Source organism: Paraburkholderia sp. J94 (assembly GCF_905220285.1).
Classification (GTDB): Bacteria; Pseudomonadota; Gammaproteobacteria; order Burkholderiales; family Burkholderiaceae; genus Paraburkholderia; species Paraburkholderia tropica_A.
The window spans coordinates 56,329-113,204 of the sequence record NZ_CAJMZH010000010.1 but is presented as its reverse complement, the minus strand read 5'-3'; the positions used below and the strand labels follow the sequence as shown (position 1 = coordinate 113,204).

General features: G+C 64.4%; 53 protein-coding genes (1 of these 53 running past the window's edge). 29 read left to right on the top strand and 24 right to left on the bottom strand.

All coding sequences use genetic code 11. The features are described from left to right. Positions 1-4: 4 nt before the first annotated feature. Positions 5-475 carry a MaoC family dehydratase gene (locus tag U4Y88_RS22410; RefSeq protein WP_321786708.1) on the top strand — a complete coding sequence of 157 codons (471 nt, stop codon included), beginning with the start codon at positions 5-7 and terminating at the stop codon, positions 473-475. 174 nt (positions 476-649) lie between these two features. Beyond that, the gene (locus U4Y88_RS22405; RefSeq protein ID WP_321786437.1) at positions 650-1,159 is read left to right on the top strand and encodes a hypothetical protein; all 510 of its coding nucleotides are present in this window, start codon (positions 650-652) and stop codon (positions 1,157-1,159) included. A gap of 27 nt (positions 1,160-1,186) precedes the next feature. Here U4Y88_RS22405 and U4Y88_RS22400 read toward each other — a convergent pair whose 3' ends face one another. From U4Y88_RS22400 to U4Y88_RS22390, 3 genes are all read right to left on the bottom strand, one after another. Next, entirely contained in the window at positions 1,187-1,585 is a 399-nt protein-coding gene (locus U4Y88_RS22400; RefSeq protein WP_290371180.1) for a Fur family transcriptional regulator, read from the bottom strand. A gap of 194 nt (positions 1,586-1,779) precedes the next feature. Beyond that, a complete protein-coding gene (locus U4Y88_RS22395) occupies positions 1,780-2,856 on the bottom strand; it encodes a hemin-degrading factor (RefSeq protein WP_224017483.1) in 1,077 nt (358 codons plus the stop codon). A gap of 31 nt (positions 2,857-2,887) precedes the next feature. Then, entirely contained in the window at positions 2,888-5,206 is a 2,319-nt protein-coding gene (locus U4Y88_RS22390; RefSeq protein ID WP_321786706.1) for a TonB-dependent hemoglobin/transferrin/lactoferrin family receptor, read from the bottom strand. Here U4Y88_RS22390 and U4Y88_RS22385 point away from each other — a divergent pair. From U4Y88_RS22385 to U4Y88_RS22365, 5 genes are all read left to right on the top strand, one after another. Next, a complete protein-coding gene (locus U4Y88_RS22385) occupies positions 5,125-5,892 on the top strand; it encodes a hypothetical protein (RefSeq protein WP_321786722.1) in 768 nt (255 codons plus the stop codon). The two genes, U4Y88_RS22390 and U4Y88_RS22385, sit on opposite strands and share 82 nt — an antisense overlap. A gap of 8 nt (positions 5,893-5,900) precedes the next feature. Continuing rightward, on the top strand, positions 5,901-6,608 hold the full coding sequence (locus U4Y88_RS22380) for a gluconate 2-dehydrogenase subunit 3 family protein (protein ID WP_224017487.1): 708 nt from the start codon (positions 5,901-5,903) through the stop codon (positions 6,606-6,608). 65 nt (positions 6,609-6,673) lie between these two features. Next, positions 6,674-8,446 (top strand): GMC family oxidoreductase, encoded by a 1,773-nt coding sequence (locus U4Y88_RS22375; RefSeq protein WP_321786435.1) that lies wholly within the window; start codon positions 6,674-6,676, stop codon positions 8,444-8,446. Positions 8,447-8,449: 3 nt separating this feature from the next. Further along, on the top strand, positions 8,450-9,823 hold the full coding sequence (locus U4Y88_RS22370) for a c-type cytochrome (protein WP_321786433.1): 1,374 nt from the start codon (positions 8,450-8,452) through the stop codon (positions 9,821-9,823). A gap of 45 nt (positions 9,824-9,868) precedes the next feature. After that, positions 9,869-11,047: a porin gene (locus U4Y88_RS22365; RefSeq protein ID WP_321786431.1), complete on the top strand. Its 1,179-nt coding sequence runs from the start codon at positions 9,869-9,871 to the stop codon at positions 11,045-11,047. 57 nt (positions 11,048-11,104) lie between these two features. Here U4Y88_RS22365 and U4Y88_RS22360 read toward each other — a convergent pair whose 3' ends face one another. Continuing rightward, positions 11,105-11,494 (bottom strand): nuclear transport factor 2 family protein, encoded by a 390-nt coding sequence (locus tag U4Y88_RS22360; protein ID WP_321786429.1) that lies wholly within the window; start codon positions 11,492-11,494, stop codon positions 11,105-11,107. 32 nt (positions 11,495-11,526) lie between these two features. Beyond that, positions 11,527-12,492 carry an alpha/beta hydrolase gene (locus tag U4Y88_RS22355; protein ID WP_321786427.1) on the bottom strand — a complete coding sequence of 322 codons (966 nt, stop codon included), beginning with the start codon at positions 12,490-12,492 and terminating at the stop codon, positions 11,527-11,529. A 627-nt stretch (positions 12,493-13,119) separates the two neighbouring features. Here U4Y88_RS22355 and U4Y88_RS22350 point away from each other — a divergent pair. Further along, positions 13,120-13,638: a DUF2844 domain-containing protein gene (locus tag U4Y88_RS22350; protein WP_321786425.1), complete on the top strand. Its 519-nt coding sequence runs from the start codon at positions 13,120-13,122 to the stop codon at positions 13,636-13,638. A gap of 89 nt (positions 13,639-13,727) precedes the next feature. Further along, complete coding sequence (locus U4Y88_RS22345) at positions 13,728-15,131, top strand: DUF3443 family protein (RefSeq protein WP_321786423.1); 1,404 nt, start codon at positions 13,728-13,730, stop codon at positions 15,129-15,131. 165 nt (positions 15,132-15,296) lie between these two features. On the opposite strand, the gene U4Y88_RS22340 is transcribed toward U4Y88_RS22345, so the two are convergent. Continuing rightward, on the bottom strand, positions 15,297-16,661 hold the full coding sequence (locus tag U4Y88_RS22340; RefSeq protein WP_321786421.1) for an MFS transporter: 1,365 nt from the start codon (positions 16,659-16,661) through the stop codon (positions 15,297-15,299). Between the two features lie 62 nt (positions 16,662-16,723). Beyond that, positions 16,724-17,374, bottom strand: a complete 651-nt coding sequence (locus U4Y88_RS22335; protein ID WP_224017503.1) for a 4-carboxy-4-hydroxy-2-oxoadipate aldolase/oxaloacetate decarboxylase — start codon at positions 17,372-17,374, stop codon at positions 16,724-16,726. 90 nt (positions 17,375-17,464) lie between these two features. On the opposite strand from U4Y88_RS22335, the gene U4Y88_RS22330 reads away from it, so the two are divergent. Further along, a complete protein-coding gene (locus U4Y88_RS22330) occupies positions 17,465-18,358 on the top strand; it encodes a LysR family transcriptional regulator (RefSeq protein ID WP_321786419.1) in 894 nt (297 codons plus the stop codon). A gap of 61 nt (positions 18,359-18,419) precedes the next feature. On the opposite strand, the gene U4Y88_RS22325 is transcribed toward U4Y88_RS22330, so the two are convergent. The 4 genes from U4Y88_RS22325 to U4Y88_RS22310 all read right to left on the bottom strand — a co-directional run bounded on the left by U4Y88_RS22325 (position 18,420) and on the right by U4Y88_RS22310 (position 22,437). Further along, complete coding sequence (locus tag U4Y88_RS22325) at positions 18,420-19,784, bottom strand: MFS transporter (protein ID WP_415774485.1); 1,365 nt, start codon at positions 19,782-19,784, stop codon at positions 18,420-18,422. 32 nt (positions 19,785-19,816) lie between these two features. After that, positions 19,817-20,680 carry an amidohydrolase family protein gene (locus tag U4Y88_RS22320; protein WP_321786415.1) on the bottom strand — a complete coding sequence of 288 codons (864 nt, stop codon included), beginning with the start codon at positions 20,678-20,680 and terminating at the stop codon, positions 19,817-19,819. 177 nt (positions 20,681-20,857) lie between these two features. Continuing rightward, positions 20,858-22,072, bottom strand: a complete 1,215-nt coding sequence (hmpA, locus tag U4Y88_RS22315; RefSeq protein WP_321786703.1) for an NO-inducible flavohemoprotein — start codon at positions 22,070-22,072, stop codon at positions 20,858-20,860. A 155-nt stretch (positions 22,073-22,227) separates the two neighbouring features. After that, on the bottom strand, positions 22,228-22,437 hold the full coding sequence (locus U4Y88_RS22310) for a hypothetical protein (RefSeq protein WP_321786413.1): 210 nt from the start codon (positions 22,435-22,437) through the stop codon (positions 22,228-22,230). A 263-nt stretch (positions 22,438-22,700) separates the two neighbouring features. Here U4Y88_RS22310 and U4Y88_RS22305 point away from each other — a divergent pair, with 263 nt between their 5' ends. Beyond that, positions 22,701-23,114 carry an AraC family transcriptional regulator gene (locus U4Y88_RS22305; protein WP_310634226.1) on the top strand — a complete coding sequence of 138 codons (414 nt, stop codon included), beginning with the start codon at positions 22,701-22,703 and terminating at the stop codon, positions 23,112-23,114. 148 nt (positions 23,115-23,262) lie between these two features. Further along, positions 23,263-23,451: a hypothetical protein gene (locus tag U4Y88_RS22300; protein ID WP_224017514.1), complete on the top strand. Its 189-nt coding sequence runs from the start codon at positions 23,263-23,265 to the stop codon at positions 23,449-23,451. A 54-nt stretch (positions 23,452-23,505) separates the two neighbouring features. Here the strand turns inward: U4Y88_RS22300 and U4Y88_RS22295 are convergent, their stop codons facing one another. After that, complete coding sequence (locus U4Y88_RS22295; protein WP_321786411.1) at positions 23,506-24,414, bottom strand: LysR family transcriptional regulator; 909 nt, start codon at positions 24,412-24,414, stop codon at positions 23,506-23,508. A gap of 134 nt (positions 24,415-24,548) precedes the next feature. On the opposite strand from U4Y88_RS22295, the gene U4Y88_RS22290 reads away from it, so the two are divergent. The 3 genes from U4Y88_RS22290 (at position 24,549) to U4Y88_RS22280 (ending at position 28,207) form a co-directional block, all read left to right on the top strand. Further along, the gene (locus tag U4Y88_RS22290) at positions 24,549-25,499 is read left to right on the top strand and encodes a hydroxymethylglutaryl-CoA lyase (protein ID WP_321786409.1); all 951 of its coding nucleotides are present in this window, start codon (positions 24,549-24,551) and stop codon (positions 25,497-25,499) included. 10 nt (positions 25,500-25,509) lie between these two features. Then, entirely contained in the window at positions 25,510-26,661 is a 1,152-nt protein-coding gene (locus U4Y88_RS22285) for a CaiB/BaiF CoA-transferase family protein (RefSeq protein ID WP_321786407.1), read from the top strand. Positions 26,662-26,767: 106 nt separating this feature from the next. Beyond that, on the top strand, positions 26,768-28,207 hold the full coding sequence (locus U4Y88_RS22280; RefSeq protein ID WP_321786405.1) for an MFS transporter: 1,440 nt from the start codon (positions 26,768-26,770) through the stop codon (positions 28,205-28,207). 138 nt (positions 28,208-28,345) lie between these two features. Here the strand turns inward: U4Y88_RS22280 and U4Y88_RS22275 are convergent, their stop codons facing one another. Continuing rightward, entirely contained in the window at positions 28,346-28,810 is a 465-nt protein-coding gene (locus tag U4Y88_RS22275) for an Lrp/AsnC family transcriptional regulator (RefSeq protein ID WP_224017541.1), read from the bottom strand. 94 nt (positions 28,811-28,904) lie between these two features. Between U4Y88_RS22275 and U4Y88_RS22270 the strand changes: the two genes are divergently transcribed. After that, complete coding sequence (locus U4Y88_RS22270; RefSeq protein WP_321786403.1) at positions 28,905-29,537, top strand: LysE/ArgO family amino acid transporter; 633 nt, start codon at positions 28,905-28,907, stop codon at positions 29,535-29,537. A 27-nt stretch (positions 29,538-29,564) separates the two neighbouring features. Here U4Y88_RS22270 and U4Y88_RS22265 read toward each other — a convergent pair whose 3' ends face one another. Next, positions 29,565-30,455, bottom strand: a complete 891-nt coding sequence (locus U4Y88_RS22265) for a LysR family transcriptional regulator (RefSeq protein WP_321786401.1) — start codon at positions 30,453-30,455, stop codon at positions 29,565-29,567. Between the two features lie 150 nt (positions 30,456-30,605). Here U4Y88_RS22265 and U4Y88_RS22260 point away from each other — a divergent pair, with 150 nt between their 5' ends. From U4Y88_RS22260 to leuD, 3 genes are read left to right on the top strand one after another with little or no spacing between them, the layout of a single operon-like run. Continuing rightward, on the top strand, positions 30,606-31,508 hold the full coding sequence (locus U4Y88_RS22260; RefSeq protein ID WP_321786399.1) for an alpha/beta hydrolase: 903 nt from the start codon (positions 30,606-30,608) through the stop codon (positions 31,506-31,508). Positions 31,509-31,510: 2 nt separating this feature from the next. Beyond that, the gene (gene leuC / locus U4Y88_RS22255) at positions 31,511-32,947 is read left to right on the top strand and encodes a 3-isopropylmalate dehydratase large subunit (protein ID WP_321786397.1); all 1,437 of its coding nucleotides are present in this window, start codon (positions 31,511-31,513) and stop codon (positions 32,945-32,947) included. Then, entirely contained in the window at positions 32,940-33,602 is a 663-nt protein-coding gene (leuD, locus tag U4Y88_RS22250) for a 3-isopropylmalate dehydratase small subunit (RefSeq protein WP_321786395.1), read from the top strand. Before leuC ends, leuD begins: the two co-directional genes overlap by 8 nt. Here the strand turns inward: leuD and U4Y88_RS22245 are convergent. Then, entirely contained in the window at positions 33,599-34,519 is a 921-nt protein-coding gene (locus tag U4Y88_RS22245) for a LysR substrate-binding domain-containing protein (protein ID WP_321786393.1), read from the bottom strand. The genes leuD and U4Y88_RS22245 overlap by 4 nt on opposite strands. A 157-nt stretch (positions 34,520-34,676) precedes the next feature. On the opposite strand from U4Y88_RS22245, the gene U4Y88_RS22240 reads away from it, so the two are divergent. From U4Y88_RS22240 to U4Y88_RS22195, 10 genes are all read left to right on the top strand, one after another. Further along, positions 34,677-35,759 carry an ABC transporter substrate-binding protein gene (locus U4Y88_RS22240; protein WP_321786392.1) on the top strand — a complete coding sequence of 361 codons (1,083 nt, stop codon included), beginning with the start codon at positions 34,677-34,679 and terminating at the stop codon, positions 35,757-35,759. 45 nt (positions 35,760-35,804) lie between these two features. Beyond that, positions 35,805-36,875, top strand: coding sequence for an ABC transporter ATP-binding protein (locus tag U4Y88_RS22235; RefSeq protein WP_321786390.1), 1,071 nt, complete (start codon positions 35,805-35,807; stop codon positions 36,873-36,875). Beyond that, complete coding sequence (locus U4Y88_RS22230; protein ID WP_065062471.1) at positions 36,862-37,734, top strand: ABC transporter permease; 873 nt, start codon at positions 36,862-36,864, stop codon at positions 37,732-37,734. Before U4Y88_RS22235 ends, U4Y88_RS22230 begins: the two co-directional genes overlap by 14 nt. A 10-nt stretch (positions 37,735-37,744) precedes the next feature. Beyond that, on the top strand, positions 37,745-38,542 hold the full coding sequence (locus tag U4Y88_RS22225) for an ABC transporter permease (protein WP_321786388.1): 798 nt from the start codon (positions 37,745-37,747) through the stop codon (positions 38,540-38,542). Next, positions 38,539-39,711 carry an FAD-dependent oxidoreductase gene (locus tag U4Y88_RS22220; protein WP_321786386.1) on the top strand — a complete coding sequence of 391 codons (1,173 nt, stop codon included), beginning with the start codon at positions 38,539-38,541 and terminating at the stop codon, positions 39,709-39,711. The genes U4Y88_RS22225 and U4Y88_RS22220 overlap by 4 nt, the downstream gene beginning before the upstream one ends. A 40-nt stretch (positions 39,712-39,751) precedes the next feature. After that, entirely contained in the window at positions 39,752-40,114 is a 363-nt protein-coding gene (locus tag U4Y88_RS22215; RefSeq protein ID WP_224017570.1) for a (2Fe-2S)-binding protein, read from the top strand. Further along, positions 40,104-41,525: an FAD-dependent oxidoreductase gene (locus U4Y88_RS22210; protein ID WP_224017572.1), complete on the top strand. Its 1,422-nt coding sequence runs from the start codon at positions 40,104-40,106 to the stop codon at positions 41,523-41,525. Before U4Y88_RS22215 ends, U4Y88_RS22210 begins: the two co-directional genes overlap by 11 nt. After that, positions 41,518-42,708 carry an FAD-binding oxidoreductase gene (locus U4Y88_RS22205; protein ID WP_321786384.1) on the top strand — a complete coding sequence of 397 codons (1,191 nt, stop codon included), beginning with the start codon at positions 41,518-41,520 and terminating at the stop codon, positions 42,706-42,708. The genes U4Y88_RS22210 and U4Y88_RS22205 overlap by 8 nt, the downstream gene beginning before the upstream one ends. A 57-nt stretch (positions 42,709-42,765) precedes the next feature. After that, positions 42,766-43,125, top strand: a complete 360-nt coding sequence (locus U4Y88_RS22200) for a RidA family protein (protein WP_224017576.1) — start codon at positions 42,766-42,768, stop codon at positions 43,123-43,125. Between the two features lie 588 nt (positions 43,126-43,713). After that, positions 43,714-47,964, top strand: coding sequence for an autotransporter domain-containing protein (locus U4Y88_RS22195; protein ID WP_321786382.1), 4,251 nt, complete (start codon positions 43,714-43,716; stop codon positions 47,962-47,964). A 64-nt stretch (positions 47,965-48,028) separates the two neighbouring features. On the opposite strand, the gene U4Y88_RS22190 is transcribed toward U4Y88_RS22195, so the two are convergent. The 9 genes from U4Y88_RS22190 to U4Y88_RS22150 all read right to left on the bottom strand — a co-directional run. After that, positions 48,029-48,169, bottom strand: coding sequence for a hypothetical protein (locus U4Y88_RS22190; RefSeq protein ID WP_321786380.1), 141 nt, complete (start codon positions 48,167-48,169; stop codon positions 48,029-48,031). A 285-nt stretch (positions 48,170-48,454) separates the two neighbouring features. Further along, positions 48,455-49,780 (bottom strand): histidine-type phosphatase, encoded by a 1,326-nt coding sequence (locus U4Y88_RS22185; protein ID WP_321786378.1) that lies wholly within the window; start codon positions 49,778-49,780, stop codon positions 48,455-48,457. Between the two features lie 39 nt (positions 49,781-49,819). Continuing rightward, positions 49,820-52,051 (bottom strand): TonB-dependent siderophore receptor, encoded by a 2,232-nt coding sequence (locus U4Y88_RS22180; protein ID WP_321786376.1) that lies wholly within the window; start codon positions 52,049-52,051, stop codon positions 49,820-49,822. A gap of 166 nt (positions 52,052-52,217) precedes the next feature. Continuing rightward, positions 52,218-52,637: an ExbD/TolR family protein gene (locus U4Y88_RS22175; protein ID WP_224017585.1), complete on the bottom strand. Its 420-nt coding sequence runs from the start codon at positions 52,635-52,637 to the stop codon at positions 52,218-52,220. After that, complete coding sequence (locus U4Y88_RS22170) at positions 52,637-53,401, bottom strand: MotA/TolQ/ExbB proton channel family protein (RefSeq protein WP_321786374.1); 765 nt, start codon at positions 53,399-53,401, stop codon at positions 52,637-52,639. The genes U4Y88_RS22175 and U4Y88_RS22170 overlap by 1 nt, the downstream gene beginning before the upstream one ends. Before the next feature lie 25 nt (positions 53,402-53,426). Beyond that, positions 53,427-54,188, bottom strand: a complete 762-nt coding sequence (locus tag U4Y88_RS22165; RefSeq protein ID WP_321786372.1) for a TonB family protein — start codon at positions 54,186-54,188, stop codon at positions 53,427-53,429. A 211-nt stretch (positions 54,189-54,399) separates the two neighbouring features. Continuing rightward, positions 54,400-55,248 carry an inositol monophosphatase gene (locus U4Y88_RS22160; RefSeq protein WP_321786370.1) on the bottom strand — a complete coding sequence of 283 codons (849 nt, stop codon included), beginning with the start codon at positions 55,246-55,248 and terminating at the stop codon, positions 54,400-54,402. Further along, on the bottom strand, positions 55,245-56,354 hold the full coding sequence (locus tag U4Y88_RS22155; protein ID WP_321786368.1) for an ABC transporter ATP-binding protein: 1,110 nt from the start codon (positions 56,352-56,354) through the stop codon (positions 55,245-55,247). Before U4Y88_RS22155 ends, U4Y88_RS22160 begins: the two co-directional genes overlap by 4 nt. Beyond that, positions 56,351-56,876 carry the 3' portion of an iron ABC transporter permease gene (locus U4Y88_RS22150; protein WP_321786366.1) on the bottom strand. It continues 1,256 nt past the right edge of the window, so 526 of the gene's 1,782 nt are visible here — the last part of the coding sequence; its start codon lies off the right edge, out of view; its stop codon occupies positions 56,351-56,353. Before U4Y88_RS22150 ends, U4Y88_RS22155 begins: the two co-directional genes overlap by 4 nt.

The window sequence follows — 56,876 nt, the reverse complement described above, 5'->3', positions numbered from 1 at the left end:
GACCATGAATGATGCAGGCGGATTCGACCTCGAAGATCTGATGCCCGGCATGAACGCGCGCTTCACGAAAACGCTGTCCGAGCGTGACGTCTTTCTGTTTGCGAGCGCATCCGGTGATCGCAACCCCGTTCACCTCGACGAGGAGTATGCGAAGCAAACCCAATTCGGCGGACGCATCGCGCACGGCATGCTCTCCGCCTCCGTGATTTCGGCGGCGATTGCCTCTCGCCTGCCCGGTCCCGGTTCGATCTATCTTTCGCAGGACCTGAAGTTCCGGCGGCCGGTCAAGCTCGGCGAAACGGTGTGTGCGACGGTATCGGTCAAGGAGATCCTCGTGGCGCGCCGCCGCGTCGTGCTGGAGACGCACTGCGAAGTGAACGGGTTTGTCGTCGTGGAAGGCACCGCCGTGGTGATGCCGTCTTGCGCCGCGGATCGCAGGAAGGAAATAGAAAAGGTTGAGAGCGCAGCGATATAGCATGGATCGCCGCCGGAATATCGCACGTAGATAACAGAATTGTCAGCGTAGCAACATCTCGATGACAGGTGCGTTCGTGTATGCTTTTACGCGACTTTCCATGGCACCCGCAAGCGCACGATATGCGGGTTCGCCGTCACATTCGCCACGTTTCGCGCATAATGGCGGCGAAATTTGTTTGCCTTCGGATTCGCACCCATCCTTCGTTGCACCAACTTCGTATCAATGTCACGCAGCAAAAAAGCCCACTCCGCACCGCTCCCCTCTGCTTCTTCCCGCTTCATGCAGCGCCCGTTGGACGAAAAAACGGCCACCGAAATGGCGCTCGCGCATCACCTCACGTTCGCCGCCTGCCAGGGCTGGGCGGGCACAACACGGCTCGTCAGCGAACTCGTGCGCATGGTCTATCTCACCTTCTATGTGCAGTGTGAAGGCTATGGCGATACCGACATCGCGCGGTTCGCCGATGCCGAAACCGCGCTGGAGAATTGCATTCTGCGCGCGGGCGACGATGAAGTCTGCCGCATTTCGCCCGGCGAGCGCGCGCTGGTCGAGCCCATTCTGCGCCAAGCCGATACGCAATTGTTTCTCGCGCCACGGCTCGCGCTGATCGAAGCCTATAAGCGGCTGGACCGCTTTTTGCGGAACTCGAATGAGTCGCCGCTACCACAGACGGCGATCTAAGCCGCCATCGGCATGCAGGCGCACGCGTCACTCACAATCGGCGCAAACAATCACGATGCTGATCGGCTTATCCCGCGACCCGAATATCTCGGACTGAGCCGCGGCCTTGATCGTATCGAAGAGATCCGGGTTCTTGAATCTCACGCGACACCCGCATTTCCTGCACGACACCACGTGCATCTTTTCGGCTTCGTACGGGCATTGAAGAAAAAATGTCGCGCGCGCGCCGGTATTGCCCGACACCCATTGTCTCGAGACGATACCGGCGCTTTCGAAATCGACGAGCGCCCGATAAATCGACGCTTTACTCAGGCCGATCTTCTTCCTGATCGCGAACTTGTAGATCTCGTCGGCTTTAACGCCGCGCTCGATTTCGAACATCGTGGTCAAGACACCGATTCGCGTGGGCGTAACACGAACGCCCATCTCGTTCATGTACTTGACGACAGAATCACGGTGAGCAAAGTACTTCGAACCAACAGGCTCAGTTTTTCCCATAGCGTCAATACCGGGAAAGCGGCATCCAGCACGGATGCCCTCCCCGGTTTCCTAAGCTCCGACCGATGGCCGGGAAATAGTCAAAGTGTTAAGACGTCAGCCTGAAATCCAGCGTTGCTGAGTCAAGCGATAGCCAATGCAGCGTGCGGCGGCAACGCACCGGCCAGATCACGCCACGAAGCCAATTCAGGCGCACCGGGTTTGCGCGCGCCAAACAACATCGCGATGTTTTCGCCCTGCGCGTCGAACAATTCCACCGACGTCACGATGCCGTCGACGGTCGGCTTGCGCACGAGCCACGCACTCGCGACCAGATCCGCACGCAAATGCAGATTGAAGCGCTCGTCGAGCACGTTGACCCAATTGCCCATGGTGCGAATATTCGTCACCTCGCCGGTATGAATCTGGATCATGCCCGCGTTGCCCACGAACACCATGATGGGAATCTGTGCGCGGGCGGCCTCGACCAGCAACGCCTCGGTGACATCGTCGGCGAGTCGCGTCACATAACGCGGCTCGGCAAGACGCAACGCCTGCGTGCGCGTCAGCCCAAACTTGCGCAGCAGCGGGAAGAACTCGTGCGTGTCCTTCATCACGTCCCACGCGGCATGGAATCCGGCGACGTCGATGTCCTTATCGGCGCGCGGCAGCGGCGCGGGTTGCGCGGGCTTCAAGGCGAGCACCGCGGATTGCTCGGCATCGGCCCATTCCGTCGCGATTGCGTCGAATGCCGCGTGATCGCTATGGGCGCGCAGAAACACCTTGAATACCGCTTCGCCTTGCGCGTCGTAGAACTGGAAACTCTTCATTTCACCGTTGGGCGACGTCTCGCGTACCGCGAACGCAAAGGCCCAGCTACGGTGAAAAACGCGCAGATCGATATCCGCGCCGAGCACCAGCCCGACATGACCTTCCGCGCTCACCGTTTCGAATACACCGTCCTTCTCATGCACGGCGGCTTCGTTGCGGGTCAGCGTCATCACCGCGCCAAGACGCGGCATCTGGGCGATCAAGCCCATGAAATCCGGCTTCAGGCGCACGACGTTGAGGCCAACGAATGCGGCCACCGCCTGCGCTTCGCTCACTTGCATCGCGGCAGCGGCGTCGCGCTGACGCAGCTTTTGCGCGGCCTTATGCGCGAGATACGAATCCCGCCATTGCGCACATGCCTGGGTGTCCGAAAAATCGATTTGAGTCATGGTAATCCTTTGTATGTGTGAGTGACGATCCTCAGAAGTCGATCTTCATGCCGACGTTGAAGTTTCGTCCGGGTGCGGTATAGGAATTGAGCGTCGCGTAGCTCGAACTTGCCGAGAGATCGCGAACATCGCTCCAACGCCAGTACTTGCGGTTAAACAGATTGTTGATGCCGGCGGTCAGGCTCACGTGCTGCGTGATCTTGTAGCCCGCATGCAGGTCGACGATCGTGTATGACGGCGTCGAGAAATACTTGGTGCTCGACGTATTCACGTCGCTGGTATCGCGGCGCGAGTTGTAGGTCACGTCGGCGCCCACGAACCAGCGATCGTCCGCGCGATAAGTGATGCCCATTACGGCGGCGATAGGCGGAATCGACATGATGCCGCTGCTCGTGCCGTCGGTGTTCTGCTCGGTGCCATCGGTATAGGCGACGCCGCCCTTGACCTCGACCGAATCGCCCGCGAACCAGTCGAATTTCGCTTCGACGCCCTTGATCGTGGCCTTGCTGAAATTGATGTACTGGAACTTCTCGGGATCGCTCGCCGAGGTCAGGCTGCCGCCCACGACTTCCGAATCGATGAAGTTCTTGTAGCGGCCATAAAATGCCGACGCGCTATACGACACGCGATTCGTACCGAATGCGAGCTTGCCGCGCATACCCGCTTCGAACGAGTTGCTGGTTTCCGGCTTCAGGTTCGGATTGCCGACCTGCTCGTAATAGGTGTGGTACATCGAGGCCGCGACGCCGCCACCGTAATAGCTGTTGACCTGGTTGGCCGACGGCGCACGGAAACCCCGCGCGTATTGCACATACGGCACCATGGCCGGGCTGATTTCATACAGAAACGCCAGGCGCGGCGACAGCGCATTGCCGCTCGAATTCGAAAGCGGTTGGGTCGAAGCGCTCGCCGCCGACGTATAGGTGCTGTCGGCATCGGGCGTCATATGGTAGTAGTCGAAGCGCAAGCCCGGCACGAACGTCAGCTTGTTCCAGCTGATGCTGTCCTGCATGTACGCGCCCAGATTGAGCGTTTGCGTCTTCGGGAACGTCTCCAGATAACCGGAGGTGGTATCGACCGTATTGCCGTTCGAATTGGTGTTGTATTGCGACACGCTCAGGTCGAAACCGTACACGAGCTTATGAGAGAACGGCCCCGTCTTGAACGAGCTTTCCGCCACCGTATTGCCGCCGACAATGCTCTCGCCATAGTGGTTGTAACGCGTGACGTCGGTCGTCGTTTCGCCGATCAGCAACGATTGGTCGGTCGCCGCATTACGATAGAAAACCGAACTCTTGACGTGTTGCACCCAACGATTCGTTTCGTCGTCGTGATCCCATTCGAGCTTGACGCGATTGCTCGTGACATTGTTGGTCGTGTTGTACGAAGTGGTATTGGCGGTGTAATTGCCAATTTCGTACAAGCTGTCGACTTCATTGCTGTTGTTGAGCGTTTCGGCGGTCAGCTTGAGCTTGTCGGTCGACGAGAGGCGGAACACCAGTTTCGCCAATGCCGAGCGGTTGTTGTAGGTCGCCGGATCCGCTTCGTCGCGGCTCGCGCCCGTACCGCCCGTGCTGCCATGATTGTCGAGTTCGTGGCCGTGTCGGCCCGAGAGCATCAGCAAACCCTGCACCGCGCCATTCGCAGTGCTAAACGCCGTGGTCGCAGTGCCACCCCAGCTGCGATCGCTCGAGTCATAGCCCGTGCGCACCGAAAAATACGTCTTCTTGCCGTAGATATTCAGCAGATCGGACGGGTCTTTCGTCACGAAGTTGACCGCGCCGGTCAAACCATCGCTGCCGTACAAAACCGATGCAGGCCCGCGCAAAACTTCGACGCGTTCGTACAGGTCCGTATTCAGATAGTCGCCGCGGCCCGCCGAACCGGAGCCAAAGGAGAAGGATTGCGGCAGCGGAATGCCGTCTTCGAGCAGCAGAACCTGATTGCCTTCGAGACCGCGAATATTGATCCCGTCGTTGCCCGCCCGGCCCGTTGAGCTGCCGATGCCGCTCGGCCGATAAGCCTGGCGGTTGACGGCCACGCCGGGCTCGTATTTCAGCGCGTCCTTGATGTCCTTGGCGTTGTTCTCTTCCATGTCGTCGGACGTGATCACCGAGACCGTCGCCGCCGATTTGGTCGGATCGGTCGTGCCGATCCGGTTCGCCGTCACCGACAAGACATTCAATTGGCTTTCAACGCGTGCGTTCGCGCTTGTTGCCGCGCGCTTCGCCGCCGATGAAGTTGCCGTTGAAACGCCCGAGGCAGCCGATGCTGCCGACGCTGCGTCAGCCGCCGACGTTGCCGTTTGAGCCCATGCGCCTTGCGCGCCCGCCAATTCCGAGAGCGCCATCGGAATCAGGATTGCCAGAATTCTTCGCTGAAACAACATCTTCCCCTATTGATACGCTTACGTTTGTGCTGCGCAAGCCGACAGAATCATTAAGGTTCGTGAATATACATGAGAAGCATTCTCATTTAAATTTTTCGAACATTACGGGATGTTTCGGGGATCGGGAGACGGGCAACGCCCAGCCGCCCTCAATGTGGCAGCCGAAAAGGCCCGCAAAACGGGTTGGAAGTGGCCAGCAGACGGCGCTTAGGAGCGAGAATTCGCCCCCGCCCATTGATGTGACACCATTTAATTCAAGCCAGACGGCGCTGACGCACCTGTCGTGCGGCGCGCGTGAAATGACCGGAGGGAGATCGCCTGGCCTCGCTCGCTTCTATCGCGCGCAAATCCCGGCAGACGAAGCCGCGATCAAACCCACGAGCGCCGATCAATTGACCAGGCGGAACCCAGCGGCGCAGTTCATCCAGTCGCCGCTTCATTCGCCGAACAATGACAGGACACCTTACGATGTCGCGCGAGCGACGCGCGAACTGCACTCACCCGCCGCCCATGACCCCCTATCGCAAGTGCCCGCATCGGTAAATCCCTCGCTTGCACATGCAGACGTTCGCAACTATCGTAATTCGATGTGGGCTACGCCCCGCGCGATCGTCTTTTGCGCGTGGCTTCCAGTCACTTTCGTCTGAGGTTCACCATGCGAAGACGTGGCGTCCTGATATCGCTGGTTCTGCTCGTCGGTAGTCTGGCCGTCGCGAAGGCGAAGGTGATCTGGGGTGGCATGCCGTGGACCGGCGAGGCATCGCCGCCGCCTCAACCGGTCGTCGCCAATGGCTGGAAATTCTTCACCGCCGACGAAGCGGCCCTGACCGAAGCCCTCGCCGATCGCCTCATTCCCGCCGATGACCTGAGCATCGGCGGCAAGGAAGCCGGCTGCGCGGTGTTCATCGATGCGCAACTCGCCGGGCCTTACGGCAAAGGCACTTACCTCTATCTCGACGGCCCGCTCAAACAGGGCCTGCCGCAAGCCGGTCCGCAGTTCGATCGCGGCCCCGCCGCGCGATGGCGTGCGGGACTGGCCGCGTTCGATAGCGCGGTAAAAGCGCAGCCCGCCGGCAAACGCTTCGTCGATCTCGCGCCCGACGCGCAGGACGCCATGATCCGCGAATGGGAAGCGGGCACGTTATCGATGCCTGGCGTCGACGCGAAACAGTTCTTTTCGCTGGTGCTCTGGAACGTGCGCGAAGGCTTTTTCTCCGATCCCATCTACGGCGGCAACAAGGACATGGCCGGCTGGAAGATGGTCGGCTTTCCCGGCGCGCAGTATGACTTCCGCGACTATCTCGACAAACCGGGCCAGCCGCTCGGCATTCAGCCCGTGAGCTTCATTCGCAAGCAAACCTGATTCGCGCGTCGTCGCGGCGCGAGCGATGCCGCGCGATTGCGCGAACGAGAACAAGGAGCGCCCACATGGCACAAAAGCGGCCCAAGGCGGATGCCGTCATCGTCGGTCTCGGATGGGCCGGCTCGCTGATGGCGAATGAACTCACGCAAGCCGGTTTGAATGTGGTCGCGATCGAACGCGGCAACTGGCGAGACACGAGCACGGATTTCCCCACCACAATCGACACCGACGAATTGCGCTACGCGCGCCGACGCGAATTGCTGCAGCCGCTCAGCGTGGAAACGATGACATTCCGCAATCGCCCCGATCAGGAAGCGCTGCCCTTGCGCGACCTGAACACGTATCAGTTCGGCTGGGGCGTGGGCGGCGCGGGCACGCACTGGAACGGCATGACGTGGCGCTTCCTGCCGACCGATTTCGTCACCTATACGAACACGGTCGAGAAATACGGCAAGAACCGTTTTGTCGACGGATTGCAGGTGCAGGATTGGGGCGTCACCTACGACGAGCTCGAACCGTTCTACGACAAGTTCGAGCGCATCGCAGGCACCTCGGGCAAAGCCGGCAATCTTCAAGGCCAGAAAGTCGAGGGCGGCAACGTGTTCGAAGGCCCGCGCAATCGCGACTATCCGCTGCCGCCGCTCGCGCGCACGCAGGCGGCCTTGCTGTTCGATAAGGCGGCGCGCGATCTCGGCTATCATCCGTTTCCGGTGCCCGCCGGAAATACTTCGGGGGCCTACACAAATACGCTTGGCGTGAAAATGGCGCCCTGTACGTATTGCGGCTATTGCGAGTTCTTCGGTTGCGGCAACTGGTCGAAAAGCAGCCCACAGGCTTGCGTCGTTCCCGCGCTGATGGCAAGAAAAAACTTCAGCGTGATTCCGAATGCCGAAGTCCTGCGCGTCAATCTCACGCCCGACAAGAAGATGGCGACCGGCGTCACCTTTATCGACAACGACGGGCAGCAATGGGAGCAGCCCGCCGATATCGTCGTGCTGTCGGCTTATCAATTCGACAACGTGCGGCTCATGCTGCTGTCCGGCATCGGCAAGCCTTACGACCGCGATGCAGGCCAGGGCGTGGTCGGCCGCAATTATGCCTATCAGACGATTTCCGGCGCGGCGATCTGGCTGAAGGATCAAAATCTCAATCCTTTTATCGGCGCGGGCGCACTCGCGCAGGCCATCGACGATTTCAACGGCGATAACTTCGACCATTCGAATGTCGACTTTATCGGCGGCGGCGTGGCCTTGATTCATTCGACGAACGGAAGGCCCATCAGCCTGTCGTCGGGCGTACCGAAAGGCACGCCGACGTGGGGCTCGGCGTGGAAACAGGCCTATCGCAAGGCTTATCAGAATTACAACTCGATCTATGTGATGGGCAATAGCTACCCCCATCGCGACGTGTTTCTCGACCTCGATCCGACTTACCGCGACCGGCATGGTCAGCCATTGCTGCGCGTGACCTTCGACTGGAACGAGAACGACAAGCGCTCGGCGAAATTCATGGCCGACAAATCGGAGGAGATCGCCCGCGCGATGAACGCGGAAACCATCGAGCGCTCCGAGCCCACCGCCCAGCCCTATACGCCGATGACGAACCTCTCGTCGCATACGACCGGCGGTGCGTGCATGGGCGCCGATCCGGCCACGAGTGCCGTCAATAAATATCTGCAAAGCTGGGACGTGCCGAATACGTTTGTCTGCGGCGCATCGGCGTTCGCGAACAACGGCGGCTATAACCCCACGGGCACGGTCGCCGCGCTCACCTTGCACGCCGCTCAGGCGATTCGCGATCACTATCTGAAAGCGCCTGGCGCGCTGGTGCAGGTGTAAGCCATGGCGCGTACTCCCGACACTTCCACGCCGCGTGGTGGTTCACGCGGGCGGCGCATCGTGACGCTACTGATCGCGCTTGTCGTACTCGCGTTGATCGTGCTCGGCGGCCTGCTTGCGTGGCGCAGTTCGCAGCGCCACGCGCAACCCGCCGACTCGGATCTGCTGCAACGCGTGCTCCATTACGGCGATGAAAACGGCAGTGCCGCCACCGATCCCGTCAAACGCGGCATGTACCTCGCGCGCGCGGGCGATTGCATCGCCTGCCATACCGCGCAAGGCGGCAAGCCTTTCGCGGGCGGCCTGGGATTGAACACGCCATTCGGCGTGATCGTGTCGAGCAATATCACGCCCGATCCGCAATACGGCATCGGCAACTGGACCGACGCACAGTTTCTCGCGGCGGTGAAAGAAGGCGTCGCGCCGCATCACAAGCTGCTCTATCCCGCGATGCCGTACAACCTCTACGCGCGCGTGAGCGACCGCGATCTGCTCGACATTCTCGCGTATCTGAAGACCGTGCCCGCCGTCGCCGAAGCGCCGCCCGCCAATCAATTGCCGTTTCCATTCAATATCCGGCTGATGATGTTCGGCTGGAATCTGCTGTTTTTCAATCCCACGCCGTTTCACCCGAATCCCTCGCAATCGGTCGAATGGAATCGCGGCGCCTATCTGGTCGACGGACTCGGCCATTGCACCGCGTGCCACAGCGGCAAGAACGCGCTCGGCGGCGATACCGACTATTTGCAGGGCTACGATCTGGAAGGCTGGCATGCGCCGGAAATCACGGGCAATCGCTATGTCGGCATCGGCACCTGGAGCGACGACGATTTCGTCGCTTATCTCAAGACCAGCGGCAATCGGTTCAGCGTCGCGGCGGGGTCGATGGGCGAAGCCGTTTCGAATTCCACCCAGTATTTGAGCGCCGCCGATCTGAAAGCGATCGGCCTTTACCTCAAGAGCCTGCCCGGATCGGGCCGCGCCGCGCCGCAAGCGATTGCCGACAGCGATCCGGCGATGAAACTCGGCAGCGACCTGTACCGCACCAACTGTATCGCCTGTCACAAGAGCAATGGCGACGGCGTGGACGCGATGGTGCCTTCGCTCGCGAACAATCCCGGCGTGCGCGCGCCCGGCGCCAATAACGTGCTGCGCACGATCCTGGTTGGCGGTCGCGGCGCGGCCACGTCGAGCAATCCGACCAGCGCGCAAATGCCGGCGTTCGCGTGGAAACTCTCGGATGCCGATGTCGCCGCCATCGCGACGTTCATCCGCAATAGCTGGGGCAACGCCGCGCCCGCCGTGGACGCCACGCAAGTGGGCTCGCTGCGCAAGAGCCTGAAAGCCCAGTCGTTCGCGGGAACGCGCGCGCCATGAGACCGTCGGCTTGATTGCGTGGCGCGAGAATCGAGGTGAACAGCCATGAGTTCGAGACCTGCGTGTGCGATCCAGTCAGCGCTTTGCGTGATGGCTTGCGCGGCTCAGCCGGCCTTCGCGCAAGGCAGCGTGACGCTATACGGCAACGTCGACGAAGCGATGGTCTATGCGAATAACCAGAAAGGCAATTCGAATGTGTATATGCGCAACGGCAATCTGTACGCGTCGAAATTCGGTTTCAAGGGTAGTGAGCCATTAAGCACCGATCTAAAGGCGATCTTCGATCTCCAACAGGGCTTCGATCCGGGAACGGGCGCGCAGCAATCGGCGGGGTTGGCCTTCAATCGCTACGCGTTTGTCGGGCTTCAGGATACGCGCGCCGGCACGCTGACACTGGGTCGCCAATACACGCCCTACTACCTGCTGGCTGGCACGCTCGGGCCGGTGACGTATCTCACGGGCGCCACCGGCGCGCATCCCGGCGACATCGACGGTTTCGACACGGATATCCGCGCCAACAGTTCCGTCACCTACACGTCGCCGACCATTTCAGGCTTTCGCGGCAGCGTGCAATACGGATTTGGCGGCGTGGCGGGCAGCATGAAAAGCGGCAGTATGTTCAGCGCAGCGATTCGATACGACGGCGGGCCGCTCTCGATTGGCGCGGGTTATCTGCGCATGAACAATACGGAATACAGCGGCGGTTTCGATCCGGCCGCGAGTGCGTCGTTTCCGCACTCGGAGTTGAACAACGGCTATCTTTCCGCGCGCAACGTGCAGCATGCCGCGGCGCTCGCGACCTACGCCGTCGGCAATCTTCTGCTCGGCGTGAACTATTCGAATGTCGTGTATCGCCCGGGCGGCCATTCGCTTTTCACCGATACCGCCGTGTTCAATACCTATGGCGCGCTGGCGAGCTATCGGATCAGTACGCCGTTTGAAATTTCTGGCGGATATAGCTACACGCGCGCATCGACGGCGAATGGCATTCACGATGCGGCTCGTTATCAGCAGATTTCTTTACGCGAGTTGTATCACCTGTCGAAGCGCACGACGCTGTACACCTTGCAGGCGTATCAGCACGCTTCGGGTCAGACGCTCGGCGTTAAAGGCGCGGGCGATATCATCGATGCGCTGCCTATCGTAGGCGATTCGCAAAACACGACGCCGTCTTCAACGAGTAATCAGTTTGTCGCGATGTTTGGTATTGCGATTTCATTTTGAATACGGGGCGTGAAATGTGGCCGGTCGTTTCCGGCCGGCCGCATCCACCACCCTGGATCACCGAAACGCCTCGGCCGCCGCCACCGTATCCAGCGCTTCGCGCAGCAGCGCGATCTTTCCGTTACGCGCCACAAGCCGCCCCGCGTACATCTGCCGATAGATTTTTCCCGTCGACGGCACGAGCGCTTCCACCTCATATTCGGCAAACACCTGCTCCGGCGTTTCAATCAGCCAGCGCACGTTTTTAAACGCGAAATCCGGCACTTTCGCAATCAACGACGCGATAAAATCTTCAATCGCTTCCGGTCCCTGAGCGCGTCCGTCGATACCCAGCGACTTCAGATACGGCAATTCCAGCACGCCATCGTCGGCAAACAATGCAGCGGCTGCACGCGGGTCGCGAATCGATTCGAGGTAAGCGGCAAGCAGTTCTTTAGCGTGGTTCATGATTGGCTCGATAAAAGTGGAATTCATGTGCTTTATTGCAGACGCGTCTTCAAAGCGGTCGCCATTTGCTGCATGGCGGCGCGCGTCGGTGCGTCGGCGGCGAGCACGTTGAGCAAGCCGAAGTCGTGGATCGTCCCCTTGTACTGCGTGGTCGTCACCTCGTTGCCTGCCTGGTCGAGCCGATGTCCGTAGGCTTCGCCTTCGTCGCGCAGCACATCGAATTGCGCCGTCTGAATCAGCGCGGGCGGCAAGCCCTTCAACTCGTCGAGCGTGGCGCGCAGCGGCGATGCGTAGCGTTCGTTGCGCTCGCCTGCGTCGGCCGTGTACGCGTTCCAGAACCACTTCATCATCGCGCGGCTCAGGAAGTAGCCGTTTTCGAAGGCCTCGTACGAAGCGTTGTCGAACGCGTGGTCCGTCACCGGCCACATGAGCCCCTGGAAGCGGATGGCCGGGCCGTTGCGGTCCTTCGCCATCTGGCTCACGACCGCGGCCATATTGCCGCCCACGCTATTGCCAACGACCGCCAGCCGCGCGCCATCGACGCCGATTTCCGCGCCGTGCGCGGCGACCCACTTCGTCGCGGCAAAGGCTTCGTTGATGGCGACCGGATAGCGCGCTTCGGGCGAAGGCGTGTATTCGACGAACACCGCCGCCGCGCCGGACTGCACGACGAGATCTCGAACGAGACGCTCGTGCGTCGGGTAATCGCCGAGAATCCAGCCGCCGCCGTGGAAGAACATGAACACAGGCAGCACGCCGCGCGCGCCCTGCGGCTTGACGATGACGAGCGGCACGACGCGGCCATCCTGTTCGATCGCGCGGCGCGTGACGTCGATGCCGGAAACGTCGACTTCGACGCTGCGCTGCGCGCCTGCGAGGACTTCACGCGCGTCGGCGGGCGGGAGCGTTTCGATCGCCGGACCGGTGCCGCTGTTGAGCGCGTCGAGGAAGGCGGCGGTGGCGGTATCGGGCGTGTTCGGCGTGGTTTGCGTGTACATCGTGATGCTCCTTTCCGTTGGGTTGAGTGGCTGGCGACGTCATGTCGTGCAGCCGATGGAAAGGAGAATACGGATCGGCAGATATTTGCGAAATAGAAGTGTTTGAAACCTATCATTGCACAAATGCAATGATAGGCCGAGGCCTGATACGCGCATGGCCCAAATAAAACGCGAATATCGGGCCTATATGCGGTTTTATTTGAATTGCATGCGTGAAGACTATGCGCCGGCGGTAATTATCGGCACGTTAAAGCGAATTCTTTAGGGTAATGAATCGATTTTTATTCGCGCCACGCGGCGATACGCCGATTGATCGGCGATATCCGGGTATTTCAGCATTAAGACAACAGCCTCTATTCGACGCTTAACGAGCGATTCTTCTTGTGTAGAATCACGCGGCTCGTTGGTTTATTGATTATATTTCTGCGCAATGCCTCTCTCTTCGGCTGCACACAGCCAGAAAAAAGTCATTGTCGGCATTGATAATCTGAATTTGCGCGAGATATCCCGGTCTGGCTTATCGTCAGTTGGCCCTGGCCACTGCGATGAGCGCACGAACCCCAAACATCGTATCCATCATCCCGATCGTCAGGAGAGCTTTTCGTGAATCGCTTGCGTTGTGCGTCTGTGTCCGCCGTTCTGCCCGCCGCCACCCGTGCCAGCGCACGGGCCATCGTGCTGGCAATCGGCAGCGTCTTCTGCATCGCTGCCCATGCGGAACTCGGCGGCCTGCCGACACTGCCCGCGACCAGCGCCCAGACGTCCAACGCGCTTTCGCTGCAGGCAACGTCCAGCGCTTCGACCACCAGCACGTCCACGAGCACATCGACCACTTACACGGTGCGCGAATCGACGCTCGAAAACGGCGTCACGGAACGCGAATATCTGAACGTCGACGGCACCGTGTTCGCGCTGGCGTGGGACGGTCCTTACATGCCCGATCTGCGCAGCTTCATGGGCAGCACGATCTTCTCCGAATACGTGAGCGCGCTGCAGAATCAGACCCGCCTGCAGCGCAACGGCGGCGTGAATATCAGCACCGATGACTTCGTCGTGCAGGTGCAAGGCCATCAACGGCACTTCCATGGCCGGGCCTGGCTGCCCTCGCTGCTGCCGTCCGGCGTCAGTTCGACCGTGATTCAGTGATCGCCGCATCGTTGCCGCGCGGCATTCATGCGATGCCGCGCCATGCGTGTGTCTTCTTTCGCTCTCGTTTTTTTCGCCCCAATCCAGTCATGACGACTCTGTTTTCTCTCGCGGTGCTCGCCGGCGGTGTCGCGCGCCTCGCGAAACTCTTTCCTGCCGACGGCGCTTCGCTTAAACGCGTGTTCCGCTTTGCGCCGCGCCGTGCAGCAGCGGGCCTGACCGCGTGCGGCCTGATGCTTGCTCTGGCAGCATGTGGCGGCGGCGGTTCGTCGAGCGACGATAGCTCGACAACGTCATCGAAAACCACGAGTTCTACGCAATCGCCGGTTACGGCGAGCAGCACCAATACGATGACCGTCACCGTGGAGCAGGGCCTCAGCGACTTCGCGAACCAGCCATTCGTCACGGTGACCGTTTGCGCGCCCGGGAGCACGACTCTCTGCGACACCATTGATCATGTGCTGCTCGATACCGGCTCCACGGGTCTGCGCGTGCTGTCGTCGGCGCTGAGCAGCACGACGCTGGCCGGTATGCCGCGTGAGCAATTGGCATCGTCGGGTTATTACATCGACGCCTGCGGCCAGTTCGTCAGCGGCTATACCTGGGGCGCCGTGCGCACCGGCGACGTGCAGTTGGGAAGTCAGACCGCGTCGAGCGTGCCGTTCGAGGTGATCGGCGACTCGGCGGCAGGCACAGCGCCGACGACATGCTCCGGCGGCGGTAATAACTTGGGTACCGTCAGCCAATTGGGCGCGAACGGCATTCTCGGCCTGCAGGGGCAGATACGCGATTGCGGAACGTACTGTGTGACCAGTACGTTATCGAATTACTATTTCGCCTGTGCGAGTGGTTCGGGCTGCTCGACGGCGAGCACCGTGCCGCTGAGCCAGCAGGTGACGAATCCGGTCAGCATGCTGGGCAGCGGCTACAACAACGGCATCGTCCTCTCGATGCCCACCGTGTCGGACAGCGGCCAGGCGACGGCCTCGGGGACGCTTTATCTCGGCGTCGGCACGCAGACGAACAATACGATCACGTCCGCCAGCCAGATTCCGCTCGACGCGCAATTCGAATTCCAGGCGACGTATGGCGGCACCGCGAATCAGTACAGCTTCATCGACTCCGGCTCGAATTACCTGACGTTCCGGGACAGTACGATCGCCCGGTGCACGGGCATCGACTATCAGGACTATTACTGTCCGTCGTCGGTTCAGACCCAATCCGTGACGTTCGCGCCGAACAGCGGCGCCAGCAGTTCCAGCGGCTCCTATACCGGCACCTTCAAGGTCGGCAATATGATCGCGCTGCTGAGCAACAGCAACATCTTTGCGTTCAACGATCTCGCGGCGTACGGCCTCATTGAGACCACCGCCGGTCAGGGCGGCCTCGATTTCGGCATGCCGTTCTTCTATGGACGCTACGTGGTGATCAAGAACGAAAGCTCGTCCGGTGCTGGCGACGCTTACGCGGCGTTTGCTTCGAACGGCGCGTAACGATGTGCGTCGGGTGGCTTTTAAACTGCACATTGCAGCGAAGCCGCCAATCGATACGCCGTTACATTGACTATCGTTTCAGCGCATGATGCCACGAGCGCTTATTCAAACGCCCTCCCGGTCCGCCGGGAGGGCGTTTCGTTTTGGTCCACGCAATCACGGCAATCAACGCGAGGCGTCGCGCGCCACCGTATCGAGCGGCTCCGTAATCGTCAGCAAAATCAGGAACGTCAGTGCGGAAATCGCCGACATGAAGACGAACACCGAGTCCCATCCAAAGTGATCGAGCAGCAAGCCCGCGATGAACGGCGTCGCCGCGCCGCCGAGCTGTCCGCCCATATTGACGATCGCATTCGCAAGCGGGAATTTCGCCTTGGCGACAAACGACGTCGGATAGACCATGTACGCGGAGAACCCGATGCTCAGCGCCACGCCCGCCATAAAGATCAGGAATCCATACAATACCGGTGAAGCGGGCGATTGAATCAGCACGACCATCATCAGCGCGGTCGCCACGGCGGAGAACATCATGCCGGGCTTGCGGCGCTTGCCCAGCGCGCGATCCGAAAGCCAACCGCCGAGAATATTGCCGACTACCGCGCCCACCCAGGGCGCCGCCGCCACCAGTCCCGTCCCTGCCACGCTGAACTTTTTCACGTTGAGCAGGTAAGTCGGAATCCACGCGAGCATCACGCTCGAAATGCCGAGCTGGCAGCAATAGCCGAGCGCGCAGCCGTAGATGTTCCAGGAGCTGACCACCGCGCGCGTCGTTTCGAGCGGATTCTCTTTGCGCACGCGCGTCAGCCGGTCGAGCCACGGCATCGCTTTCGTGCGCTCGATGCGCATGGCGGCGCCCGGCTGCGGACTCGCCTTGTCGATGAGTTCGAGCTCCGCCTCGTTCACCCCACGGCTGTCGGCCGGTTTGTCAGCCACCATCAGATACCAGACGATCGAAAACAGCACGCCCGGCACCGCGAATACGAGGAAAATCGCCTGCCAGCCCCACACCGAAATAATCGCCACACCGAGAATCGGCGTGATGACCGGGCCGAATTTCACGGACGACAGGAACAGCCCCGAAGCGGTGCCCTTCTCCTTCGCGGGAAACCAGCTATTGATCGTGGCCGCAATGCCAAGCGGCAGCGGACCTTCGGCGAAACCCAGCGCGAGGCGGCAGAGCTTGAGCGAAAAGAGCGACCCCGCCACGCCGGTCAGCGCCGTGGCGATGGAGGTCAGGATCATCGAAATGGGCAGCGCGCGGCGCACGCCGAAGCGCGAAATGATCAACGCCGACGGCAATTGCGCGAGCGCATACGCAATCAGGAACACGCTGACAAGCGCACCGGCTTCGGTGTTCGTCATCGCGAACTCTTTGCGCAGGAATGGCAGCGCGATGCCGAGATTCGCGCGATCGGCGGCGGCCACCGTATAAATCAGGAAAAAGAGGGTCGCGACAACCCAACGATAGCGCGTGGGACGCGCCGAAGCCGCAAGGGCGTTCGACGCCTGCAACGCCGTGTCTTTTCTCATGTGTCTCGCTCCATTTTTTCTATTCTGCGTGACCCTGTCGGGTCCGGGTGATACGGTTTTTGCTACGTCAAATCGAAACGGCGCAGCGTCGCTTCGAGACCCAGCAGTTCGACGGTCGTCGCGCCCTCGCGGATCTTCGCGCGGAACGCCTGCTCTTTTTCCTCGCGCGCGCGGCTCACCTGAACGACGCGCTCGACATCGTGCTGCGGCACCACCACCACGCCGTCGATATCGCCGACAACGATGTCGCCCGGTTGAATCCGCACATCGCCGATCGTGACGGGCACATTGAGCTTGCCCGGCTGATTCTTGCCCGTGCCCTTGATGCAAAGGCCGCGCGCAAAGACCGGAAAGCCCTGTTCGATGATCGTGCGCGCATCGCGGACCGCGCCGTGAATCACGAGCCCGGCGAGGCCCTTCTGCAGCGCGAGTTCGGTGAACACATCGCCCCACGGGCCGGCTTCGAGAAAGCCCTTCGCATCGACGACGAGCACGTCGCCCGGCTTCACCTTCAGCATGGCGTAGTGCAGCATCAGGTTGTCGCCGGGACGCGTGTCCACGGTGACGGCCGGACCGGCCACGCACATCGACGGATGAATGGGTTTGATGCCGCTGTCGAGCGCGCCATGGGCGCCCTGCGCTTCGTAAACGGTCGCGCTGCCCAGTGCGCGCAGCGCCGCGATGAGGTCGCCAGGTGTCTCGTAACTGCTCATGTTTGTCTTTTGAAATTTGATCGTGCCGCTAGTTTTAGATAAAGTTTCAGCAACATCAAACATCGTTTTCTGAGCTTAAATTCAATAAAAATGAATCTTCGTCAGGTTCGCTACTTTTGTGCGGTGGTCGAAGCCGGCAGCGCGTCGGGCGCCGCCGACGCGCTGTATGTCGCGCCGACCGCCATCAGCATGCAGTTGTCCCAGCTCGAAGCGCACCTGGGCGGCGAGTTGTTCGACCGCTCGCGCAGGCCGATGGAACTCACGTCGCTCGGCAAATACTTCTATCCGCGCGCGAAAGAACTGCTGTCGCATTTCGGGCGGCTCGACGACGAGGCGCGCGGCATCGCATCGGGCCAGCGCGGCTGGCTCGGCATCGGCTTCGTGCGTTCGGTCGCGTATTCGATCCTGCCCGCCGCGGTGCGTCGGTTCCGCGAAACATGTCCCGATGTGCATCTCGACCTCGTTGAAGCGCTCTCCGAATATCAGCCCGAGCGCTTGCGGCAGGGCCGGATCGATCTCGGCATTTCGCGCTTCATCGGCCCGCTCGATCCTAACCCCGATCTCGACTACACGGTCATGCTCAACGAGCCCTTCGTCGCCGTCGTGCCGGTCGGCGATCCGCTCGCCAAACAGCGCTCGGTCACGGCGGCCGAGCTCTCGCGCCTGCCGTTCATCCACTATCCGAAAGACTCGCGCAGCCCGTTCGGCCAGCAACTGCTCACCGCGCTCAAGGCGGCCGGCGGCGAGCCGCGCGTCGCCCATGAGGCGATCGAGATTCACACGGCGCTCGCGCTGGTGGGTGCGGGGCTAGGCGCCACGCTGGTCGGCCGCTCGACCGCGAAGAACAATCGGCGCGACGTGCGCTTCATTCCCGTCAAGGATCTCGATCTGCATACGAAGCTCGTGATGATCACGCGCGCGAGCGACGATAACCGGCTGATCGCCACGTTCCGCGAAGCGATGGCGTCCACGCGCATGGGCTAAGCGGGCGCTCGTCCGCTTACGCCGCGCGTGCCATGTCTTCATGCAGCCTGTTTTTATTTAGTTATGCTGCCGAACTTTCCGCTTCAGCCCGCTTGCGCGCGACTCGTCCGAGGACAGTGGCGAGCCCCGCCGTCACCGCGAGTGCGACGGCCAGGGCGATCAGTCCCGCGGTAAACGATCCGGTCATTTCCTTCACGACACCCACCATCGCCGGACCGGCAAAGCCCGCGCAATTGGCAACGGCGTTGATGACAGCGATGCAACCCGCCGCCGCCGCGCCCGAGAGAAACGTCGACGGAATGGCCCAGAGCGCGGTGCGCGCAATGTTCACGCCGATCATCGCGATCGTGATGCCCACCAGCGCGACGCCGACCGACTCCGACACAGCCGAGACCACGAAGCCCGCTGCCGCCACCGCCGCGCTCAGGGTCAGGCTCGCGGCATAATCGCGGCCCTTGTCCATCCATCGCGCGGCGACGATCATCGCCAAACCAGCGCACGCATAGGGGATAGTCGAGAGCATGCCCGTCCTGAACAGGCCCAGTCCTTCGCGGCTAATGATCTGCGGAAGCCACATGCCGATCCCGGTGATGCCCGTCGACAGCGTGAACAACGCGAGCGTGAGCAGGAGCACGCGCGGATCGGCGACCGCGCTGCGAAAGCTGCGCGTGCTGCCCGCCGTGACTTCGCTTTCCAGCTGGCGCACCAGCGCAGCGCGCTCCGCGTGGCTCAGCCACGTGGCGTCTTTCGGCGAATCGGAGAGCACGGCCCACGCCCAGATGCCCAGCACCGCGGCGGGCAAGCCCTGAGCGATGAACAGCCATTGCCAGCCCGCCAGCCCCATGAACGTGTCGATGCTCAGCAAGGCGCCAGAAAGCGGACCGCCGATCACGGAAGCCAGCGGAATCCCGAGCGTGAACCACGCGAGCACGCGCACGCGATAAGCGCGCGGAAACCACGAAGTGAGGTAGAACGCCACGCCGGGAAAAAATCCGGCTTCGGCCACGCCGAGTATCAGGCGCAGCCCGTAGAACGAGTGCGGACCGACCGCGAACGCGGTGGCGGCCGAGAGCACGCCCCACGACACCATGATGCGCGAGAGCCAGATCCGCGCGCCGAAGCGATGCAAGGCCAGATTGCTCGGCACTTCGCACACCGCATAGCTGAGAAAGAACAGCCCCGCGCCCCATCCGAATTGCGCCGACGTAAGCCCGAGCGCGTGGTTCATCGTCAAGGCGGCAAAGCCCACATTGATGCGGTCGAGATAGCTGAAAATATAGCCCAGCAAGAGCACCGGAAGCAGGCGAATCGAGGCCTTTCGCACGGCGCGCTCGCACAATTCAAGCTGCTCTTGCGCGCCTGGTGCAGACACGCCCAGGTCCGTATTCCCGGCTCCGGGAAGTGCATAAGACGAAGTCGGCTTCATCCTGTCTCCTCTATATAAATTTGTTTTGACGGCTAGAAACGATAGAGGCGTGCCGCGTTATCGACGAGGATCTGGTGACGCGTGGCCTCGTCGCGTGTCCATTCGAGCAGATAGTCGAACTGCTCGGCGTCGTCCGGTAACGATTTCGCTGCCGGGTGTGGCCAGTCGCTGCCCCATACGAGACGATCCGCACGATGTTCGACCAGCGCGCGGCCGATTTGCACGATGCTGTCGCGCGTCGCGTCGGTATCGTGATACGCGCCGCTGAGCTTCACCCAGGCGCGCCCGTTGTCCAGCAACGCGCAAAGCGAGCGGAACGCGGGCTGCGATGGGCCTTCGTTTAAACGTAGTCGTCCGAAATGATCGATCGCGACATCGCACGGCATGCGCGCGAGCGTCGGTGCGATCTCGGGCAGTTGCGCCCCGCCGACATGAATCTCCAGATGCCATCCGCGCTCGGCGAGTGCAGGCGCAAACGACACCGCATCGCGCAACGCGTCCTTGCCCGAACGCACGAGATTGAAGCGCAGGCCCACAATGCCGCCCGCGTCGAGCGCGTCGAGGTGCGTCTCGCGCACAGGGCCGCTGGCGACCGCGATGCCTCTGGCCGACGTGCCCGCGCTCGCGATGGCGTCCAGCACGCAGGCGTTGTCGTTGCCGTAGGTCGAAGGCTGCACGAAGACGTTGCGCGTCGTGCCGAGTCGACGCTGCAAGGATCGATAGTCCTGCAGCGAAGCGGCGGGCGGCTTCAACTGCGCATCGGCGGCGACCGCGAAACGCGGCGAATAGACATGCATGTGGCAGTCGCACGCGAGATCCGGCGCTGCGACGCGCGCCGCAGCCGTTCCCGCCGAAAACGGCACGGCGCCGGGGCGTAATGCTTCTTGCTCGATCATGGTGCGATCGATTCGGTCGCAAGGACTCGGTGCGTCATCGGTGTCTCCGTGGTGTGTTTGCCGCCATTGTTCCGCCACGGATTCATAATGTCTATTGTTTAATTTTCAACAAAACATTCCCGATGGTTATACATTCGGAATCGCGCCCCGACCGCCATCGCCCCTTTCCATCACAGACTATTCGGCGAACAGATCAGGGCCGAACACCTCGTAATGGATTTTCGATTCGTGAATATCGAGCGCTTTCAATGCGTCGTGCTGAATGCGCATGAACGGAATGGGACCGCAAATGTAATAGTCCGCGTCGGGCAGCAAAATCTCATTGCGCAATGCGTTGATGTCGATAAATCCCGGGTAATCGTAGTCGGCGCCTTGCACGTCGGTATCGAGCGGCGCGTCATAGAAAATGATCGCCTTGAAGTTACTATGCGTGGCCGCCGTTCGACGCAGCCGGTCGCGCATCGCGTGTACGGCGCTATTGCGCGCGCCGTGGATAAAGACGACTTGCCGCTGCGGGTCCTGAATCGCGCGCTTGAGCATACTGACCATCGGCGTAAGACCGACGCCGCCGCTAATCAACACGATGGGCGTAGTGGCGTGAACATCGATAAAGAACGTGCCATACGGCGCGGCCAGTTTCACCTCGTCGCCGACATTGACATGATCGTGCAGCAACGACGACACATAACCCGGCCGTCGCGCGGCATCGCCGTCTTCGCGTTTAACCGATATCCGATAGGTATGGCCGTTCGGAACATCGGAAAGACTGTATTGGCGAATCTGTTGCAGGCCGAGATCCGCAACATTCACCGCGATACTGATGTATTGGCCGGGTTCGAAATCGGCAACCGGCTTCCCGTCTTTCGGTTCGAGAATAAACGACGTGATGACGCTGCTTTCCGGCCGCTTTTCCTTGACCACGAAAGTCCGCCAGCCATTCCATCCGCCTGATTGTGCGCTCCGTGATTCGCGTAATTCGCTTTCCATGCCCATCAGTACGTCGGCGAGATTGCCGTAAGCCTGCGCCCATGCGGAAATAATGTCCTCGGTCGCGGCGTCGCCGAGCACGTCCTTGATCGCGCCAAGCAAATGTTCGCCGACGATCGGATAATGCTCCGCCTTCACATCGAGACTCGCGTGCTTGTTGGCGATATTGCCGAGCACGGCCGCAAGACTGCTGGGGTCTTCGATATTCTCCGCGTAGGCATAGACCGCGCGCGCGAGCGCTTCCTGCTGCTGCCCCTGCTCCTGATGCGCCATATTGAACACATTCTTCAGTTCAGGATGCGCTTCGAATAGCCGCGTATAAAAACGGGTAATGATGGCTTTGCCGTGCTGGGCCAGCACCGGCGCGGTGGCCTTGACAATATCCTTCGTCTTTTGCGTGAGCATCCTGTTTCTCCTGGGTGGCGACAGGGTTCCGGGTTCGGCTTCGGCGCGGGAGGCCTGGCGATACGGCGTTGCCCGCATCGCGCGCAGCCCCTCATGATCTCGCCATCGCGGCGCTTCGCCAAGGGCGTCCCGAGCACGCTCGACGTAAAGCGGCGCTATTGGCGCGCCGAGGCCGCCGATACCGCCGAAGCAATCACCGCCGACGCCACCGTCTTCCCCGTGTCGGGCGGCGACAGCGCGCCCGCACTGATGCCACCGTGTCCAGCGCTCATGCTGTCGTTGCCGGCATCGTTTGCTTTCTTGCAGGCGCCGAGGGCCAGCCCGCACACGACGATCACCACCGCCCGCCGCACGATTCCGTCCATTTTCCACTCCCCATCGCCCCAGGCGAAACGCGCCTGTTCCATGCTGCACGAGCGATTGCGCGCAGCCTGCGTTCCCGAATCGCGCAGCGAGACAGGTACACAGCATGTGCATACATCACGGCATCCACCGCGCGCGCGACTAGCGAAGCGAGGCTCGATTGGGCTTTCTTGACTGCTGAGCAAGTGTGTTTTGATTGACCGTCTATTTACGCGTGACGGCCGGTCGGGCAGAGTCTCCCGGCTCACAAGAAAAACCAGACACCGTGAAATCACCGACCTTCCCTGACGACCGCGCGCCCTTACGCCCACCGACGCCAGACGCCTGGGTCACGCTCGCCTTGCATCTTCTCGGTGCCGACCTGTCCGGCGAACTCGCGATCGCCGATGTCGCAAAGTGCGTGCAAATGTCCAAGGCCCATTTCTTCGGCGCCTTCAGGGAGAAAGTGGGACACACGCCGCATCAATGGCGGCTGAGGCAACGCATCGCCGCGGCGCAAAGCGATCTGGTCACGCTGCCGCTGAAAATGTCGGAAGTCGCGCAGAAATATGGATTCAGCGATCAGGCGCACTTCAGTCGCGTGTTCAAGCAGTTCGTCGGCGAATCGCCGTGCTCCTGGCGCTCGCGAATGAAGGCCACGCTTGCGGAACTGTCTTGCGAGCCGTTGGGCCTGCTTTAGTCCACAAAAAAATTCAGCGCGGTGACGACGACACCACCGCGCGCCATTTGCCCGCCCTGGCATCGAACGGTCGAAAAGCTCAAAATGGTCATAGCGCGGCCGAGCTGGCTCCCGGTCGCCAACCTTCGTTTCAGGACAGGAGGACGCTATGAAGACCGTCTATGTGATCAAGACCGGTGCGCAGTATCTCTACCACGCGGAAGATGGCGATATCGGCATGGCGCCGGAAATTGAAGGGGCCATGTCGTTTCCCTCGTATAAAGAGGCGGAACTGGCGGCGAGCCAGCACGCCGACCCAGGGTTCGAGATCGTGACCGTGAACGTGGACGAGCGCTAACACCGCGCGCCCCCTCGACGCCCGGCGACGTTTCCGAAAGACCCGCCCGAAAAATCACCGAGCCTCGCCCGCCCGCCGCGCGAGATGATCGACAACGCGCTGCGCCGCCGGTTGTAGCTGGTCGAAATTTCTGAAACACACGACAAAGCGGCGCTCCGCCCACGCATCGACGAGTGGGATCGTCTTCACCTTGAACACCTTCGTGTACGTCGTCGCCACTTCTTCCGGCACGACGCTGATGCCGAGCCCCGCCGCGACCACCCGGAATCCCGCATCGAAACTCGACACGATCACGCGATACGACAACGTCGTGCCTTCGCTGGCCGCCGCGCGTTGCAGCATCGAATGCACGGCGGTCGTCGGCGGCAGCCCTACGTGCTCATACGCGAAGGTTTCCCGAAACGCGATCGAGCGCTTGTTCGCAAGCGGATGGTCGGGATGCACCGCCAGCGCGAGACGATCACGACGGTAAGCGCGATGCTGCAATCCCTGCAGATCGACGTTGTCCCAACACACGCCAATGCTGGCGACGCCTTCGCGCAACTGCCGCACGAGATCGTGTGACTGACGCTCCTCGACGTCCACGCGGATGTTCGCATTGGCCGGCTCGCGCATGAATGACGCGACATCGTCGAGCAGCGTTTCGGCGATCGCCGAGGCCGACGCGCACATGCTCACGCGGCCGCGCAATCCGCCGCCGAACGCCGCGACGTCGGTGCCGATCCGCTCGACGGTGAACAGCACCGTCCGCGCGTGTTCGAGCACCGCGAGGCCCGCACCGGTCGGCGAGACGCCGCGCCGCGAACGTTCGAGCAGCGGCACGCCGAGGTCCGCTTCGAGTTGCGCGATCCGCTTGCTGATCGCCGAAGGCTCGATATGCGCCTCGTCGGCGGCCCGCGCGATGTTGTGGTGATCGCAGACGGCCACGAAAAGCCGCAAGGTTTTCAGGTCGAGATCGCGCACGTTTCTGTCTCCTGTGGCATTCCAGTTCGGAAGCACAACGCTTCCAGAATGCCGCTTTACTAGTTTTCGGGAATGTCTAAAGTTAGCACGACGCTGGCGATTCGACGACCGGCGAGTTTCCCGGAGACAGCTTTATGCCCCCTCTTCCTGTGCACGCCGTGATCCGCGAAGTCGGCCTTCGCGACGGTTTGCAAAGCCTTCAGCGCATCGTTCCGACTGAACAAAAAATCGAGTGGATTCGCGACGCCCACGCGGCCGGTCAACGCGAGATCGAAGTCGGCTCGTTCGTGCCCGCCCGCCTCCTGCCCCAACTCGCCGATACCGCCGAACTGGTCGCCTTCGCGAAGACGCTGCCGGACCTGTCGGTGTCGGTGCTCGTGCCGAATCTGAAAGGCGCCGAAAAGGCGCTCGAAGCGCAGGCCGATCTGCTGCTCGTGCCGCTCTCCGCGAGTCGCGAACACAGTCTCGCGAATCTGCGCAAAACGCCCGACGAAGTGATCGCCGAAGTCGCCCGCATCCGCGCCGTGCGCGACGCCTCGGGATCGAAGACGCTGATCGAAGGCGGCATCGGCACCGCGTTCGGCTGCACGCTTCAAGGCCGCGTCGCGCCCGACGAGGTGCTGCGCTGCATGCAGGCGCTGCTCGATGCGGGCGCCGATCGCGTGAGCCTCGCCGATACGGTCGGCTACGCCGGGCCGCACGCCGTGCGCGACCTGTTCGCGAAGGCGCGCCGGATCGCAGGCGAGCGACTGTGGTGCGGGCACTTTCACGACACGCGCGGCCTCGCGCTCGCCAATGTCTACGCGGCGCTCGAAACCGGCGTGAACCGCTTCGACGCGACGCTCGCCGGCATCGGCGGCTGCCCGCATGCGCCGGGCGCGAGCGGCAACGCGTCGACCGAAGACCTCGCCTTCATGCTCGCCGACATGGGCATCGAAACGGGCCTCGACCTGCCCGCGCTGCTCGATCTGCGCGCGAAGGTGGCGCGCTGGCTCGACGGCGAAACCCTGCACGGCACGCTCTGGCGCGCCGGCCTGCCCAACACTTTCGCGCACGCGTCGACTCGCGCCGCGCTGACCGCCTGAGGAAACCGACATGGCCAACACCACGCGATTGCCGCTCGACGGCGTACGGGTGATCGAGTTCACGCACATGGTGATGGGACCGACGTGCGGCATGATCCTCGCCGATCTCGGCGCCGAAGTCATCAAGATCGAGCCGCCCGATGGCGACAAGACGCGCACGCTGCCGGGCCTCGGCATCGGCTTTTTCCGCTCGTTCAACCGCAACAAGAAAAGCGTCGTGATCGACCTCGCCACGCCGGAGGGCCGCGAAACGGCCGCCGAACTGGCCGGGACCTGCGACGTGATGATCGAGAACTTCCGCCCCGGCCTGATGCAGAAGATGGGCCTCGACTACGACACGCTTTCGGCGCGCAATCCGCGCCTGATCTACGTCTCGCACAAGGGCTTCCTGCCGGGGCCGTACGAGAAGCGCCTCGCGCTCGACGAGGTCGTGCAGATGATGGGCGGCCTGTCGTACATGACCGGCCCCGCCGGCCGGCCGCTGCGCGCGGGCACGTCGGTCAACGACATCATGGGCGGCATGTTCGGCGCGATCGGCGTGCTGGCCGCGTTGCGCGAACGCGAATCGACGGGGCTCGGTCAGGAAGTGCAGAGCGCGCTGTTCGAGAACTGCGTGTTTCTCTCGTCGCAACACATGCAGCAGTTCGCGATGACGAACGAAGCGCCGCCGCCGATGCCGTCGCGCGTCTCGGCGTGGAGCGTCTACGACGTGTTCACGCTCGCCGGTGACGAGCAGCTTTTTATCGGCGCGGTGAGCGACAAGCAGTTCGTCACGCTGTGCGATGTGCTGCACTGTCCGCACCTCGCGCAGGAGCCGCGTTTCGCGACCAACGCGCTGCGCGTCGCCGTCCGTGCGGAATTGCTGGCCCGTCTCGGCGACATCCTCAAACATCGCCATGTCGATGAACTCGCGCCCAGGCTCGAAGCCGCCGGCATTCCCTATGCGCCGATCGTGCGTCCCGATCAGCTGATGAACGATCCGCATCTGAAGGCGAGCGGCGGTCTCGTGCCGATGCAAACCGACGACGGCGGCACGACCGACGTCGTGCTGCTGCCGATCACGATGGGCGGCCGCCGTCCGGGCGTGCGCCAGGCGCTCGCGCGCGTCGGCGAACACACGCAGGAAATCCTCTCGCGGCTCAAGGCGCGGGTCAGCGCATGAACCGCGCCGCGCGCAAAAACAGTCAGCCGCCATGACGGACTGACGCCTCACGCCATCCATGAGCATTCGTCAGAAATGCCATTTCTTGGAACATCAGGAGACATTCATGCAGCAGACCGTCCCCGCGGGCGCCGTCCCGCTCGTCCCGTCGTCCGTGCGCGTCGGCGTTCAGCCCGGCGCGGAAATCTCGGCGCGCATCGATCGCCTGCCCATGACGCGGCATCTCTGGATGCTCGTCCTGCTGATTTCGCTCGGCGGCTTCTTCGAAATCTACGATCTGATTTTCACCGGCTACATTGCGCCCGGCATGGCGAAAAGCGGCGTGCTCGCCACGACGACGCACACGTTTTTCGGCTGGAACGGCATCGCGGGTTTCATCGCGGCGACGTTTGCCGGACTCTTTGTCGGGACGTTCTGCTTCGGCTGGCTGCCGGACCGCTTCGGGCGGCGCAGCGTGTTCACGATTTCGCTGCTCTGGTATTCGGTCGGCTCGGCGATCATGGCGTTCCAGACCTCGCCGGAAGCGCTGCTGTTCTGGCGCTTCGTCACCGGCATCGGCGTGGGCGTCGAGATCATCACGATCGACAGTTACGTGACGGAGCTGGTGCCGCAACACATACGCGGACGCGCAATGGCGTTCAACCAGATGGTGATGTTCGCCGCCGCGCCGGTCTCCGCGATCCTCTCGTACTGGCTCGTGCCGACCGCGCTGTTCGGCATCGACGGCTGGCGCATTGTCGTGCTGGCGGGATCGGCGGGCGCGCTCGTCGTCTGGTTCGTGCGGCGCGCAGTGCCGGAAAGTCCGCGCTGGCTTGCGTCGCATGGACGGCCCGAAGCGGCGGAGACGATCGTTGCGCGCATCGAGACCGTCGTCGCCAGGCAATCGCGCGCGCCGCTGCCAACGCCGCATCCGGTCGTCGTGCAGCCCGAGCATCGACGCGCGTCGTTCGCCGAACTGCTTCAGCCGCCGTACCGATCGCGTTTCCTGATGCTCGTCGTGTTCAATCTGTGCCAGGCGATCGGCTATTACGGCTTCGCGAACTGGGTGCCGACGCTGCTGATCGGGCAAGGCATCACGATCACGAAAAGCCTGCTTTATTCGTTCATCATCGCGTTCGCGCTGCCGGTCGGCCCGATGCTCTCGATGCTCTACGCCGACCGCGTGCAGCGAAAGTGGCTGATCGTCGGCGGCGCGCTGGTCGTGATCGTCAGCGGGCTCGCGTTCGCGCAAACGCGCAACGTGACGATGCTGATCGCGCTCGGCGTGCTGATCAGCTTCGCGGGGCAGACGATTTCGGTGTGCTATCACGCCTATCAGGCCGAACTCTTTCCGACCGCGATCCGCTGCCGCGCGAACGGACTCGTCTATTCGGCGAGCCGTATCGGCGCGATGTTTTCCGGCTTCTTTATCGCGGCGCTGCTGCGGGACTTCGGCGTGGCCGGGGCGTTCACGGGCATCACGGGCTGCATGTGCGTGGTGGCCTTGTCGATCGGCCTGTTCGGTCCGCGCACGAACGGTATGCGGCTCGATGAACTGAATCATTGAAGGCGCGCCGCCGTTGAGCGGGCTGGCGTGGCCGACCTTCAAGCCCAACCGCACGATTCACGTGCAGCCCTGCGATTCGCCGCATTCCCACCGCGAAGTCCCGCCGTTACCTCCGCTCCATCAACCGCCGATCCAGGTTCATCGCGCCGATCCCGGCGCGACCAGACCGCGACGCGGAATCGGCGTGGAGAACACAATCGACGTGCGGGTTTCGCCATAGCCGTTGATCGTGGCGAGAAAGCGTTCGAGCTGTTCCAGGCTGCGGGACACCACGGTCACGACATAGGAATCGGCGCCCGCGACGTGATGACATTCGAGCACTTCGGGCGCGCGGCGCAACTTGTCGAGAAAGGCTTTCTTGCCGGGCTGCTGCACCGTGATGCCGACGATGGCCCGAACCGGATAGCCCGCCAGCGCCGGATCCACTTCCGCGCCCACCGAGCGGATCACACCGGCTTCCTGCAGGCGTTTGAGCCGCTCCACCGTGGCGGGCACCGACAAGCCCGCCGCGAGCGCCAGCGTCTTGAGCGGCGCGCGGCCATCTTCCTGAAGCGCCATCAGCAGCGCCCAGGCCTTGGTATCGAGTTGCAGGGATTCGGACATAGCGGGCTTTGACCTGAAAAATCGAAAGTGAAATCGATTTTCGCTTCACCTTTTATTCTGTGCAAGCCTGCGGCTTCAGCCGAAAATTTCCGGCATGGAAACCCTGCTCCCCACTTCGCTCCCTCTCCTCTTCGGCCAATCGCTGCTGCTTGGACTGTCGATTGCCGCGCCTGTCGGCCAGATCGGCTTGCTGGCCATCCAGCGCACACTCGATCACGGCCGCCTGGCGGGACTCGCCACCGGGCTCGGCGCCGCATGCGCCGATGCCGTCTACGGCGCCATCGGCGCGTATGGCATCACCGGTCTGATTGCCTGGCTGCTCGGCCTGAAGCTCTGGTTGAGCCTGTTCGGCGGCGGCTTTCTGCTGTGGCTGGCGTGGCGCATCGCGACCCAAAGCGCGGCGCGCAGCAGCGGCGTCCACGCACCGGCGGGCAAGCTCATGCGCTATGTGGCCGGCACGTTCATGCTGACGCTCTCGAACCCGACCACCATCCTTTCCTTCATGGCGCTATTCGCGGCGCTCGCGGGGCACGCGCCTTCGTCGTCGCCGTGGGTCATGGTGGCCGGCGTGCTGATGGGCTCGGCGCTCTGGTGGCTGATCCTGTCCATCGGCGTGGGCTATTTGCGCGATCGTTTCGACGAGCGCTGGCAACGCGCCGTCAATCTCAGCTCGGCCGCGCTGCTGGGCGCGCTCGGACTGTGGCAGCTAGGTCAACTGATCATCTGATGCATCGCCCCCTCTGCACGCAGCCATTCAACTTGCTCGCAGATAGTCCCCCAGAAAATCGATAAACGTCCGCAGCTTCGCCGAAAGCCGATGCCGTTCGAGATAAATCGCATGAATATCGGCGTTGGGCAGCGTCCACGCGCCGAGCAAAGGCACGAGCGCACCGCTCTCGATCGGCCCGCGCAACTCCCACTCTGAACGCACGACGATGCCGCGCCCGTCGAGTGCCCATTGCAGCGCCGCGCCGCCGTCGTTCGTCGACAGCGCGCCGTTCACCTTCACCGTTTCCGTGCGCTTGCCGCGCGAGAAATGCCAGGTGCCATACGCCGACTCGTTCTCGCGCAACACGATGCACGCATGCCGCGCGAGGTCGTGCGGCGTGGCGGGCGTTCCATTGCGCTGTAAATAAGCGGGCGACGCGCACGCCATGCGCCGGTTCGCCAGCAGCAGACGCGCATTCACGCGCGCATCGGGCGCCTCGCCGAAGCGGATGCCCACGTCGAAACCCTCGTCCTGAAGATTCAGCGGCCGGTCGGTCAGATGAAGCTGAATCTGCATCGCCGGATAACGCTCGACGAATGCCGAAATGGCCGGCGCGATATACGCGCGCCCAAAACCGAACGACGCATTCACGCGCAGCATGCCGGTCGGCTCGCCGCGTCCGCGCCCGACGAGTTGTTCGAGTTCGGAAAGCTCGTCGAGTATGCGCAAGCCGTTCGCGAGATACAGCTCGCCCTCCGGCGTCAGGCTCAAACGGCGCGTGGTGCGGTTCATCAGACGCACGCCGAGCCGCCGTTCGAGTTGCGCGAGGCGCTTGCTCACAGCAGGCGGCGTCACGCCGATTTCGCGCGCCGCCGCCGCGAGATTGCGATGCCGCGCGACGAGCGCGAAAAGATTCAGGTCGGAAAAACCGTCCATGACTCACGAGTCCTTTGTGCAATTGCGCGGCCCCGAATCGCGTGAGACAGGCTCCGCGATTCGTTCCGTCAGGTTACGACCGGATTGCCTTTTCGGAAACCCAATCGATCAGGTTATCAATTAGACTCGATTCGCACTTGGGAGACAACGATGTTCGAAGGTTTCAGCGATGTGTCCATGCCGGTCGACGGCATCGACATTCATGCGATCCGTGGCGGCAGCGGCCCCGCGCTGCTCTTGCTGCACGGTCATCCGCAAACGCATGCGATCTGGCACAAGGTGACGCCCGCGCTCGCGGAACGCTTCACGGTCGTCTGCGCCGATCTGCGCGGCTACGGCGACAGCGCCAAACCCACAGGCGACGCCGATCACGCGAACTACGCCAAGCGCGCCATGGCGCTCGATCAGGTTGCGTTGATGCAGCGGCTCGGCTTCGACTCGTTCGCGGTGATCGGACACGATCGCGGCGGACGCGTCGCCGCGCGCATGGCGCTCGACCATCCGCACGCGGTCACGCGGCTCGTCACGCTCGACGTGGCGCCGACGCTCGCGATGTACGAGCAGACCTCGTTCGCATTCGCGCGCGCCTATTGGCACTGGTTCTTTCTCGTGCGCCCCGCGCCGTTCCCCGAAACGCTGATCCGCGCCGATCCCGACCTGTACCTGAAGCAGACCATCGGCGCGCGCAGCGCGGGCCTCGCGCCGTTCACGCCCGAGGCCTACGCCGAATATCTGCGCTGCCTGTCCGACCCGGCCACCGCGCACGGCATCTGCGAGGACTATCGCGCGTCGATCACGATCGACCTCGAACACGACCGCGCCGATCTCGCGGCGGGCAAGCGCATCGCATGTCCGTTTCTCGCGCTCTGGGGCGCGCAGGGCGTGGTCGGGCAATGCTTCGATCCGCTCGCAGAATGGCGCAAGTGGAGCCCGACCGTCGAAGGCGGCGCGCTGCCCTGCGGCCACTACATCCCCGAGGAAGCGCCCGATCGGCTGCTCGAACGCGTGCTGCCGTTTCTCACCGATACGACCGCGACTCACGTCGCCGCCTGACCATGTCCGCCCAAACGCTCTACCAAAAACTCGTCGGGACGCACACCGTTTCGACGCTCGATGCCGATCACGTGCTGCTCTACGCCGATCTGCACATCATGAACGAATACACCAGCCCGCAAGCGTTCACGGGACTGCGCGAGAAGCAGTTGCGCGTGCGCCGTCCGCGTCAGCAAATGGGCGTGGTCGATCACGTCATACCCACGCGGCCGGTGGCCGTCGCCGCGCGCACGATCGAGATCGTCGATGCGGCGAAGCAGGCGGCCAATTTCACGCGCAACTGCGCGGAACAAGGCATTCATCTGTTCGACGTCGACGATCCGATGCAGGGCATCGAACACGTGGTCGCGCCCGAGATCGGCCTGATCCGGCCCGGCATGGTCGTGCTCTGCGGCGACAGCCACACGACGACTTACGGCGCGCTCGGCGCGCTGGGTTTCGGCATCGGCACCTCGGAAGTCGAGCACGTGCTGGCCACGCAAACGCTCGTCTATCGCGTGGCGAAAGACATGCGCATCACCGTGGACGGCGTGCTGCCTCTGGGCACGACGGCGAAGGATCTCGTGCTCGACATCATCGCGACGATCGGCGCGCAAGGCGCGCGCGGCTACGCGGTCGAATATGCGGGCGAGGCGATCGCCGCGCTGAGCGCCGAAGCGCGCATGACCCTGTGCAACATGACGGTCGAAGCCGGTGCGCGCGCCGCGCTGATCGCGCCGGACACCACGACGCTCGACTACGTGCGCCGCGCAATTCGCGAGCACGATGCGCTCGATGCGGCCACGCTCGACGCCGCGTGCGAGGCGTGGGCGCAACTACGCTCGGACCCGCAGGCCGGATTCGATATCGAGCATCGCTTCGATGCCAGCAAGGTCGCGCCGTTCGTCACCTGGGGCACGAGTCCCGACCAGGCGATTCCCGTCGATGGCCGCCTGCCGCGACTGGGCGAAAGCGAAGCCGATACGGGCCTCGACGCCTCCACGCTGAAAAAAGCGCTCGACTACATCGCGCTGCCCGCGGGCGCGCCGATCGAAGGCACGCCGATCGATCGCGTGTTCATCGGCTCGTGCACGAACGCGCGTATCGAGGACTTGCGCGAGGTCGCGAGCGTCGTGCGCGGCCGCAAGGTGGCGCCCACGGTGCGCGCGATGGTCGTGCCGGGCTCGGGCATGGTGCGCGATCAGGCCGAGCGCGAAGGCCTCGCGCAAGTGCTGATCGACGCGGGCTTCGAATGGCGTCAGCCCGGCTGCTCGATGTGCCTCGCGATGAACGACGACGTGCTCGCGCCCGGCGAACGCTGCGCCTCGACGACCAACCGCAACTTCGAAGGCCGCCAGGGACGCGGCAGTCAAACCCATCTGATGAGTCCCGCGATGGCCGCCGCCGCCGCGCTCGCCGGACGCATCGTCGACATTCGCAAGGAGTTCGCGCATGGCTAACGCGCACGACATCACCGGCGTGGCCGCGCCGCTGCCGATCAACAATCTCGACACCGACCAGATCATGCCCAAGCAGTTCCTGCTCGGCATCGACAAAACGGGGCTCGCGCGCGGTCTGCTGTACGACTTGCGCTTCGATTCCGAGGGCCGCGCGCGCGATCAATTCGTGCTGAACCAGGACGCGTATCGCGACGCGAAAATCCTGATCGGCGGCGCGAACTTCGGCTGCGGATCGAGCCGCGAACATGCCGTCTGGGGCTTGCAGCAAGCCGGTTTCGAAGCCGTGATCGCGCCGAGCTATGGCGAGATTTTCTACTTCAACGCGGCCAACAATCGTCTGCTGCTCGTAGTGCTGCCGCCCGATCAGATCGAGGCGCTCGTGCGCGAGATCGAGCACGGCGAGAACAAGCCATTGACGATCGACGTCGACGGGCAAGTGGTGCATTCGCCATCGGGCCAGCGCTACGCGTTCGACCTGCCCGCGCGCCAGAAACAGATGCTTGTGGAAGGGCTCGACATGATCGGCATGACCTTGCGCGACGCCGATGCCATCGACGCCTTCGAGCAACGCCATTGGGCCGCGACTCCGTGGAGCCGTATCGATCTGCCCGCGCAGCGGGCACGCATGGCGCAACGCGAAGCGCAGGAACGCTAGCCGCGCGTCCGCGCTTTCTCCGAGGGTTTGCTGACGAGCGCGTCGTGCGTTTCCGCCAGCACTTCCACGAACGCCGACGCCAGCCGCTCACGCGGCCGGTTCGGCGGAAACAGCAGATACATCGGGAACATGACGGCGGGCGCGAACGGCCGGATCGCGATATCCGGTCCGGCGAAATCGCGCGCGACGATCGGATGCGCGAGCGTCACGCCCATGCCGCTGCGGACCATTTCGCAACAGATCGCCGTGTACTGCGCCTCGATCGCGAGCACCCGCTCCACGCCCGCGCGCAGGAACACTTCGTCCATCTGCGCGCGTGTGCCGTCGCCGTGACATAGCGAAATAAACGATTCGCCTTCGAGATCCTCGGGGCGGATCGACTTCTTCTTCGCGAGCCGGTGATGCGCGGGCATCACGCACACAGCCGCCACCGTCGAGAGCAATTCGACTTCGCAATTCGACGCCTCGCTCACATAGACGGCCACGCCCAGATCGCAAAACTGCGAAGCGGTCCAGTGATTGACCGTGCCCGACGTATTCACGTGCAGCGAAACCGTCACGCCCGGATAGCGGTCCTGAAACCGCTTGAGCGCGTGCGGCACAAGCGTGAGACCCGCCGACGGCATCGCCGCGATACGCAAACGCCCGCTGCCCAGATTGCGGATCTGCGCCGCCGCGTTCGCGAGCCCTTGCAGACCCACATACGCGCGCTCGACTTCGCGAAAGAACGCCTCGCCCTCGCTCGTCGGAATGAGCCGCACGCCCACGCGCTGAAACAGCTTGAGACCGGTATCGCGTTCGAGCTGCGAGATGAGGCGGCTCACATTGGGCTGCGAGGTGAACAGCGCCTTCGCGGCGGCCGTCATCGAGCCCGAGACCATCACCGCGCGGAACGCCTCGACGTGCTTCAGATTCATTGCCAACCCTCCTGGGCTTAACCCTGATCCATATCATCTGTGCATAGATGGCTATTTTATTCGTATTGGACGATATGAATAACGCGGGCGAGACTGCAATCCATCGGCGCACCAGTCCTACGCCGCCGGCCCCCACAATCGAATGGAGTTCGTCGTCATGGATCACGCCTTGCGCCGCCGCTCGCTTCGTTTCACCCTGCCCCGCACCGCCGCGCTTCTTGCCTTCAGCGCCACCTTCGGCGCCGCACTCGGTTCCGCCCAGCTCGCCCACGCCGAAACCACGCTCTACGTCGCGAATGTGGGCGGCTCGAACGAGCAGCTTTATCGTCAGAAGGTGATTCCGCCGTTCGAGAAGGCGCACGACGTAAAAATCGTCTACGTCGCGGGCAATTCCAGCGACACGCTCGCCAAATTGCAGGCGCAGAAAGGCCATCAGCAGATCAACGTCGCCGTGATGGACGACGGCCCCATGTACCAGGCGATGCAGCTCGGCCTGTGCGCCAAGGTCGACGACGCGCCCGTCATGAAGGACCTCTACCCGCTCGCGCGGCTCGGCCCGAACGCCGTGGGCGTCGGCATGGTGGCGACCGGCATCGGCTATAACGCGGACGCGTTCAAGAAACTCGGCCTGCCCGCGCCCGATTCGTGGAAGTCGCTCGAAGACCCGCGCCTGAAGGGCAAGCTCGGTGTGCCGCCGATCACCAACACCTACGGCCTGCACACGCTCGTGATGCTCGCGCGCCTGAACGGCGGCGGCGAGAAGAACATCGACCCCGGCTTCACGGCGATGACGAAGCAGGTCGCGCCGAACGTGCTTTCGTGGGCGCCCACGCCCGGCGAGATGGACGGCCTCATGCAAGGCGGCGACGTGATCGCCGCGCCCTATGGCAGCGGCCGCGCCGTGGCGCTGCAAAACACCGGCTTCCCGCTCAAGTTCATCTACCCGAAGGAAGGCGGCGTGGCGCTCCAGGTGGCCGCGTGCGCGCTCGCCGAAAACGCCCAGCCGCAACTCTCGCAGCAGTTCATCCAGTATCTGCTGAGCCCCGAGGTGCAGGCGATGCAGGCGCAGGCCATCGGGCTCGGCCCCGTCAACAAGACCGTCAAGCTCACGCCGGACGTCGCCGCGCGCGTGCCCTACGGCCCCGACCAGATCGGAAAGCTCACGGCGATGGACTGGACCACCATCAACCAGCATCGCACCGAGTGGACCGAACGCTGGAACCGCTCGGTCGAGCGCTGAGCCCGCAACGATTCGTCTGGCCACGGCTTTTCAAGGACTGCGCGCATGAGCTTTCTCACCCTGCAAGGCATCTCGAAGCGCTACGGCGACTTCACGGCGATCGAGCAACTCGACCTCTCGGTGGAACGCGGCGAGTTTCTTTCGCTGCTCGGTCCCTCGGGCTGCGGCAAGACCACCACGTTGCAGATGATCGCGGGTTTCGTCGCGCCGAGCACCGGACGCGTGACGCTCGACGGTCGCGACATCACGCAACTGCGGCCCGAAAAACGCGGCATCGGCGTGGTGTTCCAGAGCTACGCGCTGTTCCCGCACATGACAGTGGCGGCCAACGTGGGCTTCGGGCTCGAAATGCGCAAGATGCCGCGTGCGCAGCGTGCCGAGCGCATCAGCGAAGCGCTCGCGCTCGTGCGTCTCTCGGGCCTTGACGCGCGCTATCCGAAGGAACTCTCCGGCGGCCAGCGTCAGCGCGTGGCGATCGCGCGCGCCATCGCCATGCAGCCGGAACTGCTGCTGCTCGACGAACCGATGTCGAATCTCGACGCCAAGCTGCGCGAAGAGATGCACATCGAACTGCGCGCGATCCAGAAGCGGCTCGGCATCACGACGATTCTCGTCACGCACGATCAGGTCGAAGCGATGACGATGAGCGACCGCATCGCCGTCATGCATCGCGGCACGATCGCGCAACTGAGCACGCCGTTCGACGCCTACGAGCGTCCCGCGACGCCGTTCGCCTCCACCTTCCTCGGCCGCACCAACTCGCTCGCTGGCGAGGTGCTGCGCCGCAATCCGCGTTGCGCCGAAGTGGCCGTGGCGACCACGACGCTGCACGTGCCGCACGAAGGCCGCGAGGTCGCCGGTTCGGTGCATGTTTATATCCGCCCGGAGAAGATGCGCCTGGCGAATGGAGACGCCCGCGTGCACGGCCGCATCGCCACGCGCGTGTTCGTCGGCAACCAGTGGCTGCTCGTGGTCGATACGGAACTGGGCAGGCTGCACGTGGCGCAGACGAACACGGGCGCGCCGCCGCCCGAAGAAGGCCACGAAGTCGGCCTCGCCTGGACCGACGACGATCTGCGCGTGCTCACGCGGGAGGGCGCTCATGGCCACGCTTGACGATCCGCGCGGCGGCGCCGCGCCCTGGCTGCTCTCCGCGCCCGCGCTCGTGCTGTTCCTCACGCTGCTGCTCGCACCGCTGCTGCTCACGCTGGTGCTGTCGTTTCACACCTTCAACGATCTCGCGGGCGTGCAGCGCGGCTGGACGATTTCGAACTATCTCGAAGTCGTCAGCGATCCTTACTATGGCGTGATCTTCCTGCGCACGGCCGGGCTCGCCTTCGCGGTCACGCTGCTTTCCATCGTGCTCGGCGTGCCGGAAACCATCGTGCTCGCGCGCATGCGCAAACCGTGGCAATCGATCTGCCTGCTGATCGTGCTCGGCCCGCTGCTGATTTCCGTGGTCGTGCGCACGCTCGGCTGGCAGATTCTGCTCGGCAACAACGGCGTGCTCAACAACGCGCTGCAAGCACTGCACATCACCGACGAACCCGTGCGCCTCGTCTTCACGATGACCGGCACGATCATCGCGCTCACGCATGTGCTGGTGCCGTTCATGGTGATGTCGGTCTGGGCCACGCTGCAAAAGCTCGATCCGCAAGTCGAATGGGCGGGCCTCTCGCTCGGCGCTTCGCGCTGGCGCGTGTTCCGCCGCGTGGTGCTGCCGCAGATCCTGCCGGGCGTGCTCTCGGGTTCGATCATCGTGTTCGCGCTCTCGGCCTCGGCGTTCGCCACGCCCGCGCTGATCGGCGGCCGCCGCCTCAAGGTGGTCGCCACCGCCGCCTACGACGAATTCCTCGGCACGCTGAACTGGCCGCTGGGCGCGAGCATCGCGGTGCTGCTGCTGATCGCCAACGTGGCGATCGTGATGGGTTGCAGCCGCCTCGCCGAACGCCGCTTCAAGCACATTTTCGATTGAAGGAGACGCCATGCAACGCAACGGTTTTCTCGGCCTCGCCTTCAACGCGCTGTTTCTCACCTTCATCGTCGCGCCGCTCGCGGTCGTGATGCTGGTCGCGTTCACGGACAAGGGCTATATCTCGATGCCCTTCGACGGCGCGTCGCTGCGCTGGTTTCGCGCGATTCTCGACAACGCCGACATCGTCTCGGCATTCTGGCTCTCGACGCGCCTCGCGTTCGCGGCGGCCACCATCGGCGTCGTGCTCGCGGTGCCCGCCGCGCTCGCCATCGCGCGCTATCGCTTTCCCGGACGCGGCGCGCTCACGAGCTTCTTTCTCTCGCCGATGATGATCCCCGCCGTCGTGCTCGGCATCGCGTTCCTGCGCTTTCTCTCGCTGCTGCATCTGAGCGGCTCGTTCTGGGCGCTCGTCGCGGCGCACGTGGTGATCGTGCTGCCCTACGCGCTGCGCCTCGCACTCTCCTCCGCCATCGGTCTCGATCGCGACGCCGAACGCGCAGCGCTCTCGTGCGGCGCGAGCCGCCTCACCGCGTTCCGGCGCGTGGTGCTGCCGATGATCCGCACCGGCGTGGCGGGCGGCTGGGTGCTCTCGTTCATCCAGAGTTTCGACGAGCTGACCATGACCATTTTCGTCGCGACGCCTGGCACGACCACGCTGCCCGTCGCCATGTACAACCAGATCGCGCAGACGATCGATCCGCTCGTCACCTCGGTGTCGGCGGTGCTGATCGTCGGCACGGTCGCGCTGATGCTGGTGCTCGACCGCATGGTCGGGCTGGACCGCATCCTGATCGGAGAAACCCGATGACTCACACCCCCAGCCCCGATGTGCTCGTGATCGGCGGCGGCCTCGTGGGCTCCGCCGTCGCCTGGGGACTCGCGCGCGAGGGCGCACGCGTGACCGTGCTCGACGAGGACGACGGCGGTTTTCGCGCCTCGCGCGGCAATTTCGGCCTCGTCTGGATTCAAGGCAAGGGTTATGGCCGCACGCCCTACGCGCGCTGGTCGCGCAGTTCGGCGGTGCGCTGGCCACAGCTCGCCGCCAGCCTGCTCGAAGAAAGCGGCGTCGATGTCGCGCTGCGTCAGCCGGGTGGTTTTCACATCTGCTTTTCGGATTCCGAACTAAGTGAACGGCAGACGCGGCTCGCCGCGCTGCAAGCCGAGATCGGCGACTATCCGTTCGAATTGCTCGATCATCGCGAACTGCGCGAGCGGCTGCCGGGCATCGGTCCCGCTGTCGTGGGCGCGAGCTATTCGCCGATGGACGGCCACGTCAATCCGCTCAAGCTGCTGCGCGCGCTGCATACGTCGATGCAGCGGCGCGGCGTGCGGCTCGTATCGGGCGCGCATGCGCAGCGCATCGTGCCGGAGCGCGGCGGCTTCGCGGTCGAGAGCGCGGCGGGCACGTTTCACGCGGGCCGCATCGTGCTCGCGGCGGGCCTCGGCAACCGCGTACTCGCGCCGCAAGCGGGCTTGTACGCGCCGGTCGCGCCCAATCGCGGCCAGGTGCTGGTGAGCGAGCGCGTCGCGCCGTTTCTGCGCTATCCGACCATCAACGTGCGCCAGACCGACGAAGGCACCGTGCAATTCGGCGACTCGATGGAGGAAGCGGGCTTCGACGATCTCACGACCACGCCCGTGCTCGCCGACATCGCGCGGCGCGGCGTGCGCGCGTTCCCGATGCTCCAGCACGTGCGGCTCGTGCGCATGTGGGCGGCGCTGCGCGTCTATAGCCCCGATGGCTTTCCGATCTACGACGAATCGCCCGTGCATCCTGGCGCGTTCGTCGTGACCTGCCACAGCGGCGTGACGCTCGCCGCCGCGCACGCGCTGCGCATCGCGCCGTGGATCACGGGCGAGCCGATGCCGGAGGAAGTGCCCGCGCTCTCGGCGCAGCGCTTTCCCGATGCGCCGCCCGAGTGGGTCGCGGCCTTCGAAGCCGCCGCTCGGGCCGCGCAGCCCGCCGCCGCGCTCTGACGCTTGCCAACGCTCTCTGAAATCGCTCACCGGATCCGCCATGACCGTCCAACCGACCTCGTCCCTCTTCAAACCGCTCGCGGGCACCGAAGCGCCCGTCGACATCTGGTTCAACGACGCGCCGCTGCGCGTGCCGGGCGGCCGCTCCGTGGCCGCCGCGCTGCTGGCCGCGGGCGTGTCGCGCTTTCGCTCGACGCCGGTCTCGGGTGCGCCGCGCGCGCCCTACTGCATGATGGGCGCGTGCTTCGAATGCCTCGTGGAAATCGACGGCGTGCCCGCGCGCCAGAGCTGCATGGTCGAGGTGCGCGACGGCATGCGCATCCGCTCGCAGGAAGGCGCGCGCGATCTGCCGCCGGAAATCATGCAGGACGCCCCCGCACTGGAGAACGCTCATGGCCGTTGACCACGCCGCATCGAACGATCACATCGAACCCGTCGACCTCGTCGTGGTCGGCGCGGGTCCGGCAGGCATGAGCGCCGCCACGCGCGCGGCGCGCGCGGGCCTCTCGGTCGTGATGATCGACGAACAGAACGCCGTGGGCGGCCAGATCTACCGCGCCATCGAACGCGCCGACGCGCGCCGCAAGGAGATCCTCGGCCCCGACTACGCGGCGGGCGCGGCGCTCGCCGAAGACTTCGTCCGCTCGGGCGCGCGCCATCTGCCCGGCGCGACGGTCTGGCAGGTCACGCGCGAGCGCTCGGTCCACTACCTCAAGGACGGCAAGGTCGGCAGCTTCGCGGCGCAGCGCGTGATCCTCGCGAGCGGCGCGCTCGAACGGCCCTTTCCGATTCCAGGCTGGACGCTGCCCGGCGTGCTCACGGCGGGCGCGGCGCAAATCCTTCTGAAAAGCGCGGGCGAAGTGCCCGCCGCGCCGCCCGTGCTCGCGGGCTGCGGCCCGCTGCTCTATCTGCTCGGCTGGCAGTATGTGCGCGCGGGCGTGCCGATCCGCGCGCTCGTCGATACCACGCGTCACGAAGACCGCTGGCGCGCGAAGTCGCATCTCGTGTCGGCGCTGCGCGCGTGGCCGTTCCTGAGCAAAGGCCTGCAATTGCTGCGCACGCTGCGCGACGCGCGCGTGCCGATCTACGAAGGCGCCGACGATCTCGCGATCGAAGGCACGCAAGGCGCGGACGGCACGCAGCGCGCCGCCGCGCTCACCTTCACCTCGCAAGGCCGCGCGCAACGCATCGAAGCCGAGGTGATCCTGCTGCATCAAGGCGTCGTGCCGAACACGCAGTTCACCCAGGCGCTGCGCGCGGCGCATCGCTGGGACGCCGCGCAACTCTGCTTCACGCCGCAAACCGACGCCTGGGGCGAACTCGACGTGCCCGGCATCTTCGTGGCCGGCGACGGCGCGGGCATCGGCGGCGCGCAGGCCGCGGCGCAACAGGGCACGCTCGCCGCGCTCGCGGTGGCTTCGCAACTGGGCAGGCTCGACACGGCCACGCGCGAGCGCGAGGCACAAACGCACCGCGCGGCGCTCGCGCGCGTGATGCGCATCCGGCCGTTTCTCGACAGCCTCTATCGTCCGCGCGACGCCAACCGCATTCCCGCCGACAGCACCATCGTCTGCCGCTGCGAGGAAGTCACCGCGGGCGAGTTGCGCGGCTTCGTCGCGCTCGGCTGCGTCGGCCCGAATCAGGCGAAATCGTTCGGACGCTGCGGCATGGGACCGTGCCAGGGGCGTCTGTGCGGACTGACCGTGACCGAAGTGATCGCCGACGCCCGCCAGGTCCAGCCGGACGAAGTCGGCTACTACCGCATTCGTCCGCCGATCAAACCGATCACGCTGGGAGAACTCGCCGGTGAATGAACAACCCGCCAGCGCGCAGCAGGAAGCCGATGTGCTCGTGATCGGCGGCGGCCTGCACGGCACCAGCAGCGCGTTCCATCTCGCGCGGCGCGGCGCGAGCGTCATCGTGCTCGAAGCCGATTACGTCGCGCGCCATTCTTCGGGCGTGAACGCGGGCGGCGTGCGCACGCTCGGCCGGCCGCTGCCCGAAATTCCGCTCGCGCTGCGTTCGCGCGAACTCTGGCACACGCTGCCCGACCTGATCGGCGACGACGGCGGCTTCGTGCCGTCGGGCCAACTAAAGATCGCCGAAACCGACGCGGAACTCGACGAATGCCGCGAGCGCGTCGCGCTGCTGAACGCGCACGGCTTCACGCACGAAACGCTGATTGACCGCGAACGCGTGCTCGAACTCGAACCCGCGCTCGCGCGTCACGTGACGGGCGGCATCTGGGTCGAGCGCGACGGCTACGCGCTGCCCTATCGCACCACCACGGCGTTCCGTCTCGCGGCGCAACGGCTAGGCGCACGTTTCCTCGAAGGCACGCCGGTCACGCGCATCGAGCCGCGCGGCGAGCGCTGGCTCGCGCACACGCCGCGCGGCACCTTCGCCGCGCGCAAGCTGCTGGTGGCGGCGGGCGCGTGGTCGGGCGAACTCGCGCGCCAGGCGGGCGAGCCCGTGCCCGTGCATCCCGAAGGACTGATGCTGATGGTGACGCAGCGCGTTGCGCCGTTCTGCCGCGCGACGCTCGGCGCAACCGGGCGGCCGCTCTCGTTCAAGCAGTTCGACAACGGCACGGTCGTGATCGGCGGCAAGCTGATCGGTCATGCCGATTTGCCGGGGCGTCACGGCGAAGTCGATTTCATGCGCCTCGTGAAAAGCGCGCGCACGGTCGTCGATCTGTTTCCGCATCTGCGCGATCTGGGCATCAACCGCGCATGGGCGGGCGTCGAAGCCTTCACGGAAGACGCGCTGCCCGTGATTTCCGCGAGCCGCACCGCCAGCGGCCTCTACTACTCGTTCGGCTATTGCGGCAGCGGTTTTCAGCTTGGCCCGGCCTGCGGCGAAGCCGTGAGCGAGTTGATGCTCGACGGCGCGCCATCGGTGCCGCTCGACGCGTTCGCTATCGACCGGTTCGGGCGCTGCGATCACGTGGCGCGCGAGGCCACATCCGCGACGACTGTCCACGCCGCAACGCACTAGCCAGCGCTTTCCCAACATTCAACCGCGCTCACGCAGCGCACAGGAGTCATTGCACCCATGTCCGATACCGAAATCGTCCGCATCGAAACCAGTCAGCGCATGAGCCGCGTCGTGAAGGCGGCGGGTCTCGTGTTCGTCGGCGGCCAGACGTCCGCCGATCCCACCGTCGACGTCAAGATTCAGACCGCGAGCGTGCTCGCGAAGATCGACGGCTTTCTCGCCCAGGCGGGCATCGACAAGTCGCGGCTCGTGTCCGCGCAAGTCTGGCTCGCCGATATCGGCCGCGATTTCGCCGGCATGAACGAAGTCTGGGACGCGTGGGTGACGCCGGGCCAGGCACCCACGCGCGCGACCGTCGAGGCGAAGCTCGCCGCGCCGCATCTGCTTGTCGAAATCGCGGTGATCGCGGCGCAGTAACGCGCTTCGCTGCCTTCTCATCGATCGGCTTCGCCACGGGGCCGATCCGCTTCCAAGCTTCATATTCGGCGCGCGCAAACGCTTGCCTCCGCCGAAAAACGCAGCCGCCTCTCTCCCGCGAGTGTGCAACGCACTCACGCGGCGGCTGTCACGAATCCTTCCCGCACCCTCATCTCACCTTCCCGCACGCACCCGAAACTTTCTCGCGCGTAATACATTGTAATCACAACCTTTCACATTACGTCATGGATCGGTCACATCCGCGTGGCTGAATAGCGCCCCAACGCGCTGTGCCTGGCTTTCCCGCCTTACCGCCGCCCACGCCGCGCGTGCTTACAAGAAATATCTTCGAATCGAGAACCCGTGCCTCCGGCTGCAAGGAAGCTTGCACGGCCACGCCATCGACCAGCAGAGACGCAAAAGAGGATCGGCCCCGACGACGCGCGCCATGACGGCGCCGCCTGCGCCGAGTGCCCGCCTGTGTTTTTCCACTGCCTGACTCGTGACCTGGCCGCAACGCCCGGACCGGCCTGTCCACCACGGCGACGCGTTACGCGCGGCGTCGGCAGAACGAGAAAAAAAGCTGCGATGAATCACCTCTACCGTGTCGTGTTCAACCGCGCGCTGGGCGTCATGCAAGCGATCTCCGAGAACGACAGCACACGCGGCGGCACACGCGCCAGCGCGGGCGGCACGTCCTCGGCGCGCGTCGACCTCACCACGCCGCGCGCGCCCATCGGCTTGCGCAAACAGCGCATCGCGCAGATCGTTGCGCTCGCGACGGCCCTGCTCGCGCAAGGTCACGCCCACGCCGCCAGCACGACCGTCGTCATCTCCACCGATACGACCAGCTCGCAGAATCTCGCCGCCAACGGCACGGTCACCGTCAACGCGGGCGTCACGCTCAACGTGAGCGACGGCAGCAACGCCATCGCCGTGAAGGGCACGGGCACGATCACGAACAACGGCACGATCGAGGAAACCGGCACGGCCGCCAACGGCACGGACGGCCGCGCGATCCGCGACAAATCGGACCCGCTCACGCTCACGATTGTCAACAACGGCACGATCACGGCCGCCGACGACGACGCGATCCAGATGCAGTACAGCGACAACAGCGTCAAGCTCAGCAACTACGGCAAGATCATTTCGTACAACGCGAGCGAAGGCGGCGCACAGGCGATCGACTTCAACGCGATCACGACCGGCACGAACTCGGTCTACAACGCACCCAATGCGCTGATCCAGGCCTACGAGGCCGACGCCGTGCGCCCCGGCGTGAACGGCACCATCGACAACGCGGGCACGATCTATTCGTACAACGCGGCGGCCACCATCGACGACGGCAGCGACGGCATCGACGCGCAAACCAACACGGGCGTGGTCGTCACCAATGAAGCGACGGGCCTGATCGAAGGCGCGCGTCACGGCATCACGGGCGGCAACACCGACGTGACGACGTCCGGCGCGTACACGCTCTCGGTCACCAACGCGAAAGGCGGCGTGATCCAGGGCGACGACGGCTCGGGCATCAACATCGACGGCTTCAACGCGAACGAAGTCGTCACCGTCAAGAACGACGGCACGATCACGGGCAACGGCCGCACCGCCGACGGCGACGGCGTGGACGTCGACGGCATCGTCAACATCACGAACACCGGTACGATCCAGTCGCTGCACGCGAACGGCGACACCAGCGAAGGCGTGACCGTGGGCGGCGGCACGATCGTCAACTCGGGGACGATCGCGGGCTACAACTCGGCGACCAACGATATCGACGGCTCGGCCAACACGGGCCTCGGGCGCGGCATCACGCTCGCCGGTCTCGACAAGGACCCGACCACGGGCGACGCGATCCCCACGCAGGGCATCTACACCGACACGACGATCGACAACAGCGGCCTGATCTACGGCCAGAGCGCGGGCGCGATTGCGGTCACGGGCGCGGCCAACGCGTACACGGTCACGATCACGAACGAGGCGACGGGCACGCTCGAATCGGGCGGCACGGAAGCGGTGGTCTCGACCGGCGGCAACGACGCGACGATCATCAACTACGGCACAATCCGCGCCGACGACTCGGGCAAGGCCATCGACCTCGGCAGCGGCGACAGCACCGTGCAGATCCTCGGCGGCGCGGCCTCGGTCACGGGCGACATGGACGGCGGCACCGGCACGAGCACGCTGACGATGTCGCCGGGCTCGGGCAACGCCTTCAGCTACAGCGGCGCGATTTCGAATTTCTCGGCGGTCACGGTCGGCGCCGGCACGGTCTCGCTCTCGGGCACGAACACCTACACGGGCGCGACCACCATCGCGAGCGGCGCGACGCTCGCACTCACCGGCTCGGGCAGCCTCGCGCAATCGGCGGTCACCGCGAACGGCACGCTCGACATTTCCGGCACGGCCTCGGGTTCGTCGATCGCGAGCCTCTCGGGCAGCGGCACGGTCAACCTCGGCGGCCAGACGCTCACGCTGACCAACGCGAGCGGCGTATTCAGCGGCTCGATCTCGGGCACGGGCGGCCTCACCATCGCGAGCGGCACGCAAACGCTCACGGGCGTGAGCACCTACACGGGCACGACGCTGATCCAGACCGGCGCGACGCTGATCCTCTCCGACTCGGGCGACATCATCCTCGCGAACGTGGTCAACAACGGCACGCTGGAAGTGGAAGGCACGCTCGGCAATCTCTCGGGCACCGGCACGGTGTCGGTCGGCAGCGGCGGCGTGACGCTCTCGGGCGGCAGCTTCGGCGGCACGGTGGCGGGCAGCGGCGCGGTCACGGTGACGGGCAGCGAAACGCTCTCCGGCGCGAGCACCTACACGGGCGCGACGTCGATCACGAACGGCTCCACGCTCGCGCTCACGGGCAGCGGCAGCATCGCGGCATCGAGCGGCGTCGCCAACGCGGGCACGCTCGATATCTCGGGCACGACGTCCGGCGCGTCGATCACGACGCTCTCGGGCAACGGCGCGGTCGCGCTCGGCGCGAAGACGCTCACGCTCTCGAACGCCGCCGACACGTACAGCGGCATCATCGGCGGCACGGGCGGCGTGAGCGTGAACGGCGGCACCGAAACGCTCACGGCCGCGAACACCTACAGCGGCGGCACCGTGATCGGCACGGGCGCGACGCTCGCGCTCAGCGGCGCGGGCAGCATCGCGGCATCGAGCGGCGTGACCGCGAACGGCACGCTCGACATCTCGTCGACGACTTCGGGCGCCACGCTGCAAAATATTTCGGGGTCCGGAACAGTGAGCCTCGGCGCACGCACGCTCACGCTCGCCAACGCGAACGGCACGTATGCGGGCACCTTCACCGGCAGCGGCGCGATCGTCAAACAAGGCAGCGGCTCGCTGATCCTCAACGGCAACAGCAGCGCCTTCACGGGCACGACCGAAGTCAGCGCGGGCCTGCTCGAAGTGGGCGATATCGACAACGCCACGGCCGTGCTCGGCGGCGATGCGAGCGTCGATGCCTCAGGCACGCTGCGCGGCCACGGCACGGTCGCGGGCAACGTGACGAACGACGGCACGGTCGAACCGGGCGGCTCGATCGGCACGCTCACGATCGGCGGCAACTACACGCAGGCGTCGAGCGCGACGCTCGCCATCGAAGTGAGCCCGACCGCCGCGTCGCAACTCGCGGTCAACGGCAAGGCCACGCTCAACGGCGTGCTGGCCATCACCTACGATCCGGGCACCTACACGGCGCGCACCTATACGCTGGTCTCGGCGACGGGCGGCGTGAGCGGCACGTTCAGCAGCGTGACGAGCACGGGCCAGTCGAACATCGGCACGCTCGCTTCGGCGGTGACCTACGGCGCGAACGACGTCGAACTCGTGCTCTCGGGGACCAACACGGGCACGACCGTCGTCGCGCCGACCAACACGAGCATCTACACGGCAACGGGCACGTCGGCGATTCTCGGCGCGCAGGCGCAGAGCGCGGCGCTGCTCGCGCGGCTCGGCAATGTGTCGATAAATGGGTCCACGAATGCGTCCACGGCAGGCGCAGGCAACCCGGCGGGCTGGATCACCGCCACGGGCATCCAGACGAAGCTGGGCGGCACCAACGGCGAGCCGGGTTTCCAGGCCGACCGCTACGGCTTCCTCGCGGGCCTCGAACAGCAACTCGGCGCGTACACAGCGGGCGTCGCGCTCGGCTATGACCACACCGACATCGACGAATCGAATACGGGCGACTCCGGCACCGCCGACACGCTGCGCGCCGCGCTCTACGGCGGCCGCGCGTATGGTCCGGTGAATCTGGGCGCGACGCTCGGCTTCGGGCTCGACTTCCTTTCGCAGAAGCGTCCGTTCGGCTCGATCGGCACGGCCGAAGGCGATCACATGGGCGAGGAATTCAACGTGGGCGGCCAGGCGAGCCTGCCGATGACGCTCGGCAGCTTCACCGTGACGCCGCGCGTGGGCCTGCGCTACGCGTACTTCCATGCGAACGACTTCAGCGAAAGCGGCGCGGGCGGCCAGGATCTGGCCGTGGGCAGCGACAACGTGCGCAGCCTGCAACCGTATGTGGGCGTGACCGTCGATCGCGCGTTCGGCGACGCGCTGCGGCCCGTGAATGCGCAGTTGCGCATCGGCTACGCGCACGAACTGCTCGACGCGAACCGCGCGGTGAGCGTCGCGGCCAGCGACGGCACGCTCTTTACCGCGCCCGGCACGAGCCTGCCGCGCGGCTATTTCACGGCGGGCGCGGGCGTGACGCTGCATCCGCGCAAGCACCTGTCCGTGTCGCTGAGCTACGACGCGCTGATCAACACGACGCACGCCTCGGCGCAGCAAGGCGAGGTGCGCGTGGGTTATCAGTTCTGATGGGCTGACCGCTTAGGGTAAAGCGACGTCCGCATGTGAGCGCGGACGTCGCGAACGGCACGGCTCATCGCCAGCCGGTCAGGCGCAGCAGGCGGCTCATCAAGTTGCGCTCACGGGGCTGATCGGCGCTGCCCGCGTCGTTCCCCTGAGCGTCATCGGACAGAAGCAGCAGCACTTCGGGCGTGGTCAAAAACGAACGAAACATGATTCCCTCCTTCTGGCTTCGCCAACATTCCGCCAGAAAGGAAGGCAAAAAGCGCGCCACGCGCGGATGCGTCGGTACGCGCCTATCTACACGGCGCGACTCGACCGAGCCTCCTCCTGAATGCACCATCGGCGTGCATCACGCACCACCGCCGCCGCGAAATGGTCGTGCAATAGTCGCGAATCAGCCGCATCAACGGCTCCTCGCGGCGTGCCATCCCTATTTGCAAACATTTGACCGCGTGGACGCGCGTACGTCGCTCGTCCTCGTCACCGCTTCACCGCACTACGGCTTCAACGCCGTTTTCACTTGCGCATCGAACGCATCGAGCGGAATAAGCGTGCGCCCATCCGCATCGCGCAGCACCGCTTTCAGCGGCCCATTTCGGCCCTTCAACACCGTAATCGCGCGCATCTGATCGAGACTCTGCGCGAGATACGACACGCGCACGAACACCGCGCCGTCGCGCTCGCGCACGAAACGTTCGAACAGCAGCGTGCCGCCCGGCACCGCGTCGTTCTCGCGATACTCGCCGAGCTTCCAGTCGAAATTCAGCAAGGTCCGCAGTTGCGCGATATTCGTATCGTGACCCACGAGCACTTGCAGACGCGCATCGCCTTCGCCCGTTTCACCGCGATCGTCGTCGTTCAGCGCGCGCGTGACGCGCTCCAGCAACGGTGCGCCGCCGCGACGCGCGATCAACGGCACGTGATTCGTGTACGCATATTTCGCGCTGCGCAAACCCATCAGCCCGATCACATCCGCACTGCTGCGCACGTGGCCGAATGCAATGCGTTCGAGCGGCCAGCCATCGGCGTATTGCATGCGGATGGTCTCGCTCATCGCCGCGCCCACGGCCACCGGGCCCGTCAATTTCGCCGCGTTGCCCACGACTTTCACGCCCCACGGCGCGGCATAGAGCCCGCAGTGCGAAGCGCCTTTTTCCTCGACGCAGGCGTGCGGCGCGCCCACCACGCGCGCCATCGCCGCGACGTCGGCGGCATAGCGGCGACTCGCGGCTTGCGGCGAACCCATAGCGGCGAGCATCGCCGCTTGCGCCTGCTCCGCTTCGTGAGGATCGGCGCTATCGGCATCGGTTTCGTCGGCGTGAAAGAGCGTGTCCTGATTCTCCGCCGCGTGCCCCGCTTCGACGCCGCAACGCGGCAGCACGCCATCGAGCCACGCCCGCGCCGTGGCCTGCGTGCGCGAGGCAGGACTCGACCAGACGAACACGTCGTGCGCGCTCGCACACGTGCCGGGATCGAGCAGCCCTTGATGCACGAAGTATTCGCGCTCCCAGCGACCCAACGCAACGATCGCGCGATAACCGTGCGGCGTGAGTTCGCCGTCCGGCACCTCGAACGCGGGCCAGGGCTGCGCCGACGACGCGTTCATCTTGCGCGTATCCGTGGCCGCCCGCACGCCGTGGCGCATCACGATCACCGCGCGATCGAGTTGCATGCCCGCGGGCGCGCTTTCGTCGGCGCGCGCGATCTGTGCGTGTTGCGGTTGCACTTCGGCGAACGACACACCACACGTCGTCGCGAGCACACCGCCCATCATCCACGACGCGCACACGAACGCGCGCCGCATTCCCTCGAACTGATTCATCGATTTATTCCATCCGACGCGCGTTCCTGAATCGCACATTTAGAAATCCACACGCGCATTAAGGCTCAACGTGCGCGGCGCGCCCACCTGCAAATAATTTTCCTGGTAATAAGTCCAGTAGTGATGATTCGTCAGGTTCGTGATATTCGCGCGCAGCGTAACGAGCTTACCGGCGACGATCGTACGATAGCCGATACCCGCATCGAACAGCATGGTCGGATTGATGTAATGCACGTTGCCCGAGTCGATCGCCATGCCGCCGAGATAACGCCCGCCCGCCTGCACATAGAGCCCATGCACGGCCGGCACGCGCCACACGGCCTGCAACGCCGCCTGATAGTTCGGCGCGCCGACCGCGCGATTACCGCTCACGCCATCGGCGGCGTCGCGATAATGCGCGCTGAGCGCCATCAGGCTCGCGTCGATCGTGAGGCTGCGCAGCACGTCCACCGAAGCGTTCAACTCCGCGCCCTGATAGACGATCTTGCCGTCTTCGACATAGACATTCGCGCTATTCGTGTACTCCGCGCCGCGTTCGATGCGGAACAGCGCGGCCGTCGCACGCCAGCGGCCATGGTCGGTTTTCGCGCCGATTTCATATTGACGGCTCTTGATCGGTGCCATCACCTGATACGCGTTCGCCGTCGAACTGTCCGCCGTGCCGCCCGACTCCAGCGCCTCGACATAGCTCGCGTAAAACGTCAGGTCGCTGCGCGGCGCGAACATCAGCGCGAGCGTCGGCGTGACCGGCGACTTGTGATAGTTGGTTGCGCCGGACGTTGCGGAATCGTGGCCCACTTCGTCGTACGACTCGTAACGCACGCCCGCGAGCAGCGACCACGGACCGTAGGTAATGCGGTCGCTCGCGAACAGCGCCTGCTGCGTGATCTTGTCGTCGCCGAAGGTGCCGCCGCTATACGCAATGCCGTCCGCCGAGAAAATCGTCGGGTCGTAGATATTGCCGGTGCCCACCACGGTTTTCGGCGTCTTCACCGACTTGTTCGACAGCAGCACCATCGACGACGCGCCGAGCACGATCTCATGCTGCAACGGGCCCGTGTTGAATTTCCCTTCGACGGTTGCCTGCACGTCGTCGAATTCATAGCTGTGATATTCCGAACTGATGCGGTCGGAGTAATCGCCCGCATTGCTCGAAATATAGTATTGATCCTTCGCGTAGCGGCGCACCGAATCCGAATAACGATAGGCAATTTTCGCCTGCCATTCCGGCGCGATCTTGTACGCCACGCCGAGCGTCGCGAGTTTGTAATCGACGTCGGTATACGAGCCGTCGCTATAAAGACGCGTGCCGCCGGAGAGCGGCTTCGGCACCGCGTATTTCGTGCTGGTGATGATATCGACGCCGCCCGACGTGCGGCGCTGCTGATAGATCGTATCGAACGTGACGGACAGATCCTTCGTGAGCTGCGCGTCGAGGCTCAAACCGACTGCCGTGCGATTGATCGTCGCGTCGCCCTCGCCCGCATTGCCCTCTTCGTGCACGACGTTGAAGCGAAAGCCGAACATCTTGTCCTTGCCGAAGCGTCCGCCCGTATCGATGTGTTCCTTGAAGACGCTATCGGTCGAATAACCCTGGTCGTAGCTGAACGTGAAGGTGTCGGTCGCGCGTTTCGTCACGTAATTGACGATGCCGCCGGGGCTGCCGAAGCCATACATGAAACCCGCAAGCCCTTTGAGCACTTCGATGCGGTCGAACATTTCGAGCGGCATTTCCACGCCGCGATTCACGTTCGCCATGCCATCGACCTTGTAACCGTTGAGGTCGTCGAGCGGCAGGCCGCGCACCGCGAGCGTCGCCGGGTGCGTGCCGTAGCTCGAACTGATCGACGTCACCGACGCATCGTATTTCACGGCCTCGGAGAGAATCTTCGCCTGACGATCCTCGATCTCCTCGCCGCTCACCGACTGGATCGAAAACGGCGTGTCGATCTCCGCATGGCTGCCGAGCGCGCCCGCGTTCGCGCGCTGCTTGAGGCTTTCGGGCTTGTCCGGCGCGGCGCTGACCTGCACTTCGGGCATGGTCGTTTCCGATGCGCTCGTTGTCGTGCTCGTTGTCGTGCTCGTTGTCGTGCTCGTTGTGGTGCTCGTTGTGGTGCTCGTTGCGCTTGCAGTGCTCGATGCGCCCGTGGCCGCCGCGGCGGTTTGCGCCGAGGCGAACGGCGCGAAGCCGGCCAGACACAGGCCCGCGGCCATCAATTGCGCCTGCAGACGCGAGACGCGAGGCGGCAGGAACGAACTCGTGATCTTCATGATATTTGGGTGATCGGTACAGATGCGTGGGTTCGCGGAAAGCGGTCTATCCGCTTTCCGTACGTGTTCTTGCTTTCGGAATCCTGATTAACTGACGCTGATCGCTTTCGTCGATTGGGTCGATAAGGTCGATTACGACGACTACGCGCGTTCGCTCACTATCAGATCAGTGCGCGTTCTCGTCGCTGACGAAGCCGATCCGGCTCAGGCCGCCGTGCTGCGCCGCGGCCATCACCTGCATCACTTCTTCGTAAGGCGTTCGGCGGTCGGCGCGCAGATGCAGTTCGGTCTGCGGATCGTGCTGTGCCGCGTCGGCGGCCAATTGTTCGAGCGTCGCGACATCGACACTGCGGTCGTTCCAGTGAATCACGCCGCCCGCGTCGATGGCCACGTCGACAGTTGCGGGCTTCGCCTGAATCTGCGCGGAAGAAACACGCGGCAATTCCACCTTCACGGCGTGCTGCAACGCGGGCATCGTGATGATGAACACCACCAGCAGCACGAGCATGACGTCAACGAGCGGGGTCGTGTTGATCTCGGGATTGAAGCCGTCTTCGAGATCGTCGCGCAACGAGCGGCCGGCCATTACGCGGCCTCCGCCTGCAGGCCGCGTGCATCCGCACGCGCGGCATGGCGCGGCGCAGCGGCGTGCAGCGACGCGTGCTGGCCGTCGAGACGCTCGCCCGCCACGATCGCATCGAGCACGTCGAAGCCGAAACCGGACAGCGCGCCGATCGTCGTCTTGTTACCGCGCAACAGCGTGTTATAGGCGAGCGAAGCGGGAATCGCGACCGCGAGACCGAAGGCGGTCATCACCAGCGTTTCGCCGACCGGACCGGCCACTTCGCCGATGCTCGCCTGCCCCGCTGCGCCGATGGTCATCAGCGCGTGATAGATGCCCCACACCGTGCCGAACAGACCGATGAACGGCGCGCTCGAACTGATGGTCGCGAGCAGCGGCAGACCGCTTTGCACACGCGCCTGGCGGCGTGCGATGCATTCATGCAGCGCGCGCGTGAGCCAGTCGGTCAGCGAGGGCGGCGTGCGGCCCGCCTGCGCCGCGCGTTCGTGCTGCGCGCTCGCGTCGAGCGCCGTGCGGGCGAGATCGGCATACGCGTTGTCACGCACATTGCCGCCGATGGCGTGCGCGCCTTCCGCGAGCGTGGGCGCTTGCCAGAATACGCGCGCCGCGCGGTTTGCCAGCGCGCGCTCGCGCCATTGCGCGAAAGCGCGCGTGACGATCACGTACCACGATGCGATCGACATCGCGAGCAGTCCCGCCGCGACGCACTTGATGACGAGATCGGATTGCGCCCAGAGCGCGCCGATTCCAAGGGAAGCCGTTGCCATAAATTGCCTCTCGAGAAGATTGAATTCAGTCGCCGAGCGAAAAACGCAGCGGCACGATGACGTAGACGGGAATGGCGCGGCCATCCTCGACATAAGGTTTGAAACGCGCGCCGCGCACTGCGTCGAGCGCGGCCTGATCGAGCGCCGCCGAGCCGGACGAAGCGCGCAATACGACTTCGCGCGGCTGACCGTTTTCATCGACAAGCACACGTACCTGCGCCACGCCTTCCTCGCCCATGCGCCGCGAAGCGTCGGGATAAACCGGCACCGGCGCGCGCAGATATTGCACGCCGTGCGTCACCGTTTTCGGCGTGGCGGGCGCGCTGGTTTGCGCGGGCGCGGCGGGCTGCGCCGCGGTTTGCGTGGGCGCGGCTTGCTGCGTGGGCGGTGCGGATTGCGCGCGCACCGGTACGGGTTGTGCGGGCACCGGCGCGGGTTCAGACTGCGCGGCCACGCGCTCGGTCGTGCGCGTGCGCACCACCGCGCGATGCGTGACGGGCTTTTGCACTTGCGGCGGCAGCGGATGCGCGGGCGCGGGTTGCGTAGCTGGCTGAGGCGCGGGCGCCTGCACGAGCGTGGCGTAGATCGGCGCCACCGCTGCGTGCGTCGTCGGCGTCGAATGCACGCCGCTCAACAGCGCGATGCCGCCCACGTGCACGCCAACGAGCGCCGCCAGCAACACCGTCCGCCCCACGCGGCGCGGCTGCGCGGAGCCGCGTTGTTGCGCCGACGTTGCGAACGTCGGCGTCTGCATAAACGGCGTGAACGAGCCGTGTGCGCCGGACATGTTTTCTCCTTGCTGAAGCGCGTGCCGCGAGGCCCGCGCCTGAACGAATCACGATTGCACACGTGTGCAAATCAAGGCCGCATACTCTGTGTCGTACAACGATGCGTAATGTAGTTGCCGAGCGTTACGTGGGCATGACATCCGCCTTACTCGTCATTTCACGCAGCTTGAATCGCGACGTTGCGCACGCCACACATGCACACGTGTGCATCTACACCGATAAAAAAGCGGCCGCCTCGATGTCGGCGTTCAATTCGCCAAAAACGCGCGCGTTCGCGGCGATCACGGCATTGCCGCGAACCAGGCCATCGTCGGCGAGAAATGCATTGGTCGCTCCGCCCGCTTCCGTCACCAGCACGATGCCCGCGACCGCGTCCCACGCATGCATATGCGGCTCGTAATAACCGATCAGCCTCCCCGCCGCTGTGTACGCGAGCATCAACGCGCCCGAGCCGTTGCGCACGAACATGCCGCCGCGCGCGAGCCAGCGCTCGACGAAAGCGAGAAACGGCGTGCTGCTCACGCGATGCGAAATGCCCACGCCCAGCACGCCATCGGCGGCGCTCGCCGCCTGCGCGACCTGCAATGCACGGCGTTCGGGATGCGCCTGCGCCGCGTGCAGATCGATCCACGCGCCACCGTTTTTCTCGGCATGAAAGAGCTCATCGGCGTTCGGATCGTAGACCACGCCGATGGCTGCCTCGCCGTCGATCACCACGGCAATCGACACGCACCACGCGTACATGCCGTGCAAAAAGCAGCTCGTGCCGTCGATCGGATCGACGACCCATTGCGCGCGCGCCGTGCGCTCCGTTGCCGTCTCCTGCACGAGCGCCGCGCTTTCCTCGCCGAGAAAACGATCATCGGGAAAGCGGCTTGCGACGCGCGCACGCACCAGCGCCTCGACATCGCGATCGGCGATGCTCACGACATCCTGCACGCCCTTGTATTCGATAACGAGTTGTTCGCGCTGCTCGAAGCACGCGCGCGCATGGCGGCCCGCTTCAAGCGCGATCGCGCGCGCCGCTGCATAACGCGCGGACTGAAACGCGCCGCTCATGGCGCCTCCCCGAGCAGATGCGCGCCGCGCGCGTCGAGCGCCACGGCCACGCGCGCGCCTTCGGGCAGCGGCCGATCGAACGAATGCGATACCACAGTGAGTTCTCCTGCCGTCGTGTCGACGGTGTAGTGCGTGCTCCGTCCAAGCCACGTCGCGCGGCGGATCACGCCGGCGAGGCCCAGGTGCGGAGCAAAGTTATCGATGACTTCCAGCGCAAGCGCCTCGGGCCGCACGGCAATGCGCGCGCGCACGATACGCGGCCCGTGCCACGCGAAATGCAGCGGCTTGCCGAGCAGATCGCAATGCGCGCGGCCCGCCTCGCAGGCGAGCACCGGAAGGTCCAGAAAATTCGCGTTGCCGATGAAGGACGCGACAAAAGCATTGGCGGGCCGCTCGACCAGCGTGCGCGGATCGGCGTGCTGCGCGACCGCGCCCGCTTCCATCACGACGATCTCATCGGCAATCGCGAGCGCCTCTTCCTGATCGTGCGTGACGTACACCACGCTCAGATTCAGTTCGCGCTGCAACTCGCGAATTTCTTCGCGCACCTGCACGCGCAAGCGCGCATCGAGATTCGAAAGCGGTTCGTCGAACAGCATCACATCCGGTTCGAGCACGAGCGCACGCGCCACGGCCACGCGCTGCTGCTGGCCGCCCGAGAGTTCGTGCGGCATGCGACGCCCGTGCGCGCTGAGTCCCACGCGCGCGAGCGCCGCATCCACGCGCGCTTCCGCATCGCGCTTCGGCACGCGCGCCACGCTCAATCCGTACGCGATGTTTTGCTCCACGCTCAGATGCGGAAACAGCGCATACGACTGAAACACCATGCTGACGTTGCGCGCCTGCGCGCCCAGCCGCGTCACGTCACGCCCGCCGATGACGATGCGTCCCGCGTCTGCCAGATCGAGCCCGGCGATCAGACGCAGCATCGTGGTCTTGCCGCAGCCGCTCGGGCCGAGCAAGGTCGTGAGCTTGCCGCGCGAGATCGTCAGCGACAGTTCGTCGAGGACGGCGCGTCCGCCCCATTCCTTGCGCACGCGCTCGAACACGACGGCGGCCTGCGCTTCGTCGGCGCGCGTGCGGGCTTGCTGCGCAATGGCGCTCATGACGTGCACTCCGTGGTCGTGCGCGTGCCGACTGCCTGCACGCGCGTGTTGCGAAAATACCCTGTTTCAAGCACTTTTCGCGCTGATCGGGCCGTTCGCGCGAGCACTCTCGCCACGACCAGCAGCGCGAACAGCACGACGACGAGCGTGCCCGCAAGCGCGAGCGCCGGGCCGTCGTTGCCGTTCGACACAAGGCCCATCAGATACGTCGTGGCGAGATCGTGATCGGCGCTGACGAGAAAAATCACCGCGCTGACCGTGGTCGCCGCGCGCACGAAACCGTGAATCAGCGCAGCACCGAGCGCGGGCAGCATCAGCGGCAGATGGAGGCGGTGCAGCGTCGTCCACGAACCGGCGCGCAAGCTCGCCGAGGCTTCGTCGAGCACGGGGTCGATCTGCGCGAAGGCCGCCGAGATCGCTCGCAAGCCGAGCGGCATGTTTCGGAATACGAACGACAGCACGAGGATCGATGCGCCGCCCGCGAGCATCAGCGGCGGCGCATCGAACGCGTGCGCCCACGCG

Bases quoted from the DNA above. Each gene is read 5' to 3' on its own strand.
- U4Y88_RS22410 (WP_321786708.1), top strand. From the start codon at position 5: ATGAATGATGCAGGCGGATTCGACCTCGAAGATCTGATGCCCGGCATG.
- U4Y88_RS22400 (WP_290371180.1), bottom strand. From the start codon at position 1,585: ATGGGCGTTCGTGTTACGCCCACGCGAATCGGTGTCTTGACCACGATG.
- U4Y88_RS22395 (WP_224017483.1), bottom strand. From the start codon at position 2,856: ATGACTCAAATCGATTTTTCGGACACCCAGGCATGTGCGCAATGGCGG.
- U4Y88_RS22385 (WP_321786722.1), top strand. From the start codon at position 5,125: ATGCTGCCGACGCTGCGTCAGCCGCCGACGTTGCCGTTTGAGCCCATG.
- U4Y88_RS22390 (WP_321786706.1), bottom strand. From the start codon at position 5,206: ATGGCGCTCTCGGAATTGGCGGGCGCGCAAGGCGCATGGGCTCAAACG.
- U4Y88_RS22380 (WP_224017487.1), top strand. From the start codon at position 5,901: ATGCGAAGACGTGGCGTCCTGATATCGCTGGTTCTGCTCGTCGGTAGT.
- U4Y88_RS22375 (WP_321786435.1), top strand. From the start codon at position 6,674: ATGGCACAAAAGCGGCCCAAGGCGGATGCCGTCATCGTCGGTCTCGGA.
- U4Y88_RS22370 (WP_321786433.1), top strand. From the start codon at position 8,450: ATGGCGCGTACTCCCGACACTTCCACGCCGCGTGGTGGTTCACGCGGG.
- U4Y88_RS22365 (WP_321786431.1), top strand. From the start codon at position 9,869: ATGAGTTCGAGACCTGCGTGTGCGATCCAGTCAGCGCTTTGCGTGATG.
- U4Y88_RS22360 (WP_321786429.1), bottom strand. From the start codon at position 11,494: ATGAACCACGCTAAAGAACTGCTTGCCGCTTACCTCGAATCGATTCGC.
- U4Y88_RS22355 (WP_321786427.1), bottom strand. From the start codon at position 12,492: ATGTACACGCAAACCACGCCGAACACGCCCGATACCGCCACCGCCGCC.
- U4Y88_RS22345 (WP_321786423.1), top strand. From the start codon at position 13,728: ATGACGACTCTGTTTTCTCTCGCGGTGCTCGCCGGCGGTGTCGCGCGC.
- U4Y88_RS22340 (WP_321786421.1), bottom strand. From the start codon at position 16,661: ATGAGAAAAGACACGGCGTTGCAGGCGTCGAACGCCCTTGCGGCTTCG.
- U4Y88_RS22335 (WP_224017503.1), bottom strand. From the start codon at position 17,374: ATGAGCAGTTACGAGACACCTGGCGACCTCATCGCGGCGCTGCGCGCA.
- U4Y88_RS22330 (WP_321786419.1), top strand. From the start codon at position 17,465: ATGAATCTTCGTCAGGTTCGCTACTTTTGTGCGGTGGTCGAAGCCGGC.
- U4Y88_RS22325 (WP_415774485.1), bottom strand. From the start codon at position 19,784: ATGAAGCCGACTTCGTCTTATGCACTTCCCGGAGCCGGGAATACGGAC.
- U4Y88_RS22320 (WP_321786415.1), bottom strand. From the start codon at position 20,680: ATGATCGAGCAAGAAGCATTACGCCCCGGCGCCGTGCCGTTTTCGGCG.
- hmpA (WP_321786703.1), bottom strand. From the start codon at position 22,072: ATGCTCACGCAAAAGACGAAGGATATTGTCAAGGCCACCGCGCCGGTG.
- U4Y88_RS22310 (WP_321786413.1), bottom strand. From the start codon at position 22,437: ATGGACGGAATCGTGCGGCGGGCGGTGGTGATCGTCGTGTGCGGGCTG.
- U4Y88_RS22300 (WP_224017514.1), top strand. From the start codon at position 23,263: ATGAAGACCGTCTATGTGATCAAGACCGGTGCGCAGTATCTCTACCAC.
- U4Y88_RS22290 (WP_321786409.1), top strand. From the start codon at position 24,549: ATGCCCCCTCTTCCTGTGCACGCCGTGATCCGCGAAGTCGGCCTTCGC.
- U4Y88_RS22285 (WP_321786407.1), top strand. From the start codon at position 25,510: ATGGCCAACACCACGCGATTGCCGCTCGACGGCGTACGGGTGATCGAG.
- U4Y88_RS22280 (WP_321786405.1), top strand. From the start codon at position 26,768: ATGCAGCAGACCGTCCCCGCGGGCGCCGTCCCGCTCGTCCCGTCGTCC.
- U4Y88_RS22275 (WP_224017541.1), bottom strand. From the start codon at position 28,810: ATGTCCGAATCCCTGCAACTCGATACCAAGGCCTGGGCGCTGCTGATG.
- U4Y88_RS22270 (WP_321786403.1), top strand. From the start codon at position 28,905: ATGGAAACCCTGCTCCCCACTTCGCTCCCTCTCCTCTTCGGCCAATCG.
- U4Y88_RS22265 (WP_321786401.1), bottom strand. From the start codon at position 30,455: ATGGACGGTTTTTCCGACCTGAATCTTTTCGCGCTCGTCGCGCGGCAT.
- U4Y88_RS22260 (WP_321786399.1), top strand. From the start codon at position 30,606: ATGTTCGAAGGTTTCAGCGATGTGTCCATGCCGGTCGACGGCATCGAC.
- leuC (WP_321786397.1), top strand. From the start codon at position 31,511: ATGTCCGCCCAAACGCTCTACCAAAAACTCGTCGGGACGCACACCGTT.
- leuD (WP_321786395.1), top strand. From the start codon at position 32,940: ATGGCTAACGCGCACGACATCACCGGCGTGGCCGCGCCGCTGCCGATC.
- U4Y88_RS22245 (WP_321786393.1), bottom strand. From the start codon at position 34,519: ATGAATCTGAAGCACGTCGAGGCGTTCCGCGCGGTGATGGTCTCGGGC.
- U4Y88_RS22240 (WP_321786392.1), top strand. From the start codon at position 34,677: ATGGATCACGCCTTGCGCCGCCGCTCGCTTCGTTTCACCCTGCCCCGC.
- U4Y88_RS22235 (WP_321786390.1), top strand. From the start codon at position 35,805: ATGAGCTTTCTCACCCTGCAAGGCATCTCGAAGCGCTACGGCGACTTC.
- U4Y88_RS22230 (WP_065062471.1), top strand. From the start codon at position 36,862: ATGGCCACGCTTGACGATCCGCGCGGCGGCGCCGCGCCCTGGCTGCTC.
- U4Y88_RS22225 (WP_321786388.1), top strand. From the start codon at position 37,745: ATGCAACGCAACGGTTTTCTCGGCCTCGCCTTCAACGCGCTGTTTCTC.
- U4Y88_RS22220 (WP_321786386.1), top strand. From the start codon at position 38,539: ATGACTCACACCCCCAGCCCCGATGTGCTCGTGATCGGCGGCGGCCTC.
- U4Y88_RS22215 (WP_224017570.1), top strand. From the start codon at position 39,752: ATGACCGTCCAACCGACCTCGTCCCTCTTCAAACCGCTCGCGGGCACC.
- U4Y88_RS22210 (WP_224017572.1), top strand. From the start codon at position 40,104: ATGGCCGTTGACCACGCCGCATCGAACGATCACATCGAACCCGTCGAC.
- U4Y88_RS22200 (WP_224017576.1), top strand. From the start codon at position 42,766: ATGTCCGATACCGAAATCGTCCGCATCGAAACCAGTCAGCGCATGAGC.
- U4Y88_RS22195 (WP_321786382.1), top strand. From the start codon at position 43,714: ATGAATCACCTCTACCGTGTCGTGTTCAACCGCGCGCTGGGCGTCATG.
- U4Y88_RS22190 (WP_321786380.1), bottom strand. From the start codon at position 48,169: ATGTTTCGTTCGTTTTTGACCACGCCCGAAGTGCTGCTGCTTCTGTCC.
- U4Y88_RS22185 (WP_321786378.1), bottom strand. From the start codon at position 49,780: ATGAATCAGTTCGAGGGAATGCGGCGCGCGTTCGTGTGCGCGTCGTGG.
- U4Y88_RS22180 (WP_321786376.1), bottom strand. From the start codon at position 52,051: ATGAAGATCACGAGTTCGTTCCTGCCGCCTCGCGTCTCGCGTCTGCAG.
- U4Y88_RS22175 (WP_224017585.1), bottom strand. From the start codon at position 52,637: ATGGCCGGCCGCTCGTTGCGCGACGATCTCGAAGACGGCTTCAATCCC.
- U4Y88_RS22170 (WP_321786374.1), bottom strand. From the start codon at position 53,401: ATGGCAACGGCTTCCCTTGGAATCGGCGCGCTCTGGGCGCAATCCGAT.
- U4Y88_RS22165 (WP_321786372.1), bottom strand. From the start codon at position 54,188: ATGTCCGGCGCACACGGCTCGTTCACGCCGTTTATGCAGACGCCGACG.
- U4Y88_RS22160 (WP_321786370.1), bottom strand. From the start codon at position 55,248: ATGAGCGGCGCGTTTCAGTCCGCGCGTTATGCAGCGGCGCGCGCGATC.
- U4Y88_RS22155 (WP_321786368.1), bottom strand. From the start codon at position 56,354: ATGAGCGCCATTGCGCAGCAAGCCCGCACGCGCGCCGACGAAGCGCAG.